Below are 57,671 nucleotides of genomic sequence, written 5' to 3'. Positions count from 1 at the left end.
CTCAGAGTTAGACGGAACAGTAGTCTCAGATTTGGTTGTTATCTTATTAGGTATCGGTTCTGCGGTTATTGATAATGTTCCATTAGTAGCAGCAAGTTTAGGTATGTTTTCTGAAGGTTTAGATGATCCTTTATGGCATTTTATTGCGTTTTCTGCGGGTACTGGAGGGTCTATGTTAATTATAGGTTCTGCTGCAGGTGTTGTTGCAATGGGAATGGAGAAAATAGATTTCTTTTGGTATTTTAAAAAAATATCTTGGTTAGCATTAATAGGGTTTTTAGTGGGTTCAGCAGCGTTCGTAGTCATAAGAATGTTTGTGTAACCATCTTTAAATAATTTAAAGAAATGTCATTTTGTAAAAATACAGAATGGCATTTTTTTTTTTGAGATACAGAAACTGTTATTCTTTTTTATGAAACAATTTAAAAAAAGAATAGTCGTTATTTAAATAGAACTTTAAAAAGAAAATTGAATGATATCATTTTTTCAAGAGAATAAAGAACTTTTGGAGGCAGTTGCTTCAGAAGAAAAAACACTTTCTATCTATAAATTAATTATGGATGGAGGTTTAGGAGGGCAAATCATTATTGCGCTACTTTTTGTTTTATTGGCAGTAGCATTGTATATTTATTTCGAACGATTTTTTGCCATAAAATCTGCTTCTAAAGTTGATAAAAACTTTATGAATCAGATTAAAGATTATGTTTCTAACGGTAAGTTAGAGTCTGCTAAAGAATTATGTAATTCTACAGATACACCAACAGCAAGGTTAATTGGTAAAGGAATTTCTAGAATAGGAAAGCCTTTAGAAGATATAAATACTGCAATTGAAACTGCAGGTAAGTTAGAGGTGTATCAATTAGAAAAAAACGTAAGTGTTTTAGCAACAATTGCAGGAGCAGCACCAATGATTGGTTTTTTAGGAACTGTAATTGGAATGATAATTGCCATTCATGAAATAGCAAATGCAGGAGGACAAATAGATATTAAGTTACTTTCTGATGGTTTGTATACAGCAATGACAACAACAGTTGGAGGCTTAATTGTAGGTATTATCGCTTATGTTACGTATAATCATTTGGTGGTAAGAACAGATAAAGTTGTATATCAAATGGAAGCAAAATCTGTAGAGTTTTTAGATTTATTAAACGAGCCAGTTTAAAATGAATTTACGCGGAAGAAATAAAGTAGACCCCTCTTTCAATATGTCGTCAATGACAGATATTGTTTTCTTATTGTTGATCTTTTTTATGCTTACATCAACTTTGGTAACCGTAAGTGCAATTGATGTTTTGTTGCCAAAAGCAGGAGGGAAGACGGAGAATAATAAGTCTGTTGCAGTAACAATTACGAGTAAATCATTGTTTTATATTGATAAAACAAAGGTGAGTTCATCAAAATTAGAAAGTGAGATTTTAAGAAAAGTGGGTATCGATAAAAAGAAAACAATTATTATTAGGGGACATAAAGATGCTCCTTATAAAAATGTTATGAAAGTGATTGATATTGCAAATAAGAATAAATTAAAAATGATTTTAGCTGTAAAAGGCGGAAAATAAAATGCCTGTTTTAGACACCAAACATAAACGTAAATCGGCTGTAATTACAGTTGTTATTCTGATGCTTCTGGTATTCGGAATTTTCAATTATGGAATGCACTATTTAGATCCTCCAGAAGAATACGGGTTGGCAATAAATTTTGGAACTTCAGAAGTGGGTAGTGGAGAACCTGTTGAGAAAACAAAGAAAATTTCAACTCCAAAAGTAATTGAGAGACAAGAAGTTGTTGAAGAAGAAGTAAAAGAAATTCCAAAAGAAATCATTGAAGAAGAAATTATAACAGATGAAACAGTGAAGAATGTTCCTGTTGTTGAGAAAGTTAAAGAAGTAAAAAAAGAACCTGTAAAAGAGGTTGTTAAAAAAGAAATTCCAAAGAAAAAACCAAAACCTAAACCATCAAAAGAAACACAAGACGCTTTAAATAATTTGTTAAATGGCAATGCTGCTGATGGAAATCGAAAAGGAGAAGGAGATACTAAAGAGGCTGGAGTAAAAGGAGAAGAAAAAGGAGATGCAAATTCTTCTAAATATTATGGAAACACAGGAAGTGGTTCTGATGGAAATTATAACCTTGCAGGAAGAAAAGCTTTATCAAAACCAATAGAACGGCCAGATTGTCAAGAAGAAGGAACTGTTGTTGTGCGCATTCAGGTTGATAAAAACGGAAAAGTAATTAGTGCAATTCCAGGTGTAAAAGGTTCTACAAATACAGCTGCTTGTCTATTAAAACCTGCAAAAGAGGCTGCTTTAAAAACCAAGTGGAATGCAGATAAAAATGCGCCAACAAAACAAATGGGAACTATCATTTATAAGTTTTCTTTGTCTAAATAATCACGTATTTTTGCAGTATGAATTATCAACAAACATTAGACTGGATGTTTGCGAAATTACCTATGTATCAAAGGGAAGGTAAGACCGCATTCAAAAAAGATTTAACAAATATAGTAGCTTTTTCAAAGGAGTTGAAATTTCCTGAGAATCGGTTTAAATCAATTCATGTAGGAGGAACGAATGGCAAAGGCTCTACAAGCCATATGTTGGCTTCAATTTTGCAAGAAGCTGGGTATAAAGTTGGTTTATACACGTCACCACATTTAAAGAGTTTTACAGAGAGAATTAGAGTTAATGGAAATGAAATTCCTAAAAGAAAAGTTACTTCTTTTATAAAACAACATAAAGATTTTTTAGAGCAACAAAAACTGTCTTTTTTTGAAATGACGGTGGGAATGGCTTTTGATTACTTTGCTGATGAAAAGGTTGATATTGCTATTATTGAAGTTGGTTTAGGAGGACGATTAGATTCTACAAATATTATAAATCCAGAGGTTGTTGTAATTACAAATATAGGTTTAGATCATACGCAGTTTCTTGGCGAAACTTTACCGGAAATTGCATTTGAAAAAGCAGGTATTATAAAAGAGAATATTCCAGTTATTATTGGTGAAGAGCAAGTTGAGGTTAAGCATGTTTTTTTAGAAAAAGCGAAAGAAAGGAATTCTGAAATTTTCTTTGCTTCGGATGATGAAAAAGTGTACAAAACAGATTTGTTGGGAGCGTATCAAAAGAAGAATTCAAAAACTGCATTTGCAGCAATAAAACAACTAAAAGGTTTTCAGGTTTCAGATAAAAATATTTCAGAGGGATTTTTAGCTGTTGTAGAAAATACAACGCTAAAAGGAAGGTGGCAGATTTTACAAGAAAATCCAAAAGTAATTTGTGATACAGCTCATAATAAAGAAGGATTAAATATTGTTTTAAATCAACTGAAAAAAGAAAAGTATAAAAAACTACACATTGTTTTAGGTGTAGTTTCTGATAAGAAATTAGAAGAGGTTTTACCGCTATTTCCAAAGGAAGCAATCTACTATTTTTGCAAACCAAACATTCCTAGAGGGATGTCTGAGCAAATTTTATATGAAAAGGCATTCGTTTTTGATTTAAAAGGAAAAAAATATTCATCTGTAAAAAAAGCGTATAAACAGGCTTTAGGCAATGCAAATCAGCAAGATATAATTTATGTTGGAGGAAGTACTTTTGTTGTTGCAGAAATAATTTAAAAATAATTTTGTTTTTTCTTTGGTTAATTAAAAAAGGCTGTTATATTTGCACCCGCTAAGGGCAATTAGCTCAGTTGGTTCAGAGCATCTCGTTTACACCGAGAGGGTCGGGGGTTCGAATCCCTCATTGCCCACCAAAGTAAAATCCTTCACAATTTGTGAAGGATTTTTTTGTTTTAGACTATTCTCTAAAGGAGTAGAATAAAAACATTTTTTGTACATTCGTATCCGAAAAATAAATTAAATTTTTGTTGATGAATATTGACTTGTCTGGAAAAAAAATAGTGGTAACAGGAGGAGCAGGATTTATTGGTTCTAATCTGTGTGAAGCGTTATTAAGTAAGAATAATACAGTTGTTTGTCTAGACAATTTTTCAACAGGTAAAAGAGAGAATATTTCTACCTTTTTAGAGAATCCAAAGTTTGTATTAATTGAAGGAGATATTAGGAATTTAAATGATTGCATCAAAGCAACTAAAGGGGTAGATTATGTTTTGCATCAAGCGGCTTTAGGTTCTGTTCCACGATCTATAAAAGACCCTATTACATCAAACAATGTAAATGTTGGGGGTTTTTTAAACATGTTAGTGGCATCTAGAGATAATAGCGTTAAACGTTTTGTTTATGCTGCAAGTTCTTCAACCTATGGTGATTCAAAGTCAATGCCAAAAGTAGAAGACGTTATTGGAAAGCCTTTGTCTCCCTATGCAGTTACTAAGTATGTGAACGAATTATACGCAGATGTTTTTTCTAAAACCTATGGTTTGGAAACGATAGGACTTCGATATTTTAATGTTTTTGGTAGAAAGCAAGACCCAAATGGTGCTTATGCAGCGGTAATTCCCAAATTTGTTAGTCAGTTAATGAGAGGAGAATCACCTGTGATAAACGGAGATGGTTCTTATTCAAGAGATTTCACATATATTGACAATGTAATTCAGGCTAATTTATTGAGTTTAGTAACACACAATAAAGAAGCATTAAACACAGTCTATAATGTCGCTTTTGGTGATAGAAATACGTTGAATGATTTAGTAGGCTTTTTGAAAAAATATCTTTCAGAATTTGATAAAACTATTGCTGAAATAGCCATTAAATATGGCGAAAATAGAGTTGGAGATATACCTCATTCTCATGCAGATACCCAAAAAGCAAAACAGTTTTTAAGTTATAACCCTAAATTTTCGTTACAAAAAGGACTGAAGGAGTCCGTAAAATGGTATTGGGAAAATCTTTAATAACTAAGACAAAGACCAAGACTAAGGCTAAAGCCAAAAAAAAACACAAAAACTAAGGCAAAGACTAAAACTAAGGAATATTGAGAGATTTTAGAAAATATGATATTTGGATTGATAGTATGCAACTGGTACAAGATATATACAAGTTAGTTGCTGATTTTCCTTCAAATGAAAAGTATTCATTAACTTCTCAAATTACAAGATCAGCAACATCTATACCTTCAAATATAGCTGAGGTGCATCTAGGAATTCAGAAAAAGATTTTGCAAGGTTTTTAGAAATTAGTTTGGGTTCCGTTTTTGAGTTAGAAACACAGGTTAGAATTTCTTTTGGACTAAAATATATTTCTAAAAATAAGCTTGATGGAATTATATATAAATGTATTAGTTTGCAGAAAATAATTTATAGTTTAAGAAAAATAATAATAAATAATTAGAAAGACAATAAGACTAAGACAAACAAAAACGAAGACTAAAGCCAAAAACGAAGACAAATCAAAGCCTTCGTCTATTTCTTAGTTTTAGTCTTTAAAATCTGTATAAGTATAAAAAAAATGAATAAACAAATAAAAATAGCAGTTATAGGTTTAGGGTATGTAGGGCTGCCATTGGCAAGGTTATTTGCGACTAAGTATTCCGTTGTAGGTTTTGATGTAAATGAAAAACGAGTTTCTGAGTTGAAATCTGGCGTTGATAAAACGTTAGAAGTTGAAGAAGAGGTTCTAAATGCTGTTTTAGTAAGTTGTAACTCTAATGATAATGGCCTTTTTTGCTCTTCATCAATACATGACATTAAAGACTGTAATTATTATATCGTTACGGTTCCAACACCAGTTGATAAAAACAATAGACCTGTTTTAACGCCTTTAATTAATGCAAGTGAAACAATTGGAACGGTTTTAAAAAAAGGCGATATCGTTATTTATGAGTCTACTGTTTATCCAGGAGCAACAGAAGAAGATTGTGTACCGGTGCTAGAAGAAGTTTCTGGACTGGAATTTAATAACCATTTTTTTGCAGGATATTCTCCAGAAAGAATTAATCCGGGAGATAAAAAACATACCGTTGAAAAAATTTTAAAAGTTACCTCTGGTTCAACGCTAGAAACTGGAAAAAAAGTAGATGCTTTATATAATTCAGTTATTTTAGCGGGTACACATTTAGCGCCAACAATAAAAGTTGCTGAAGCAGCAAAAGTTATTGAAAATTCGCAAAGAGATATCAATATCGCTTTTGTAAATGAATTAGCTAAGATTTTTAATTTGATGGATATAAATACACAAGATGTCTTAGAGGCAGCCGGTACAAAATGGAATTTCCTTCCTTTTAAACCCGGTTTAGTTGGTGGACATTGTATTGGTGTTGATCCCTATTATTTGGCACAAAAAGCGCAAGAATTTGGATATCACCCAGAAATTATTTTATCTGGAAGAAGAGTTAATGATAGTATGGGGAAATATGTGGCTTCAGAAGTTGCTAAACTGATGATTCAGAAAGATATAAAAGTAAAAGGAGCAGATATTCTTGTTCTAGGAATTACTTTTAAAGAAAACTGTCCAGATGTTAGAAATACCAAGGCTGTTGATGTGGTGAACGAGCTTAAAGACTATGGCGCAAATGTTGTCGTTTTTGATCCCAATGCAAACCCAAAAGAAGTTAAGAAAGAATACCTATTGTTATCAGAAAACAAACTGCCAAATCAAAAATTTGATGCAATAGTTTTAACAGTAGCCCATAAAGAATTTAAGGAATTAGATTTACAATCACTTAAAAAAGAAAAAGCAATAATATATGATGTTAAGAATTTTCTTTCATCAGAAATAGTAGATAAATTTTTATAGTTAATGAAAAATTTCGCTTTAATAGGAGCTGCAGGTTATATTGCTCCAAGACATTTAAAGGCAATAAAAGATACAAATAACACGCTAATTGCTGCACTAGATAAATTTGATAGTGTTGGAGTTATGGATAGTTATTTTCCAAGTGCAGATTTTTTTGTTGAATTTGAGCGTTTTGATCGTCATATAGAGAAATTAAAAAGAGCAGGAACTCTTTTAGATTATGTGAGTATTTGTACTCCAAATTACTTACATGATGCTCATATTAGAATGGCTTTAAGAAGAGGAGCAGATGCAATTTGTGAAAAACCATTAGTTTTAAATCCATGGAATGTAGCTGCATTAATGGATATTGAGAAAGAATCGGGTCAAAAGATTAATACAATTTTACAATTAAGGTTGCATCCAAGTATTATTAAATTAAAGAATAAGGTAGACGCTGAGAATAAAAAAGAAAAGTATGAGGTAGATTTAACGTATATTACTTCAAGAGGAAAGTGGTATGATGTTTCTTGGAAAGGTGATGAAAGTAAGTCTGGTGGAATCGCAACAAATATTGGTGTTCATTTTTATGATATGCTTTCTTGGGTTTTTGGAGATGTTCAAGAGAATATTGTGCATTTAAGAGAAAAAGACAAAGCGGCAGGTTATTTAGAGTTTAAGAATGCGAGGGTACGATGGTTTCTCTCAATTAATGAAAATGATTTACCGGCGCAGATAAAAGAAATGGCGCAAAAAACTTTTCGTTCCATTACAATAGATGGTCAAGAATTAGAATTTAGTGCTGGTTTTACAGATTTGCATACCAAAAGTTATGAGCAAATATTAAAAGGAAATGGTTTTGGGTTGATGGATTCTGAAAAGTCAATACAAATAGTGCATGATATTAGGAGTTTGACAATTGATAAAAAAGGGGATAAGCACCCTTATGTTATTAAATAAATAATTATATATTTGTCAAAAAAAAAAGTTGAAAAAGCATGAAGAAAAAAGCAATCATCGTTTCTGGGTACTTTAACCCAATCCATAAAGGACATTTAGAATACTTTAATAATGCAAAAGCATTAGCAGATGCGCTTTTTGTAATTGTGAATAGCGATTTTCAACGAGCATTAAAAGGATCTAAAGAATTTCAAAAAGAAGATGAACGTTTGTTTATTGTTCAGAATATTAAAGCTGTTGATAAAGCAATGATTTCTATTGATAAAGATAGAACGGTTTGTGCTTCCATCGCAAATTTACACGAAAAATTCAATGAAGAGTATGACCTTGGTTTCGCTAATGGCGGAGATCAGGATAATAATTCGATTCCTGAAGCGCCAATTTGTAATGAATTAGGTATTCAATTAATTGATGGTTTAGGAGATAAAATTCAGTCATCTTCATGGTTGTTAAAAAATAAATAAGAATGAATATAGCTATAGTTGGTTCAGGTTATGTTGGCTTGGTTTCTGGAACTTGTTTTGCGGAAATGGGGAATTGTGTTACCTGTGTTGATATTGATGCTATAAAAATTGAAAAATTAAATAAAGGGATTATTCCCATTTTTGAACCTGGGTTAGAAGCGATGGTTTTAAAAAATGTAAAGAATAAAAATCTTGATTTTACTATAAACTTACCTAATGCAATTTCAAATGCAAAGATAGTTTTTATTGCTGTGGGAACACCAACGGGAGAAGATGGTTCTGCAGATTTGCAATATGTTTTAGCAGTAGCTAAATCTATAGGTGAGTCAATGAATAAAGAATTGGTAATTGTTGATAAATCAACGGTTCCAATTGGAACAGCGGATAAAGTAAAAGCAACAATACAAAAGGAATTAGATAAAAGAGGTGTTCAGTTAAAGTTTCATGTAGTTTCAAATCCAGAATTCTTAAAAGAAGGAGCAGCGATAGATGATTTTATGAAACCAGATAGAGTGGTTATTGGAGCAGATTCTGAATATGCTTTTGGTGCAATGAAACAATTATATTCACCTTTTTTTAGAACGCATGATCGTTTTATAACGATGGATATTCGCTCTGCAGAAATGACGAAATATGCTGCTAATGCTATGTTAGCAACTAAAATTTCGTTTATGAATGAAATTGCAAATATTTGTGAAAGAGTGGGGGCAGATGCAAATCAAGTAAGAATAGGTATTGGTTCAGATAAAAGAATAGGCTATAGTTTTATTTATCCAGGTGCTGGTTATGGAGGGTCTTGTTTTCCAAAAGATGTAAAAGCATTAAAGAAAATTGCTGAAGAACACGGATATAAAGCAAATTTAATAACCTCAGTAGAGGATGTTAATGACGCTCAAAAATTAGTAATTGCTCAGAAAATTGTAAAAAAGTTTGGAGAAGATTTATCGGGGTTAACTTTTGCATTATGGGGTTTGGCCTTTAAGCCAGGTACAGATGATATGCGTGAAGCACCATCAATATATGTTGTAAAAGAATTGTTGAGTAGAGGTGCAAAATTACATGCTTATGACCCTAAAGCGATTGAGGAAGCTAAAGAATGTTATTTAAAAGATGTAGAAGGGATCACTTATTATGATTCTAAATATGACGTTTTAAAAGGAGCTGAGGCTTTAATTCTTTTAACAGAATGGAAGGAATTTAGATCGCCTGATTTTGAGGAAATAAAATCTCAATTGAATTCTCCAGTTATTTTTGATGGTAGAAATCAATACAATGCATTTAATTTAGAGGATAAAGGATTTGAATATTATCAAATTGGAAAATAATTTTTTTATTAATGGATACGTCAACAAAGATATATATTGCTGGTCATAGAGGTATGGTCGGTTCGGCAGTATGGAGAGCTTTAGAAAAAAAAGGGTATACTAATTTATTAGGTAGAACCAGTAAAGAATTAGATTTAAGAAATCAAGAAGCTGTTAAAGATTTTTATACAACTGAAAAACCAGTAATTGTAATTGATGCTGCAGCTAAGGTTGGTGGTATTTTAGCAAATAATGATTTTCCCTATCCCTTTTTAATGGAGAACATGCAAATTCAGAATAATTTAATTGATGGCGCATTAAAATCAGGGGTTAATAAATTTATATTTTTAGGAAGTTCTTGTATTTATCCGAAATTTGCACCACAGCCTTTAAAAGAAGAATATTTATTAACAGATTCTCTAGAGCCTACAAATGAGTGGTATGCAATCGCTAAAATCACAGGAGTTAAGTCATGTCAAGCTATTAGAAAGCAATTTAGTAAAGACTATGTAAGCTTAATGCCAACGAATCTATATGGTACTCATGATAATTTTGATTTAAAATCTTCTCATGTATTACCTGCAATGCTTCGTAAGTTTCATGAGGCAAAAAACAATAACAATTCAGAAGTTGTTTTATGGGGAAGTGGTACTCCAATGCGTGAGTTTTTATTTGTAGATGATATGGCAGAAGCTGTTGTGTATGCTTTGGAAAATGAATTACCTGAATATTTGTACAATGTAGGATCAGGTAAAGACATTACCATAAAAGAATTAGCAGAGACAATCCAAAAAATCACAGGTCATACAGGTCAAATTGTTTGGGATGCTGAAAAACCAGATGGTACATCAAGAAAATTAATGGATGTTTCTAAGATGAAAGAATTAGGTTGGCAATATTCAACAGAATTAGAAGAAGGGATCGAGAAAACGTATACTTGGTTTTTGGAGAATATAGAAAGTATTAAAGAAGTGAAAATGTAAAATCGATTCTCGTCCACCGTCCAACGATCAACGTAACAACGAACAAAAAAATGGAATGTAAACTACAGGTTTGGAAATTAGCCCATCAATTAACTCTTGATGTATACCTAGTTTCAAAACACTTTCCTTCTTCAGAAAAATATGGGTTAACCAATCAAATAAGAAGAAGTGCTAGTAGTGTTCCAACAAATATAATAGAAGGTCAAGGAAGACAGTATAAAAAAGAGTTTATACAATTTTTATATATTGCAAAAGGGTCTTTGGAAGAAGCAAATTATCAATTGTTTTTAGCAAAAGATTTAGCGTATATTTCTAATGAAGAATATGTGAAATTATTTGAATTATGTACAAGAATTAAAATGATGTTGTATAAATTAATAAAATCACTAAAGTAAAAAAAACGATTATCGTTTGTCGTCCACCGTCAATCGTTTAACGAACAACGAACAACGAGCAACGAACAACGAGTAACGAACAACGAACAACGAACAATGAAAGTAGCATTAATTACAGGAATTACAGGACAAGATGGGTCTTATTTAGCAGAATTGCTATTAGAGAAAGGCTATATGGTACATGGTATTAAGAGGAGGTCTTCTTTGTTTAATACAGATCGAATAGATCATTTATATCAAGATCCTCATGCTCCAGATTTAAGACTAAAATTACATTACGGAGATTTAACGGATGCAATGAATCTGACGCGTATCATCCAAGAATGTCAGCCAGATGAGATTTATAATTTAGGAGCGATGTCTCATGTTGCGGTTTCTTTTGATACTCCAGAATATGTGGGTAATGTTGATGGATTAGGTACTTTAAGAATCTTAGAAGCGGTACGAATTTTAGGACTAGAAAAGAAAACAAGAATTTATCAGGCTTCTACTTCAGAATTGTATGGGGGGATGCCAGAAAATAAAAATGACAAAGGTTTTTATGATGAACTTTCTCCATTTTATCCGAGATCACCTTATGGAGTAGCTAAGATATACGGATTTTGGATCACTAAGAATTATCGCGAAGCGTATGATATGTTTGCGTGTAATGGTATTTTATTCAACCATGAATCACCAAGAAGAGGTGAAACATTTGTAACAAGGAAAATTACGCGTGCAGTAGCTAAAATTGCTTTAGGTTTACAAGAAAAAGTATTTTTAGGTAATTTAGAAGCAAAACGTGATTGGGGTCATGCCAAAGATTATGTGCGTATGATGTGGATGATCTTACAAGCAGACAAACCAGAAGATTGGGTAATTGCAACAGGTGTTACTACAACAGTAAGAGACTTTGTACGTTTTGCTTTTCTTGAAGTTGGTATAGAGGTTGAATTTAAAGGAGAAGGTGTAGACGAAAAAGCGTATGTTGTTGCTTGTAATCATAAAGATTTTCAAATAGAAATAGGTAAAGAAGTGTTGTCTGTAGATCCGTCTTATTTCCGTCCAACGGAAGTAGATTTGTTAATTGGAGACCCAACAAAAGCTAAAACAAAACTAGGATGGGTTCCAGAACATGATTTGGCTTCCTTAGTAAAAGATATGATGAAAAGTGATGTCTCGTTAATGAACAAGGATGTTGTTTTATTAAAAGCGGGTCATGAAATCTTGAAACAAGCTGAGTAAATTGATGTTATTTAGATTAAATAATTTGAATAAAAAAAAGTAAGATGAAAATTATTAAAAATATTTGTTGTATTGGTGCTGGTTATGTTGGTGGGCCAACCATGGCTATAATTGCTGAAAAATGTCCACATATTAATGTTGAAGTTGTAGATTTAAATGAACAACGCATCGCAGATTGGAATGATGCTGATTTAAGTAAATTGCCAATTTATGAACCTGGCTTAGATGCTGTTGTAAAAGTGGCAAGAAATAGAAATTTATTTTTCACTACCGATGTTGATGATGCTATTGAAAAAGCAGATATGATTTTTATTTCTGTAAATACGCCTACCAAAACCTATGGAAAAGGAAAAGGAATGGCGGCAGATTTAAAATTTATTGAATTGTGTGCGCGTCAAATAGCGCGCGTTGCTAAAACTGATAAAATAATAGTAGAGAAATCTACTTTACCCGTAAGAACGGCTGAAGCTATAAAAACGATCTTAGACAATACAGGAAATGGGGTGAATTTTCAAATATTATCCAATCCTGAATTTTTAGCAGAGGGTACTGCAGTGCAAGATCTATACAACCCAGATAGGGTGTTAATTGGTGGGGATCAAACAGTAGCAGGAAAAGAGGCGATGGAGGCACTGGTAGCAGTGTATGCAAACTGGATACCCAGCGCTCAAATTTTAACTACTAATGTATGGTCCTCAGAGTTGTCTAAACTCACCGCAAATGCTTTCTTGGCGCAACGTGTTTCTTCAATTAACTCAATTTCTGAATTGTGCGAAGTAACAGGAGCTGATGTCAACGAATTATCAAAAGCCATTGGTATGGATAGTAGAATTGGACCCAAATTTTTACAGGCTTCTGTTGGTTTTGGAGGTTCTTGTTTTCAAAAAGATATTTTAAACTTGGTATATATCGCAAAATCTTACGGATTGGATGCTGTTGCTGACTATTGGGAGCAAGTCATTATTATGAATGACCATCAAAAAAAACGATTTTCTGATAATATTATCAAGACCTTATTCAATACGGTCTCTGGAAAAAAAATAGCGTTTTTAGGCTGGGCCTTTAAAAAAGACACCAATGACACACGAGAATCTGCTGCCATTTATGTGGCAGATGGTTTGTTAGAAGAACATGCAAATGTTCATGTATATGATCCTAAGGTACAAGAGTATCAAGTATATGCAGATCTAGCATATTTAAATACGAGGGATGACATCAAAAACAAAGAATTATTAAACGTTGTAAATGACCCGTATGAAGCGGCTAAAGATGCCCATGCGATTGCTGTTTTAACGGATTGGGATGAGTTTGTAACCTATGATTGGCAGCGTATTTACGACAGTATGTTAAAACCGGCCTTTATTTTTGACGGCCGTAAAATTCTAGACAAAGAAAAATTTGAAAAAATTGGTTTTAAAATATATAGTTTAGGGAAAAGTAAATAATATGTCTGCAAATCTAAAAAACCAATTTATTAAAGGTGTTTTATGGACGGCAACATCTAATTTAGGTGCTGTAATAATTAATTTTACATTAGGTATATATTTAGCTAGAGTTTTAGGACCTGAAGCATATGGAATTATTGGAATGGTACTTGTAATAACAGGTTTTAGTAGACTTTTTTTAGACTTTGGGTTTGGTGAGGCTCTTATCCAAAAAGAAAACATTCAGGATAAGGATTATTCTACTATTTTCTGGTATAATATTATTATATCTGTAATAATTACTGTTTCAATTTATTTTTCCGCGAATTTTATTGCCGAGTTTTATAAAAATGTGAAACTCATTCCTTTTGCAAAAGTAATGAGTTTTATTGTCCTAATTAATAGTATTGGGATGGTTCAAAAAATTAAATTAGAAAAAGAAATGCGTTTTAAAGAAATTGGAATTTCAGAAATTCTAAGTTCTTTCATAAGTTTCAGTTTTGCAATATTTTTTGCGTCTATTGGTTATGGTGTTTGGTCACTTGTAATACTGCATCTATTAAAGCCTCTTATATATGCTGTTGTAATTTGGTGGTTTTCTAAATGGCTTCCTTCATTTATATTTAGTTTCGCTTCAATAAGGAAACTTCTAAAGTTTAGTTTCGCTATTTTTATTAATGGAGTTTTTGGTACTATTGCTTCTGTTATTGATAAAGTCTTAATTGGTCGTAATTTAGGAGATTTAAATTTAGGTATTTATTCTAAATCGTTATCAACAGTCCGAATGCCTGTAAATACAATTATGTCTGCGATTGGTAGAGTTATTTATCCTGTTTTTTCTAAAATTCAAAATGATACTCAAAGAATATTTAATATTTATTGTCAATTTCTTTTAGGAGTTTCAAGTGTCATTTTTCCTTGTGCAATTATTTTTTATATTTTTGGAAGTGATATTGTTAATTTGGTTTTTGGTTCTAAATGGGTAGAGATGATTCCCATTTTTAAGATTATGTCATTAGGGATTGTTGTATTACCATTTAACATTCTAATTGATAGTGTTGTTAAGTCAATAGGAAAGGCTAAATATTTAAATTTTATTACATTTTATGAAAAACCGATAACTATAATATGTTTGGTTATAGGTGTTTATTTAGGCGAATTATATTATGTTGCAATAATGGTTAATGTAGCTTTATTTATTAATTTTTTTTTAAAATCATATATAATGATTTTATCATTAAAAAAATCATTAATCAATTTAATGATGTATCATGTTAAATCTTTTAAAATACTAGTTATACCTGGTGTTAGCCTATTCTTACTTCACATAATTGGTTACAATGAGAAAAGTTTAAAACTAATTGTTCTTTTGCTTTCATTTTTTTTATCATTTTTTATTTTTAGAAATCAAGTAATTTTTCCTTTTGTAAAACTTTACCATAATTTTAAATCAAAATAAATAATGATTATGAAAGATAAAGTGTCCATAATAATACCTGCGTTTGATGCTTCAAAATTTATAGTTGAAACTATAGATTCAGCGATGCAGCAGCTACATAAAAATATAGAAATTATTATTATTGATGACGATTCTAAAGACAATACTTGGGATATAATTAAAAGTTGTAAGGATAAGCATCCAGATTTGATTAGAATATTTAAAAACAAGAGAAAAGGTGCTTGTGCGGCAAGAAATTATGGTTTTGAACTGAGTACAGGAGATTATATTCAATATTTAGATGCAGATGATATATTGCATCCTTCAAAAATTGAAAATCAACTTCAATTATTTGAACAATTTGGAGATGAGATTATAGTAAGTGGTTATTGGGGGCGTTTTTATAATACTATTGATACTGTAAAGTGGGGAAATCAAGTAATAAATAAGAATTATGACGCCCCTGTAAATTGGTTAATTGATAGTTGGAATGGAAATGGAATGGGGCAAACCTCTATTTGGTTAACAACTAGTCGCTTAATAGAGAGTTCTGGACCTTGGAATGAGAAATTATTAATTAATCAAGACGGAGAATTTTTTTCTAGAGTGTTATTAAATGCAAAAGCTATTAAATTTTGTGAAGGAGCAAAAGTATATTATAGGTCTGGTAATTTAAATAGTATAACCCGTAAAAATAATTTTGGTGAGTTTAAGGCAATTTCGTTATTGCATTCTTATAATTTATACGAATCAAATTGTAAGGATTATATAGATAGTAATAGATTGAAAAAAGGTTTAGCAAATAATTATATGAATTTTATATATGAATTTTATCCACTGTTTCCTAAGTTATTAAAGAGTTCAGAAGATAATTTTTACAGTTTGGGCTTTAAAAAAATGTGGCCAGTTGGGGGATATAGATTTAAGAAACTTGCTAATATGATAGGCTTTAAAAATGCGTTGGTTATTAGAAATGGTATTAATAAAATTAATTTAAAAATATAATTTCTATGAAAGTTAATATATCAGTTGTTGGACGTTTCCACGCTTTTGATTTGGCAAAACAATTGCAAAGGAACAATGTTTTAAATTTATTAAATACCACCTATCCGAAATTTATAGTGAAACGCTGGGGAATTGATAAAGCAAAGATTCGAAGTAATTATTTTTTAGAATTCTTAAATCGATTTGTTCAAAAACATGTTCCATTTAGTTTTAAATCAAAAATAAATATATACGTAAAGGTTAAACAGGCTAAGAGCAATATTAAAGATTTAAAGACAACGGATATCCTTATAGGATGGAGTGGTACAAGTTTGGAGGCTTTTGTAGAAGCTAAGAAAAATAAAAACATAATTACAATTCTAGAAAGAGGAAGTAGCCATTTTTCATATCAAATGAAAATTCTAGATGAAGAATTTACTCTGTTTGGAAAACCTTTTAAGCCTGATTATAAAACTTGGCAACGCGAATTATTAGAGTATGAATTGGCTGATTATATCTCAATACCTTCCAGTTTTGTAGAAAGAACCTTTTTAGAATACGGATTTCCTAAATCAAAACTATTATTGAATCCTTACGGAGTTGATTTAACTTCTTTTAAACAAATTCCTAAAGAAGATAATGTTTTTAGAGTAGTTTATGCGGGTGGTTTTACTCTTCAGAAAGGAGTTCAGTACTTATTAAAAGCTTTTTATGAATTAAATTTACCAAATAGTGAATTAATTCATCTAGGAAAAATTAATGATGAAACGAATGAATTAATTGATAAATATAGTTGTGACAAGATAAAATTTATGGGACATCAAGAACAATCTAGCTTATACAAATTTTATTCTCAAGGTAGTGTATTTGTAATGATGTCTATTCAGGAAGGCATGGCAATGGTGCAATTACAGGCAATGGCCTGTGGGTTGCCTTTGATTTGTAGTGATAATACTGGAGGAGAAGATCTCATTACAGAAAATGGCAAAGAAGGTTATGTTATTCCAATTAGGGGTGTTGAAGCATTAAAAGAAAAGTTGTTATTTCTTTATGAGAACCCAGAAAAAACAAAAAAAATGGGTGAGGCTGCTAAAAACAGAGTTGCTAAGGGTTTTTCTTGGGATGATTATGGAGATAGGTATGTAAATAATTTAAATAAAATTCAGCATATAGATGAAAACTAAAAGTGTCTTTATTTTAGCTACAATAGGGTCTTTCACTGGGCTTCCTCCAGTAAAGCAGTTGCATAACTTTTTAAAGGAGTATGGGGAAATAACTACAATACAAAATACATTTAATGGTTTTACTGATTTTTTAAAAACAGCAAATAATAGATATATAATTCATCATTATAATTCTAGTAAAGATTTTAACAATCAGTCAGTACTACAAAAGATTTTTAAATATTTAAAACTTACATTTTTTTTATTTTTGACGATTGTTAAAAATTATATAAAAAAAAAGGAAATCATAGTTTATAGTTTTGATATTTATACTATTTACTTAAGTATGCTTCTTAAGTTGAATAATATCAAAATAATTTATCATCAATTTGAAATGATAGAAGAGGGAAAGCAAAGTAAATTTGATGCTTTCTTATTATCAAGAATAAGCCACAATTTTCATAAAATTGATATTGCTATTTTTCCAGAATATAATAGAATGGAATATTTTAAAAGTCTTTTAAAAGCCTATGAAGATGGTCAATTTATGATCTTACCAAACACAAATAATAATTCAGGTAATATCAATATACATAAAGAAAGTAAAAAAATAAGGGTTACTCATATTGGTGCAGTAGGGACTAATCATCACATATCAAATTATTTAAAAGCGATTAAACAATTGCCTATAGAAGATTATGAATTTTGGTTTGTTGGATTGTTAGATTCTGAAGTTTTTAAATTAATAGAAAATGCTCACTTACAAAATATTGTACTTACAGGACAAATAGCTCATGAGAAATTAGCAGCTATTTATTTAAGTACAGATATTGGAGTAATTTTATATAAAGACATCTCTTTAAATCATAGATTTTGTGCTCCCAATAAACTTTATGAATATTGGTCATATGGTATTCCCGTTTTAGGTGATAAATTACCAGGTTTGGAATCCGTTTTTATTAGTAAAGACTTAGGTATGTTAGTTGATATGAATGCCTCAGATCAAATATGTTTGGCATTTGAACAATTAGGACTGCGTAGTAAAGAAAAGTCTCAACAAATAAAAACACTTTTTGATTCAACCTATCATTTAGATGTTTTTACAAATGAATTAAAAGAAAATTTAAAAATATAGTAATATGAAAATAACCTTTATAATTGGTACAAGGCCAGAGCTAATTAAAGTAGCTCCTGTAATATTAGAATTAAAAAAACATAAGGTTGATTTTGATATTGTGAATACTGCACAACATAAAGATTTATTAGATCCATATTGGGATACATTTGGTATTGAACCAACCATCGTTTTAGATGTAATGGTTGCAGGCCAAAGTTTATCTTCCCTTACAGAAAGAGCAATTAATGCAATTCAATCTTATATTGATACTGTAGCGGTTAAACCAACTATTATTTTAGCACAAGGTGACACTACTACAGTTATGGCTGCTTCATTGGTTAGTTTTTATAATAAAATTAAGTTTGCTCATTTAGAAGCAGGACTTAGAAGCTTTGATTTTGACAATCCTTTCCCTGAGGAAATGAATAGAAGAATAGCTTCAATTGCGGCGGAAATGCATTTTTGCCCTACGGAAGTTTCAAAAACAAATCTTTTAAATGAAGGAATTGATGCAAATAAAATATTCGTAATAGGAAATACCGTTGTAGATTCTTTGAATTTAGTTGTTAACAATGATAATTTTAAGAATTTAAAATGGTTGAATTTAGATTTAGATAAAACAGAAAATTACGCTAAAAAAGTATTAATTACCTGTCATAGGCGAGAGAATCATGGAGATAATTTATCAAATATAATTGAGGCTGTACATGAATTAGCAATGTCAAATAAAGACACAGTATATGTTTGGACATTGCACCCAAACCCAAATGTAAGAGGTAAAGTACTAGACTCTAAATTAAGTAAGCTAGATAATGTAATTTTGGTAAAACCGCTAGAGTATTTAGACTTGCTGAAAATGTTAAATATTTCATTTTGCGCAATTTCAGATTCGGGGGGTATACAAGAAGAGGCTCCTTCTTTCAATACACCTGTTTTAGTATTAAGAGAGACTACAGAACGACCAGAAGGAGTTACCGAGGGAGTTGCGTTTTTAGTAGGCTCAGATTGTGAAAAAATAGTAAAAAAATATAATGATTTAAAAATGAATCCTCCTGTTTTTACAAAAAATCCTTATGGTGACGGATTTAGTAGTTCTAAAATAATTAGGCATCTCATTAGTAAATAAATAAAAATGGTACAAAACATTTACTTTAAAGGTTTAAATGGAATAAAAAAGGTGTTGAACCTATTTCAGTAATTATGCCAATGCATATAAATGGAAGTAGCTTCTTTTTAAATTATGATTGATTAATAGATGCTATTAACGAATTAGGAGTAAAGTTAAATATGAAAGTTCTAGATTATATTAAGAATGAAATGATTTATTATAAAGAAGACTTTTATAATAACGGGAATTTAAATAGTTTTGGTGCAGAACAGATAGCAAAAAAAATGGAAATAGTATAAAAAATTAAAATATGAAAACACTAATATTAGCAGGAGGATTTGGATCTAGAATAAGTGAAGAAACCGATTTAAAACCAAAGCCAATGATAGAAATTGGCGGAAAACCAATACTTTGGCACATTATGAAAATGTACTCTGAACATGGACTAAATGATTTTGTAATACTTTTAGGGTATAAAGGATATGTAATTAAAGAATATTTTTCCAATTATTTTTTACACCAAAGTGATGTTACAATAGATATGACTTCAAATAGTATGGAAGTGCATAATAATTCTTCTGAGCCATGGAAAGTTACGCTAATAGATACTGGAGCAAATACAATGACCGGAGGAAGAATTAAAAGAGCTGCTAAATATGTTGGAAATGAACCATTTTTGTTAACATATGGAGATGGAGTTTCTGATGTTAATATCTCAGAATCTATTAAGTTTCATAAAAAGCACTCAAAGTTAATAACAATGACTTCTGTGCAACCAGCAGGTAGGTTTGGAGCATTAGATATTAAAGATGACAATAGTGTTACCTCTTTTATAGAAAAGCCAAATGGAGATGGGAACTGGATTAATGGCGGCTTTTTTATTTGCCAACCAGAGGTTATGGATTATATTGATGGTGATTCAACTGTCTTTGAAAAAGAACCACTTGAAAAATTAGCAAAAAAAGGAGAATTATATACATATAAGCATTATGGTTTTTGGCAATGTATGGATACCTTGCGCGATAAAAATTATTTGAATGAACTTTGGGATACTGATAAAGCTCCTTGGATTAACTTAAAATAAATAAAATTATGTTTGGGAACGTTTACAATAATAAAAAAGTATTAATTACAGGTAATACTGGTTTTAAAGGCGCTTGGTTAAGTTTGTGGTTAAAACAGTTGGGAGCAGAAGTGTATGGGGTCTCTAAAGATATACCTAGTAGTCCTTCACTATTCGAAATCACAAAAATGGAATCGTTGGTAAAGCATACGTTTGCTGATATTCGTGATTTGAATAAAATAAAAGAATTGATTCATGAAATAGAACCTGATTTTGTGTTTCATTTGGCTGCGCAACCCATTGTAAAACTTTCTTATGATGATCCAATAGACACTATGTCTTCAAATATTATGGGAACAGCGAATGTGTTAGAGGCTTTACGTGTTGCTAAATTTCCGTGCACTGCTATTATGATTACAAGTGATAAATGTTATGAAAATGTTGAATGGGAATGGGGATATAAAGAAACAGATCATTTAGGAGGAAAAGATCCTTACAGTGCTTCTAAAGGAGCCGCAGAGATCATAATTAAAAGTTATTATGAATCTTTTTTTAAAGATTCAGATTCTCAGATAAAAATAGCTTCTGTAAGAGCAGGTAATGTAATTGGTGGCGCAGATTGGGCGGCAAACAGGTTGGTGCCAGATATGTTTAGAGCTTGGTCATTAGGAGAAACAGTACCTATAAGAAGCCCCCATTCTACAAGACCTTGGCAGCATGTGCTAGAACCATTGAGTGGCTATCTTAAATGTGGCCAAGAGCTATATTTAGATAAAAAATACAACGGATATGCGTATAATTTTGGTCCAAACTCAGATCAGAATAAAACAGTTTTAGAATTGCTAGAAGAAATTGCTAAATATTGGGAAGTTCAAAAGGGTGCTGATATGTATGAACTACAAGAAAATAATTCTTTTCATGAAGCAGGACTTTTAAAACTAAATTGTGATAGAGCGTTGCAACATTTTAATTGGAAACCCACCCTTCATTTTGATGAAACGGTAGCTTTTACCGCTACCTGGTATAATAATTATTATAATAATACAGCTATAGAAATGCTTGCGTTTACAAACAAACAAATTATTGAGTATGTAACAAATGCAAAAAATAGAAATAACGAATGGGCAAAATAGTTGATTTATTTCATGGCATAGAACTTACTCCTTTAAAGGTAATTGAGGGAGAAAAAGGGAATGTGATGCATGCGCTTAAATGTACGGATGTTAATTTTGAATCTTTTGGTGAATCTTATTTTTCAACGGTAGTATTTAATGATGTAAAAGGTTGGAAGAAACATAAAAGAATGGTGTCGAATTTAATAGTACCTGTTGGTGCTGTTAAATTTGTTTTTTACGATGACAGAGAAGGTAGTGCTACCTCTGATTCCTTTTGCGAAGTTGTACTTTCCGTTACTAACTATCAACGCTTAACAGTTCAACCAGGTATTTGGATGGCTTTTCAAGGGGCTTCTGAAGATTTGAATCTATTAAATAATATAGCAAGCATTCCACATGACCCTTTAGAAAGTGTGGTTGACCCAGTGAGTACCTCTAAAATAAAATTTAATTTTTAATGAAAAAGAAAAGAGTACTTATTACAGGTGGATTAGGGTATGTTGGCGGCAGATTAACAGCACATTTTGGGAATAAAAAAGAGTATTTAGTTTATGCTCTAAGCAGAAATAAAAGCTTAGAAAATAAGACCGAAAACATTATTGTTTATACGAATAATGATGTGTTAAAAGAAGGAAAACTAGATGGTGTAAAAATAGATCTTATCATCCATTTAGCAGCGATGAATGAGCATGATTGTGTTAATTTACCTCAGGAAGCAATAGATGTAAATATAAAAGGGACCGTAGAATGGTTAATTTGGGCGCATAAGAATCAAGTAAAGCAATTTATTTACTTTTCTACAGCGCATGTTTATGCGAAACCATTAGTGGGAAGATTTAATGAAGAGTCTAATGCTTTTCCTGTGCATCCATATTCTATAACACATAAAGCGGCTGAAGATTATGTTCTTTCTTATTTTTATGAACATAATTTAAATTCAAGTGTGGTGCGGCTTTCTAATTCATTTGGCTACCCGGCATTCTCAACGGCAAATAGGTGGACTTTGTTAATTAATGATATTTGTAGAAATATAGTAAATAAAAGAAAATTTCAGATTTATTCTAATAGTTTGCAGGAGCGTGACTTTATTTCATTAAAAAATGTTTGTTCCGCTGTAGACGCTTTAATTGATTATGATTTTGTTAAAACAGATAATAGGATTTTTAATGTTTGTAGCTCTGAAAGTAAAACATTGCTTTCTGTTGGTCTCTGGGTAAAGGGTATCGCTGAAGATTACTTAAATGAAACTATTGAGTTTGAATATAAGGTTAATAAAAGTGAAAAAATAGAACCTTTAAATCTTTCGAATGAAAAGCTTAAGAATATTGGATGGAGTCCAAATACCGAATACGATAAACTTGAAATTGAAAAGACGTTAGATTTTTTTAAAAATTATTAAAATAAATGAGAGTTTTAGCAATATCTACAAGTTCTTGGAATTCTAATAACAGAGAGTTTTACAGAAGGTTAAGTCTTAACGGGATTAATTTAAAATTAATTGTGCCGGAATCTTGGGATTTTGGAAAAGGAGCTAAACCTGCTGATATTATAGCTAATGAAGATCCAGATATTGCTTTCTTAACACCATCCAACTATCATCAAAGATTATACTATTTAAAGGGAATAAAAAAGGTAGTAAATGAATTTCGACCTGATGTAATCTATTATGAAGGGGATCCAGGAAGCATAATGTCAGTATATTTAGGTTTTATGGCTAGACGAAGTCATTCTAAGTTTATAGCTCTTTCATGCGAAAATTTATCGCAAAGACCATTTGATGTAATAAAAAGGGAAGGAATTGGTCAACTTCATAACTCTTTACTAAAATATTTGTTAATAAGATTGTCAAGGTCTAAAATTGATGATTTATTAGTAATTAATAATGATGGTTTAAAATGTTTTAAAAGGATTGGGTTTAAGAAGGTGACTAAAATACCTTTAGGTTTCAATGAATCAATTTTTAAACTTAATTTAGATGCTAGAAAAAGGGTAAGGTCTAGATTGAATATTTCGAAAGATACAATTGTTATTTCTTATTTTGGTCGACTTGTTTTTGAGAAGGGAGTCCATATTTTAATTGATGCTCTTAATAATTTAAAGGTTGATAATTGGGTTTTTTTAATAGATGAATTTTCGGGATATAAGAACGATTATCAAAATGTGATAGAGGAAAAAATACTAAAATCCAAAATTAAAACCAAAACTATTTTTTTTAAAGCAAATCATACTGAAATTGCTGATTATATGAATGCTACAGATATTTCGGTGTTAGCCTCTATACCTACTAATAAATGGGTGGAACAATATGGAAGAGTTGTTCCAGAAGCAATGGCTTGTGGCAATAGGGTAATAGTCTCGGATATAGGTGCTCAAAATGAGTTTTTCTCAAAAGATTATTTTTACAAGTTTAATCATAATAATCACCTTAGCAAACTTCAAACTTTAATAGAGAAAAGTTGTTTTGATTATAATAACGGTTTATTAGATAGAGAATCGATAAGTTTGTATTCACAAGAAAATTTTGGAATAAATAAACAATTAAACATTTTTTTAAAAATCATAAAAAATGAAAAATAATCCTACTAGGATATTAATTTCTGGTTCTAAACTCAACTCTAATGTATTGGGTAATTATTACTACAATCATTTATGCAATAGTGAAAATGTTATTGTTGAAAAATTGAAGTTTCATGATATTCACAATAATAAACTTAGAAAAAGCTTTATTTACAGATTATTATTTCATTTTTTTCCGCGTTTTTTGATAAAAAGAAACAATAAAAATTTTGTAAGGCAGGTAGCTGAATTTTCTCCAAATTATATTGTTGTTTTTAAAGGTTCAGAAATATCTTTGGACTCTTTAAAAATTATAAAAGATAAAGGAATTAAGTTATTGAATTATAACTTGGATCATCCGTTTGAATATTTTAGTAAAGGAAGTGGAAACAAATTTGTTAGAAATGCAATCCCATTTTATGACAAGCATATTACATATAGTAAAGAAATTCAAAAGCAATTGTTGGAAACCTATAAAATAAAAGCTCTCTATTTACCATTTGGATATGAATTAGAGGAGTCTAAATTTGAAGAATTAAAATTAAAGGATAAAAATAATGAGGTGGTAAAGGCATGTTTTGTTGGAAATCCAGATTCTAATAGAGCAGAGATTATTAATGGCTTAGCGGACAAAGAGATTCAAATTGTAGTTTTTGGTGAAAATTGGAATAAATTTTTAAAAACAAGCTCTTATATAGAAGTATATCCTCAAGTTAATGGTGATGCTTATTGGGAGACTCTTGGGAAATATAGAGTTCAGATAAATATTTTTAGGCCTCATAATATTAATTCACATAATATGCGAACTTTTGAAGTTCCTGCCATTGGAGGAATAATGCTTGCTCCGAAAAGTCTTGAACACGAAATCTTCTTTAAGAATAACGAGGATTGTTTTATATATAGTAATTTTAATGATTTGGTTTCCAAAGTGACTTATGTTTTGAATTTAAGTTTTGAAGAAGCATCTATTATTAGAAAAAATGCAAGGAAAAAGAGTGTTTCTCAAGGATATAGTTATGCCGCAAGAACACAAGAATTATTAACGTATTTAAAAAACACATAAATGTTTATACCCATTTCACAACCATCTATCACTCAAAAAGAAATAGATTATGTTACAGATGCAGTCCGTTCTACTTGGATTTCAAGTTTAGGAAAATATATTGATAGATTTGAAGCAGAGTTTGCAGATTTCTGTGGAACACGCTACGCTATATGTGTTAGTAACGGTACAGTTGCAATTCAATTGGCATTAACAGCGAATGGCATTGGCAAAGGTGATGAGGTAATCATGCCTAATTTGTCTTTTATTGCTACCGCAAATGCTACATTACATTGTGGTGCAACACCTGTTTTTGCAGATGTTGATGCTAATAATCTATGTATAGATCCAAATGTAATAGAGAGTTTAATCACGCCTAAAACGAAAGCAATAATGCCAGTGCATCTATATGGTCATCCTGCACAAATGGACAAAATACTCGAAATAGCAAATAAACATGGTCTTTGGGTTATAGAAGATGCCGCTGAAGCACATGGTGCAACAGTAAAAGGGAAAAGAGTAGGCTCATGGGGGCATTGTGGTACTTTTAGTTTTTATGGAAATAAGAATTTAACAACAGGCGAAGGTGGGATGATAACCACTGATGATGAAGATTTTTACAATCGATGTAAACATTTGAGAGATCATGCAATGAGTAAGGAGAAACGTTATTGGCATACCGCTCCGGGTTTTAATTATCGAATGACAAATATTCAAGCCGCCCTGGGATGTGCTCAGTTAGAGAGAGTTCAAGATTTTATGGATAAACGCCAAACTATATTTGCTTGGTACAAAAAATACCTTGTTAAAAAAGAAGGTGTAAGTTTAAATAAGACAGATACTTGGGCAACCAATGCTTATTGGTTAATTTGTCTTAACAATATTGAATGGAATCTGGAAAGTAGAGATGAGTTTATGACAGAGTTAAAGAAAAGAGGAGTTGATTCTAGACCGTTTTTTTATCCAATGTCACAAATGCCATATATAAATGAATCTGTTCATACACCTGTTACAGATATTGTATATCAACAAGGAATTAATTTACCTACTTATTTTGATTTAAAAGAGGAACAAGTAAAATTTATTTGTAAAGTAATAACACAATTGTTGAATGATTAATCATTTAAAAAAAATAGTAGAGTCCTTAATTAGAAATATTAGCGGTTCTATTGGACGTAGAATAAGGTTTTTCTATTACAATAGACAATTTAAAACTTGCGGTAAAAATATAGTAATTGATGAAGGTGTCTTTTTTGAAAATTTAAAAAACATTTCGTTAGGGAGTAATATTTGGTTTGATAAAAACACGATTTTAATAGGGGGAGCTTTTAACTCAAAAAATAGAAATTACCATGTAAAAGGGGAAAAGAAAATACCTTGGGGTGAATTACTTATTTCTGATGGAGTGCATATAGCCCCATTTTCATTAATACAAGCTCATGGAGGTGTGAGAATTGGAGAAAATGTTACGGTGGCATCAGGAGCTAAAATTTATAGTTTATCTCATCATTATAGAAATTTAAATACACCAGAGGATGAAAAACGATATTCTTTTTCTTCAATGGCTAAAAGTGAAGATCAATTTCTTATTGTAGGCAATGTTATTATAGGAAAGAATGCAGCTATAGGGTTAAATTCTGTTGTATTGCCTGGAACTGAGATACCAAACGGAACTTGGTTAGGGGTATTGAGTTTAATAAGTGGTGAAAAAGTAAAACCAAATACAATCTTATCATCAATAAAATAATTTTAAATGAAAAAAATTTTATATTTAACAACTGGGTGTTTTGATAAAGGTGGAATTAGTAGATATAACCGCTATCAAATACGTTGTTTAAGAGAATTAGTGGGGGAGCAAAACGTAAAAGTTTTTTCATTATTAGGACCTCAATTAGGTGATTTTGAGGAGGAGTTTAAAGTGTCTTGGAATGGGTGGGGCGCTTCATTATCAAGTAAATTAGTTTTTACTTTTAAGGTTTTATTTAATATCTTTTTTTGGAAGCCAGATATTGTTTGGCTAGGGCATATTAACCTTACTGAAATTTTAATAAAGTTTAAACTAATCAATAAAGTTAAAAGTGTTTTAAATATTTATGGCCTTGAAATTTGGAGTGGTTTAAGACCTGATGTGGAAAAGGGATTTAAAAGGGTTACACACGTAATTTCAGATTGTCATTTTACATCTAATTACGCTATAAATGAGGGATTTAGGAGCTCCGATTCTATTGATGTTATTTGGGATTGTGTTGATTTTGATAAGTTTAATGAAGTTATTGCAGATGATGAAGACGATTTTTATAAAAAGTATAATTTGCCAGACCCAAGCATTTATCCTTGGATTTTAACATTGGGTAGATTGTCTTATGCTGCTTCGCATAAAGGATATGAGAGATTGTTAGAAGTGTTCTCAAAAGTGGCATTGAAAGATGAAAATGCTGTGTTGGTTTTTGCAGGTAAAGGAGATATGATTGAATTTTTGAAAGAATTAGCGAGTAATTTAAATATATCAGATCGTGTCTTTTTTTCAGGAATGGTTCATGAAGATGATTTAGCAAAGTTTTATAGAGCTTCAAGAATTTTTTCTTTAGTATCTGACAGGGGAGTTGGCAGAGGAGAAGGTATCCCATTGACTCCTCTAGAAGCAATGGCTTGTGGATCACCTATTATTGTGGGCAATCAAGATGGTTCACAAGAAGCAATATTTAATAATGAAAATGGTTTTTGTATTTCACCCTTTGATTACGATAACCATGAAAACGCGTTACTATCAGTAATAAAGAATGATGTTCAATTCAAAAAAAAATCTAAAGCCGCAGTGAGAATTGCACATAAATATTTTTCATATGATACTTTTAAATTAAAGCATGAAATTTTTTTAAAAAAAATAAAGAATGATTGATAATTTAATAATTTTATTATTTGTTTTTTCTAGTTATCGTTTGGTTAAAAATATAGGGAAATCGTTTCCATTGTTTGAGTTAATTACAGTTTTATATCTTTTGCAATATTGTATTGCTCCGATGTATGTTTATAATTATAGTAATGAAAATTCAATGCCAATGAACAAAGACGAATATTTAAACTATGCTATTATTTCTTGTGCTTGTTTTATTATTGGTTTATTTTCGGTAAAAAATCAATTTAAATTAACTAAAGTTACTATTTCAAGTAGGATTGCTTCAAAATTAGGTAGGGCTCTTTTATTTATAGGTGTTTTAGCAGGTGTTTTAATGCTTTTCTTACCAGGTTCTCTGGGCTCTATTGCTAATTTTTTCATTCTATTCAAGACAATTGGAATATACAGTTTAATTTTTTCAAAAAGGAAAAGTGATAAAATTATTGTAATCATATTTTTTTTAGAAATAGCTTTGAGTTCAATTCTAAATGCACTCTTAATAGAGTTTATTATTTTTTCAATATTTTTCTCAATATTTTTCGCTCTACGTTATAAAATAACCAATAAGGTTAAATATTTTATTATTTTCTCTAATTTTATCTTTTTACTGGTATATCAAAGTGTGAAACACGAATACAGAAGGAATACTTGGGAAAGCAACACTAATCAAGGATTTAACTCTAAGTTAAATTTACTATCAAATCTTCTTGATAAAGATTCTTTTAACTCAATATTTAGTACGGATTTTTTTAAAAATGAATCTGTACATGTTACAATGAGTAGATTAAACCAGGGATGGCACACTTCTATGGTCTTAAACCATGTTCCCACTGTTGTGGACTATCAATATGGATCGGATTTTTTAAATGATATTATATCTGCAATATTACCTCGATTTGTGTGGCCGGATAAAAGAATTGTTAATGACTATAAAAGATTCAATCATTTCACAGGTTATAGTCTAAGAGAGGGGACAGCTATGACTTTTGGGATTTTAGGAGATTTTTATCTAAATTTTGGTTTTTTAGGTTCCTTTATAGCACTTTTTATTTTTGGTCATATTATATCAAGGCTTTTATTACTTTTTTATAAACACTATGTTTTTAAAAACCATCTTAATTTAATTTGGTTACCATATTTTTTTTCTTATTTAATAAGGCCAGGAAATGAGTTTTATATGGTTTTAAATCATTTGATTAAAGCATACATACTTTTTTATATTATAAATAAATTTTATTTAGCTTATTTAATACAAAAAACACCTTATGAAAGTAATGAAAAAAGCTAAATTATTGATTTTTATCGATTGGTTTCTACCAGGTTATAAAGCAGGAGGTCCTATACAGTCCATCTCCAATTTTGTAAATCATTTTGGAGCTATATTTGATATTTCTATTGTGACGTCCAATAAAGATTTAGGTGCTACTGAACCCTATGATGCTATTGATTCGAATGTTTGGATAATACGAGATAATTATAGAATTAAATATGTTGACAAACAGCATTTGAATATTTCGAACTATCGTTTCTTGTTGAAAGAAGAGTCCTATAATACGGTATATTTTAATTCATTATTTTCCGTTTATTTTGCCTTACTTCCTTTATGGTTTGCCGTGCGTTATAAAATGCGCGTGGTATTAGCACCCAGAGGAATGTTAGGAGCAGGAGCCTTAAAGTTGAGTAAAAGAAAAAAACAGTTGGTACTTTTGTTTTTAAAAATGTCAGGGATTCCGAATAAAATTATTTGGCAGGGAACAGCAAGTACTGAAATACTAGAAATTAAAAAGTGCTTTGGAGAGAAAATGCAGGTGAAATTGGCAGCAAACCTTTCAGCTAAAATGTCTGAATCTTTAGTTACCAAGCAAAAAGAGACAGCTACCTTAAATTTATTTTTTTTATCAAGAATTTCCGAAAAGAAAAATTTAATTGGAGCATTGCGTTATTTGAACGAAGTTAAGGAGTGTTATCAAGTTAATTTTTCTATTATTGGCCCTATTGGTGCACCGGGGTATTGGGAAGAATGTGAATTGTTAATTAAAAAATTACCCAAACATATTACTGTAAATTATTTAGGCGCCATTCCTAATTTAAAATTGCCTGCAATATTAAAACATCAACATGTAATGTTGTTGCCTACGTTTCATGAAAATTTTGGACATGTTATATTGGAAGCCTTTCAAGCAGGATGCCCGGTGATTTTATCCAATCAAACCCCATGGCTTGATTTACATAATAAGAAAATAGGGTATGACATTCCTTTGGATAAGCCAGAAGATTTTATCTTTGCCATTGAATCTTTTGCTAAAATGAATGAAGAAGACTACGAACAATGTTCATGGAATGCATTTAATTTTGCAAAGGAATTCTGTAATAATAAAGAGGTTATTGATGCAAATAGGAATCTGTTTAATTAATCATAAATAATAATAAGCTATTAAATGTATACTATCAGTTTCAAATCAGATAAAGATTATTCCTTTAGTCGGTATAAATTAATAAATAAAATATGAAAAAAATATTAGTAACCGGTGGAGCAGGTTTTGTGGGTTCTCATTTATGTGAACGTTTGTTAAAAGAAGGAAATGAAGTAATTTGCTTGGATAATTATTTTACAGGAAGTAAAGAAAATATTGTACACTTATTAGACAATCCTTATTTTGAATTGGTTCGTCATGATGTAACTGAGCCTTATATGGGTGAGGTTGATGAGATTTATAATTTAGCGTGTCCTGCATCTCCGGTGCATTATCAACACAACCCTATAAAAACTATTAAAACCAGTGTAATGGGGGCTATTAATATGCTTGGTTTGGCTAAAAGAGTCAATGCGAAAATATTACAAGCATCCACAAGTGAAGTCTATGGAGATCCATTGGTACATCCGCAACCAGAAAGTTATTGGGGTCACGTAAACCCGATAGGGATTAGGTCTTGTTATGATGAAGGAAAACGTTGTGCAGAAACTTTGTTTATGGATTATCACAATCAAAATGGAGTAAAAATTAAAATTATACGAATTTTTAATACCTATGGCCCCAATATGAACCCAGAAGATGGTCGTGTAGTATCTAATTTTATTGTGCAAGCTTTAAAAGGAGAAGATATTACTATTTTTGGAGATGGGAGTCAAACAAGAAGTTTTCAATATGTTGATGATTTGGTAGAAGGAATGGTCCGTATGATGAACAGTAGAGATGAATTTTTGGGCCCTGTCAATATTGGTAATCCAGTAGAATTTACGATGTTAGAATTGGCTGAACTAGTAATTAAATTAACTAATTCCTCTTCGAAAATAATATATTTACCATTGCCACAGGACGATCCAACCCAAAGAAAACCGGTCATAGAACTGGCTTTTAAAGAATTGAATTGCTGGCAACCTAAAACTCACCTAGAAGAGGGGCTTATTAAAACAATTTCATATTTTAAAAAGGTTATCTAGTAGTATCTATAAAGTCAAAAAAACATAATTTTGTAAGCCTATGGAACTTATTTAAGTTTGCAAATCATATTAATAAATTCTATTTAAAAAATGAAAAAATTCACATTAGGTATAAATGCATATCATGCTGATAGCTCAGCCGCACTATTAATTAACGGAGAAGTTATATGTGCCACAGAAGAAGAGAGATTCACCAGACAAAAACATTGGGCTGGTTTACCACTAAAATCGATAGAGTTTTGTTTGCAATCGCAAGATTTAAAAATGAGCGACATATCAAGTATTTGTGTTGGAAGAGATCCTAAAGCTAAGATTTTTAATAAAATGAGGTACATGGCAAAAAACATTAAGCCATCTATTTCTATGCTAAAACAAAGATTTGCCAATCGATCAGATTTAAATTCCTTGGAGGAAAATATAAAAAATCATTTTGGATTCTGTCCTAAAATAGAGTTTATTGAACATCATAGAGCTCACTTAGCATCAGCATTTTTTTCAAGTCCTTTCGAAGAAGCTACTTTAATATCAATTGATGGTTCTGGTGACTTTTCTACTATTATGATAGGGAAAGGTATTGGTAATAAAATTGAAATCATAGAATCTCAAGATTTCCCTATTAGTATTGGTTTGTTTTATAGTGCCTTTACTCAATTTTTAGGTTTTCCATATTATGGTGATGAATACAAAGTTATGGGATTGTCTCCTTACGGATCCCCGGAGTATCTGGAAGAAATGAGGTCTGTAATGTGGAGTGGAGATAAAAATATTTTGGAATGGAATTCAAGTTTTTTCAACTTAAACAGTGGTACTTTATCGTACAGTGATAATAATCCTAATGTTAGTCAGTTATTTGATGAAACTAATTTTGAAAAATTATTTGGAAAAAAAAGGTCAAAAAATGAAGAAATTAATCAAAGACACAAAAACATCGCTTCAAGCCTTCAGAGGAGAACTGAGGAGTTGATTTTTGAAGTTATTGAAAGAGCTTTTAAACAAACAAGTATTTCTAACTTATGTATTGCTGGAGGTGTAGCGCAAAATAGCGTTGCTAACGGTAAAATACTAAATAATACATCTATTAAAGAAATATACATACCTAGTGCAGGACACGATGCGGGAATTTCAATGGGTGCCTCACAATATCATTATTTTCATAATTTGGATAGTAAAAGAATAGCACCTTTATATAATGCTAATCTTGGAATCTCTTTTTCTAATGAAGAAATTAAAGAAATAATTGAGAAGTTAGATTTAAAATATAAATATTTAGAAGACAATACACTTTTTAAATACATAGCAAAATCAATTTCTAATAATAATGTAATTGGGTTTTTTGATGGAAAAGCCGAATTTGGACCAAGGGCATTGGGTAGTAGGTCTATATTAGCAGATCCAAGGAATTCTAAAGCACAACAACTTCTAAACGAAAAAATTAAAAAAAGAGAGTCTTTTAGACCTTTTGCACCTAGTATACTTGAAGAGTTCGGAGAAGAATATTTTGAAAATTACCAATTTACTCCCTTTATGGAGAGAGTTCTTCCAATTAGAAAAGAAAAACAGAAACTTATTCCAGCGGTTACTCATGTTGATGGTAGCGGTAGACTTCAGTCTGTAAAAGAAGAGTTAAGACCAAGGTACTATAGATTGATAAAAGAATTTTATGAGATAACAGGTATACCAATCTTAATTAACACTTCTTTTAATGAAAATGAACCAGTAGTAAATATTCCAGAGGAAGCAATAGATTGTTATTTGAGGACTGATATGGATATGTTAGTTTTAGGTAATTATGTTTTAGAAAAATAATGAAAGTATCTATAATAACTGTGTGCTTTAATAGTTCAAAAACTATTGAAAATACCTTTAAATCTATAAAAAGACAGTCACATAACAATATTGAGTATCTGGTTATAGATGGGGGGTCTACTGATGGCACTCTTGAATTAATCGAAAAGTATAAAAGTATTATCTCAGTATTTATTTCCGAACCTGACAAAGGTTTGTATGATGCCATGAATAAAGGAATTAAATTAGCTACAGGAGATCTTATAGGTATTTTAAATTCAGACGATATTTTTACAGATAATACTGTTTTAGAAAATGTAGCGAATTTTCATTTAGAGAATAATATAGATGCTTCTGTAGGTAACATTATACAATTTAATGAAGAAGGTAAAACTGTCAGGAAATATTCTGCAAAAAACTGGAATCCAGAAAAATTAAAAATAGGTTTTATGCCTGCGCATCCTGCAATTTTTTTCAAAAAAGAATTATTTAATAAATTTGGAGATTATCAATTAGACTTTACAATTGGTGCAGACTACGAGCTAATAACGCGTTTTTTCTTGAAACATAATATTTCATGGAAATTCTCTAATATTACAACAACTTCGATGCTAATTGGTGGTTTAAGTAGTTCTGGAATTAGTAGTTATCAATTAATTTCTAAAGAAATTAAAAAAGCATTAACTAGAAATAATATAAGATTTAATTATTTAAAAGTACAATTAAGAGGGTTTTGGAAAATAATAGGATTTTTAAACAAAAAGTAGTTTGAATAATAACTTACATGTAATTACAGGAAATAAGGGGTTTGTAGGTATAAACCTTATTAGTTATTTAAACCAAAGTGGTAAGAATACCATCGGTGTTTCTAGAACTCCAATTTTAGATGAGTTGAGTTATGAAGCTTTAAATCTAGAAAAGCTAAATCAATCAAAAAGTTGTATTCATTTAGCAGGTAAAGCACACGATTTAAAGAAAACTTCAGAAGACGCAGCATACTTTGAGGTAAATACTGAACTCACAAAAAAACTTTTTGATCAGTTTTTAAAAAGTGATTGTGAAGTTTTTATTTATATGAGTTCTGTAAAGGCAGCTGCAGATGTCGTAGAAGGCGTTTTAACTGAAGAGGTTACTCCGAATCCAGTAAGTGTTTATGGAAAATCTAAATTAGCAGCAGAAAATTATATTTTATCAAAAGTAATTCCTAGTACTAAAAGAGTATATATATTAAGGCCTTGTATGATTCATGGTCCAAAAAATAAAGGGAATTTAAATCTTTTATATCGTTTTATTTCTAAAGGAATACCTTATCCATTTGGTAAGTACGAGAATAAAAGATCTTATGTTTCTGTAGAGAACTTATGCTTTATCATCAATGAATTAATTGATAATTCTAAAATTGAATCTGGAGTTTATAATATTGCAGATGATGAAAGTGTATCTACTAAAGAATTAGTTACGATCATTGGTGAAACGATTAATAAGCCCTCTAAAATAGTAAACATTCCAAAATTTTTAGTCAATTTGTTTGCTGAAATTGGAGATTTTCTGCCTTTACCAATCAATTCAGAAAGAGTACAGAAGTTAGTAGAAAGCTATGAGGTTTCTAATCATAAAATCAAAAAAGCGATTCAAAAAGATTTACCTTTATCAGCAAAAAAAGGAATTGAAAAAACAATTTCATCATTTTAAACTATGAAAATTTATATTATTGTTTCAATTATTTTGGCTGTTCTTTCTTTTTTATATTTAAAGTTAGCTATAAAATTTAAAATAATAGACAAACCCAATGAAAGAAGCTCACATACTAAAATTACAGTTAGAGGCGGAGGTATTATTTTCCCTATCGCTATTTTGTTATTCTTTTTTTTTAATGATTATCAATATACATATTTTGTTTTAGGTGTTTTTTTAATTTCTGTTATTAGTTTTTTAGATGATATGTATACATTAACTTCTAAAGTTAGATTTCCTTTTCAATTATTAGCTGTGGTACTGGTTTTGTATCAAGTAGGTGTTCCCATTGAAGCGTTGTCTTTGTTTTACTTAATTTTAGGTATTGGGACGATCAATTTATTTAATTTTATGGATGGCGTCAACGGAATTACTGGTTTGTATTCTATTGCAGTGCTATTCGTTTTTTATTTTATAAATTTAAATGAAGAAATTATAAATCCAGATTTGATTGTTTATAGTTTAATTTCACTCATTGTCTTTGGTTTTTATAATTTCAGAAAAAAAGCCATTTTTTTTGCAGGAGATATTGGTAGTGTTGCCCTTGGTGTTCTGGTCTTTTTTATAGGCTTATATTTTGCTGTAGTATTAAAATCACCATTAATTATTTTAGCTATTATCGTTTACGGTGCAGATGGCGGAAACACACTGTTATATCGAATATTTTATACAAATGAAAGTGTTTTTGATGCTCATAGACATCATATCTATCAAAAATTAGTAGATATCAAAAAGATGTCGCATTTAAAAGTGTCACTTATTTACACTATAATTCAGTTATTAATGAATGCGATTCTCTATAAAACATATCAATTAGAATTGCAAACTCAATTTTTAATTTTAATAACTATTATTTCTTTTTTCATTCTGTTGTATATATTTATATTTCAAAAGTTAAAAGTAAGAAATTAAATATTTTGAGAGCTAAGATCTATTTATCAAAACCAGATTTAGAGGAAGTATTAGATACTGTTTCTTTTAATGAGAATAGCGTTTTAAATTTTGAAGTTGCTTTAGAGAAATATATTGGTTTTAACAAAAAAGTAGTAGCATTAAATTCTGGAACAGCTGCAATCCATTTAGCATTAATTTTAGCAGGAGTGCAAAAAGAGGATGTAGTTATTTGCCAAAGTTTTACTTTTGTAGCAACAGCAAACCCAATTTTATATCAAGGAGCAAAACCTATTTTTATTGATAGTGAAAATGATACATGGAGTATGTGCCCATTATTGTTAGAGCAAGCTATTAAAAACTGTATTTCTCAAAGAAAGAAGCCAAAAGCAATCGTTATAAATAGTAATTACGGAATGCCTTCTAAGATAGAAGCTATTGTCTCTATTGCCAAGTTTTATGATATAAAGTTAATTGAAGATGCTGCAAGTGCTTTAGGTTCTACTTACAAAAAACAAAAATGTGGCACTTTTGGAGATTTTGGTATTATCTCATTTAACGAAAATAAAATTTTAACCACATTTGGTGGTGGTGTTTTAATTTGTAAAAGTGAAGAAGAGAAAAATAGCGCAATATACTTAGCAACTCAAGCAAAAGAAGAATACACTTATTATCAACATTCCGAAATTGGGTATAATTATAGGATGAGTAAACTATCAGCTTCTGTTGGTTTATCTGAGTTAAAAAATATAGAAAAATATATTTTTTGTCGACGACAAATTCATTTGTTTTATTCAGAACTGTTTAAAAATATAGAAGGTATTACGCTTCATAAAGAACCAAATCAAGACTACTTTTCTAACCATTGGTTCACTTGTGTTTTAATAAATGAAGAATTAGTGAGGTTTTCTTGTGAAAATCTGAGATTGCAATTGCTTAAAGATAATATAGAATCAAGACAGCTTTGGAAACCAATGCATTTACAGCCTGTCTTTAGAGGTTGTAGTTATTATGGCGAATCTGTTTCTGAAAATTTATTTGAAAAAGGATTATGTTTACCGTCAGGATCTAATTTAACGGATTATGATAAAGAAAGAATTAAGGGTTCAGTAAATAAATTGTTGTAAATTGCCTTTCTATATTTTTTAATATATGTTTAAAAGATTTTTTTTAGAAAACTTCAATAAATATACCTCTAAATGGCTTGTTCTGTTTATAGATGTATGTTTAGTGCTTGTTTCATTTGTATTTGCTTATTTAATTCGATTTAATTTATCTTTAAATTTTGATTCGGAAAGATTGTTGAATCAAATACCCGTATTAATAGTAATTTCATTAGTTAGTTTTTTAATAGTTGGTTCTTATAAGGGGATTATTAGACACACCGGAACCAGGGATGCTTTTAATGTTTTTTTGGCTTCAACACTTTTAGCAGGGTTAAGCATCTTAATCGTTTTACTAAATAGGGTATTTAAAGTATCTGAATTATTTACGATTCCAATATCTATTATATTAATACATTATTTACTGAATGCACTATTATTAATCTTTAGTAGGTTTTTGTTTAAAGCTTTTTATGAAGTAATCTTTACAGATTTAAAAACAATTACAAATGCATTAATATATGGTGCAGGAGATTCAGGAATAATTACATATGGAGCATTAAATAGAGATACAAATAATAGTTATGAGATCTATGGATTTATTGATGACAACCCAAGCAAAATAAATAAAAAAATAGATCGGATTAAAATTTATGATTCATCAAAAATAGATAAAGAGTTTATATCGAAAAATAATATTGATGAAGTTATAATATCGATACAAAATATTAAACCAAACAGACTTTTAGAAATAACAGATACACTATTAAAGTTAGATGTGGAAGTAAAAATAGTGCCACCACTAACGAAGTGGATGGGCGGCGATTTAAAAGCAAATCAAATAAAACAAATAAATATTGATGATTTATTGGATAGGAATCAAATTTCTATAGCAAACCCAATAGTTGAAAGAGAAGTTATAGACAAAGTTATATTTGTTACTGGAGCTGCGGGGTCTATTGGGAGTGAAATTTCTAGGCAATTAGTTTCCTATAACATAAAGCTATTGGTTTTAATTGATCAGGCAGAATCACCCTTATATGATTTACAACAAGAGTTAATTCAGAATGATAAGGATAATTTTGTTGCAATTATTGCAGATGTTAGAGATAAAAAGCGAATGACAGCAATTTTTGAAAAATACAAGCCTCAAAAAGTCTTTCATGCTGCTGCGTATAAACATGTTCCTTTAATGGAAGAGAGCCCTTATGAAGCCGTTAAAATTAATGTTTTGGGAACAAAAAATATTGCTGATTTATCAGTAGCTTATCATGTAGAAAGATTTGTAATGGTTTCTACAGATAAAGCTGTGAACCCAACAAATGTAATGGGAGCAACTAAAAGAGTTGCCGAAATGTATATAAGTTGTTTAAGTAAAGATACAAATAATACGAAGTTTACAATTACTAGATTTGGAAATGTACTAGGATCTAATGGTTCTGTAATTCCGTTATTTAAAAAACAGATTGAAAAAGGTGGGCCCTTAACAGTAACACATAAAGATATCACTAGATATTTTATGACGATTCCTGAAGCATGTAGTTTAGTATTGGAGGCTGGTACTATGGGCGTTGGTGGTGAAATCTATATTTTTGATATGGGGAAATCAGTAAAGATTTTTAATATGGCAAAAAGAATGATTTCTCTTTCAGGATTGAAATACCCAGAAGATATTAATATAAAAATAACAGGATTAAGACCCGGTGAGAAGCTATATGAAGAGCTACTTGCAAGTGGAGAGAATACGATTAAAACATATCATGAAAAAATTATGATTGCTAAGTCTCAAAATATAGATGATTTATTTGTTCAAAATAAAATAAATCAGCTCAATGTAATTGATCTAGATTTGTCTAGCAATGAAATTGTACAACAGATAAAGAAGCTTGTTCCAGAATATATCTCAAATAATTCAGTTTTTGAAAAATTAGATATTAATTAAAGGCTTATAAATTAAATTACTACTTTTGCAAAAAAAAAAAAACTAATGAAAGAAAATCATTTAGGTATTACTATACTTGGTATACTATTTATATTATTATCTAACTCTTGTGTTTCAAAGAAAGACATCATCTATTTTCAAAATGATGAAATCAATCAAGAAAAAGTTTCAAATAGTTATAAAACGGTCTTTAAGCCAGATGATTTATTGAATATTACTATTTCAGCAAAAGAGATTGAAGCCGTTAAAGATTTTAATTTATCTACCGCTTTATTTGATGGTACTGGTCAGCAACAAAGTTATTTAATCGATAATAAAGGAGAAATTGATTTTCCTATCCTTGGGAAAATAAAAATAGGCGGTTTATCTAGAGATGAAGCAATAGCCTTGTTTAAGAGGAGTTTAGATCCTGATTATGTGAAAAAACCAAGAGTAATTATAACAATTGCTAATTTTAAAATATCTATTTTGGGTGATGTTCTTAAGCCAGGAAGTTATACCATTCCTAATGAAAGAATATCTATACTAGATGCTATCGCACTAGCAGGAGATTTAAATCTCTCAGCGCAAAGAAATAATGTTTTGGTACAGCGAGAAGAAAATAAAAAGAAAACACAATATAGAGTTGATTTACTATCTAATAGCATTAATACTTCACCCGTTTTTTATTTACAGCAGAATGATGTCATTTATGTAGAACAAAATTATGCAAAAATACAGTCAGCTTCTAGTAATTCAAATACAGGTTTGGTTATTTCGGTTACGGGAATATTAATTGGATTAATTGCTATTATAGTAAGATAAGATATGCAAATGAACAAAGAAAATAGTGTTACAAATAGAATGGATAACGATGCTCTAAATATTAGAGAAGAGGTTGAAAAGTATCTTTTATACAGGAAATGGTTTTTATTAGGAATAATATTGGCATTAATTGTTGCCTATACCTATTTAAGGTATACGACTCCTCAATATAGTGCAACGACTACTATTATGATTAAGGATAACCAAAAGTCTGGGATTTCTAAAGAATTAGAAGCTTTTAAGGATTTAGGAATAATAGGTGGAAGTTCTAGTAATAATCCAGATAATGAAATTGAAATCATAAAATCAAGAAAAATAATTGGTGCAGTTGTAGATGCATTAGATTTATTTACTACCTATTCTGTTGAGGGCAGAGTAAAAAAAACAGAAATATATAAAGACAACCCTATAAAAATTAATTTTATCTCAAGAAATTTAATTCAGCAAAATAAGGATACTTCTTTTGTAGTGTCTTTCCTTTCGAAGGATAAATTTGAAATTAAAAATTTTAATAATGAGTTTATAACGGCCTATAATTTTGATGAGTTGTTAACATCAAATGTGGGCGTTTTTAAAGTTGTTAAAACTAAACATTTTAATGAAAAGAATAACTTTACTATTTTTGTTAATATAGCAAATAAATCGAATACAATATCTAGGTATTCGGATATTAATATTAGTGCTGTTAGTAAACAATCGAGTGTTTTAAGATTGTCTATAAATCATCCTGTAAGAGAAAAAGCAGAAGATATCTTGAATGAATTAGTTAGGCAATATAATATTGATGCGATTAATGATAAGAGTGAGGTTTCTAAAAAGACAAAAGAATTTATTGATGATAGGCTTGTTAAAATTGGTTTGGATTTAGAAAAAATTCAAGATGATGTTAAAAATTATAAAAACAAGAATAATATTACTGGTTTATCTATTGAAGGCGAGTTAGCTTTGGCAAAAGCTTCAATTAATAATGAAAAGATCCTTGAATTAGAGACGCAATTAAATTTAATTAATTGGATTGGTGAGAGTCTTAATAAGCAGTATGAAAAATATGAAATTCTTCCACAAAATTTAGGGTTTTCAGATGAAGCGATTTCTCAATCTATAGCAATATACAATGATTTAGTAAATAAAAAGAATAGATTAAGTTTAAGTGCTGGAAATAAAAACCCTTTATTACTTGAATATACAAGGGAAATAATTTCAGTAAAAGAAAACCTGAAAAGAAGTATTTCAAATTTAGGGTACTCATTAAAATCTCAGTTGAGTCAATTAAAAGAAGAAGCATCTAAAGTATCTTCTAAGGTTTCATTAATACCAATTTTAGAAAGAGGTTTTATTGATATTGCTAGGCAACAAGAAATTATATCTGGTCTCTATTCATATCTTTTAAAGAAGAAAGAAGAAACGGCTATTTCTTTGGCCATTACAGTGCCAAATGCAAAAATTATAGATTTCGCTTACAGTTCAGGGGGGGCAATATCGCCCAAAAAGAAAATGGTTTATGTAGGGGCACTATTAATTGGGCTATTAATTCCTTTTATTATTATTTATCTTAAAAACCTTTTAGATACCAAAATTCATTCTAGAAAAGATATTGAAGATTTAACAACAATACCTTTTATAGGAGATATACCGCATTCTGAAGGAAATGATAAAGTTATTATTGGAGGCGATTCTAGAACAGGTACTGCAGAGGCTTTTCGTTTAATAAGAACTAACTTAGATTTTATGTTACCTAATAATGATTTAGGTAAGACAATATTTATTACCTCTACTACAAGTGGGGAAGGGAAATCATTTACCTCAATTAACCTTGCCGCAGCTCTTTCTTTATCTAACAAAAAAGTTTTATTATTAGGTATGGATCTTAGAGCTCCAAAGGTTACTGAATATTTAGGTATTCCTGAACGAAAAGGAATCACAAATTTTATAACCAATGAAAATATTTCTTTGAATGATGTTAAATTTTCGATTCCTGAGATTAAAGGATTAGATATTATTGCATCTGGTGTTATTCCTCCAAATCCTGCAGAGTTATTATTGAGCGTTAAAATTAAAGAGTTATTTGATGAAGTAAAAAAGGAATATGATTTTATTATCGTTGATACTGCACCTGTAAACTTAGTTACCGATACTTTGTTAATAGCTAAGTATGCAGATATGTTTGTGTATGTTACAAGAGCCAATTATTTGGATAAACGGATGTTAAATGTTGTTCAAACATTATATGATGAGAAAAAATTACCAAATATTGCTATTGTTTTGAATGATACTGACACGACAAAAGGTTATGGTTATGGCTATGGCTATGGCTATGGCTATGGCTATGGCTATGGCTATGGAAATGGCTACATAGATGAGGTTAAAAAACCATGGTATAAAAGAATTTTAAGTTAAAATAAAAGCATCCAAATGGATGCTTTTATTTTATATGAACTTTTTATTATTATCTAAGAGGTGGTTAATTTTTTCTAAATTCTTTTTAGTTCCAACCTTGTTTAAAAGAGCTAAATGATTATGATGATGGGTGTCAGTACCAACAAAATCATATATATTTTCTTTTAAAAGTTTTTTAGAAATTTGCTGTACACCTTTTCCATATTGTTCTGTTAATGATAATAAATTTAACTGAAATAAGCATCCATGTTTTTTTAACTTATAATAGTTCTCATAATCATTGTGGTAAAAGTTATAACGCTCTGGGTGTGCTAAAACAGGTTTGTAGCCTTTTAGTTGGATTTCAAATAAAAGCTCATATAAATTTATAGGAGCATTAAAGTAAGACATTTCTACAAGAATATAGTTGTCTTTTAAAGTAAGGATATCCTCTTTTTCTAAACGTTCAGAAAATTGCTCATCCATCATGTATTCAGCTGCAGCTCTTATTGAAATATCATTAATATTTCTTTTAAGCAACTCTTTTTTTACTTCTTCTAATTTATTTTTTATTGTTTCACTAGAGTTTGGGTACACATTACCTAAAACATGAGGAGTTGTTATGAAGTTTTTTATTCCATAAGAGCGCATTTTTGTGATTAATTCTATCGAATCATTTAAGTTTTTTGCACCATCATCAATTCCAGGAAGTAAATGAGAATGTATGTCTACAAAACCTTCTGGAAAAAAATCTATAAGGGGTATTTCCTTTTTCTTAAAAAAAATCATTTGGAGTATTTTGCTGCAAATCTACAATTTTTTAACCTCAAAAGTAACCCCATTTCAATCTTCAAAATAAATTAACATTTACGAAAACGATTGAAGTTCAAAAGTCTATTGTGTATGCAATTTACTTGTAATATATTTGGTTAAAATAATATAATTATGATTTTAATAGCAGATGGTGGTTCTACCAAAGCAGATTGGATTGCAATTGATGGTGATAAAAATGAAGTCTTTAGAGAAAGAACTTTAGGCTTAAACCCAGCTGTTGTTCCTCAAGAAGAATTGTACAACAGAATTATTAATATGTTTCAGCTTATTAATATAAAGGATGAAGTAGAAGAGATTCATTTCTATGGAGCTGGTTGTGGTACACCAAAACCTACTGAAATTTTAAAGAATATTTTAGAGTCTATTTTTGTAAATGCTAAAGTTGTTGTTTCAGAAGATTTATTAGCTGCTGTTTATGCTGCTTCAGAAAGTAAACCTGCGTTAGTTTGTATTTTAGGTACTGGATCTAATAGCTGCTATTTTGATGGTGAAAATATTGAAACCTTAGTTCCTTCTTTAGGGTATATTTTAATGGACGAAGCAAGTGGTAATTATTTTGGTAAAAAATTATTGATCGATTATTTTTACAATCAAATGCCAAAAAGAATTGCTGAAAAATTTGAAGAGGAATTTAATTTAGATGCAGACTATATTAAAAGGAATATTTATAGAGAGTCAAACCCAAACATGTACTTAGCTTCTTTTGCTAAATTTATGTTTGACTTTAAAGATGATAAGTATATTAAGAAAATTATAAAAAAAGGTTTTCAAGTGTTCTTTAAATACAGAGTTCTTCCTTATAATAAGACCAATGAAACACCAATATATTTTATAGGGTCAATTGCACATTACTTTAGAGATATTTTAGAGAAAGTTGCAAAAAAGAATAACCTACAAATTACTGGTGTAATTCAAAGGCCAATTGACAATTTATTAACGTATCATAAAAAAAATATTAATCTATAAATTCTAAAAGTCTTTCTAAACGCATTCCTCTAGAGCCTTTAATAAGGATATATTGTTTGTTAAAAGGATTTTTTATAACGTATTTCATTAAAGCATCAAAATTTTTAAATTGATGTTTTTTTGTTTTCGACTGATAAAAGTTTTCTCCAACAAAAAGGATTTCATCAAAATCGAAACTAGTAGCTAAATCTGTAATTTCTTGATGTTCTTTTAGGCTTGTTTCACCTATTTCAAACATGTCTCCAAGTATTGCCACCTTTGCGTCTTCTTTTATTGAAGAGAAGTTTTCTAGAGCAGCTCTCATACTAGATGGATTTGCATTGTACGCATCCAATAGTATTTTATTAGATTCTTTTTCAATAATCTGAGAACGATTGTTGGTTGGTGCATAGTTCTCAATAGCATTTTTTATATTTTTTTCATCAACCTTAAAGTAATTTCCAATAGTTATAGCGGCAGCAATATTGGTGTAATTGTATTTACCAATTAAATTACTTTGTATATTTTTAGAATTAAAGATGAGTTTTACAAAAGGATTAATTTCTATAAACTGCAAGTTATCAGTATTAAAAAAGGTTGAATTAATTTTTTTAGTTTTTTTAACTTGAATTGCATCATCAGGATTTACAAAAGCAATTTTATTATTAGCTTCTAAATACTCATAAAGTTCGCATTTACCCTTTATGACTCCTTTAACCCCCCCAAAACCCTCTAAGTGTGCTTTTCCAAAGTTGGTGATGTAACCAAAATCGGGTTCACAAATTGTACAAAGAAACTCGATTTCTTTTTGATGATTTGCGCCCATTTCTACAATTCCAATTTCTGTTTTTGGAGTCATAGAAAGTAGGGTCAGAGGTACACCTATATGGTTGTTTAAATTTCCTTTGGTTGCAGAAGTAATAAATTTCTCACTTAAAACAGCATTTATTAATTCTTTAGTAGTTGTTTTGCCATTACTTCCTGTTAAACTAATAATAGGAATATTTAATTGTTTTCTATGATAATTTGCTAATTCCTGCAAGGTTTCTAAAACGTTTTTAACTAGTATAATTTTAGAATTTGTTTGATATTTCTTTTCATCAACAATACTATAATCTGCTCCTATATTTAAAGCCTCTTCTGCAAAATTATTGCCGTTAAAATTATCGCCTTTTAAGGCAAAGAAAATTGTGTTTGTTCTAATGCTTCTTGTATCTGTGTCTACAAGATAATATTTAGAATAAAGTACGTAAATATCAGTTATTTTCATTTATTAAATATAAAAAAAACCTCATTGTAAATAAAAACAATGAGGCTATATAGTTTTATGAATCAATTTTATCTGCTAGTATTCTTAGCTTTTCTTTTTTTATAAGTCATTGGTCCTACCTTATCAGTAACACATCTAAAACCAATATAATTTGTAGCCATATACTCTGGCAAGTATCTTCTTTGTGCAGGATCTAACCAATATTCTCTGTCAGACCAAGAACCGCCTTTATAAACTCTTGTATTATTGCTGATTAAAGTTCTTCTTTTTTTAGCATCGTAAGTTGGTATAGTTCTGTTTTTAATTGAATCAAATACTCTAGTAGGTTTTTTAGGTGAATTATACATACTTGGTCTAGAGCTAAATTGTTCTTCATCATCCTCATAGAATCTTGTAGAATTTAATTCTCCATCACCAATATTAGAATTGTTATAAACTGTAAAGTTTCTTCTTAAACTAGTATCATCTTTTGTAATTGGAATATATTTTATAGATCCGGGTAATTGTTTTGGTACAATTTTTCCATTTGGTAAAGTATCATATTCAACCTCAATACCATCAGGTGTTCCTGTTATCACAACTTTTCCGTCTTTATTAATCATTTTTTTAGTAAAAATATTACCTCTAAAATAATTAAAATCATTAGCCTCATTATCTATAATAGGTCTATAAACATCTGCAACCCATTCTGCAACATTGCCAGACATGTCATATAACCCAAATCCATTTGGTGGGTAAGATCTTACTTTAATAGGGATGTCTGAGCCATCAGTACTCCAGCCAGATAAGCCACTGTAATTTCCTTTTCCTTGTTTAAAATTGGCTAATTGATCTCCTTTAAATCGTTTGCTTTCATCTCTAGAGTATTTACCATTCCAAGCATATTTTTTTCTACCTCTAATGTTGTTATATTCTCTGTTTTCTATATTCGCTTTTGCAGCAAATTCCCATTCAGCTTCAGTTGGTAATCTAAATTTCTGACTTAAAACACCATCTGCTCTTGTAATCTTTCTTCCTTGAAAAGAGCCACTTGTTGCTCTTCCTCTCGTTCTTATTCCTCTCTTATAAATAGTTGTATCACCTTCAAATAATTTATCTGAATCGGCTAAGAAAACTTCAGTATCAAAGAAGTTTCTTATTGTGTCTGACTCAAAAATATTTTTTATATGACCTTTGTCAATCAATGTTTTTAAGTTTACTGCATTTGTTCTCCATTTACAGTATTCATTTGCTTGTAACCAACTTACACCCACTACAGGGTAATCTGCATAAGCAGGATGGCGTAGATAATTATCAGATAAAATATCTGTGTTTCCTAAACTTTTTCTCCAAACTAAAGTATCTGGTAAAACGGCATTGTAAACATGTTTGTATTTTTCTTCTGAAGGAGGAAAAACATCTTTTATGTATTGAACATATAAAAAATATTCAGAATTTGTAACTTCAGATTCATCCATGAAAAATGAACGAATATGCATTTTTTTAGGTGTTGTATTCCAGTCAAACATTACGTCATCTTGAACTTGGCCCATAGTAAAAGAGCCTCCTTCTACAGCAACCATTCCTAAAGGTGGTTTTTGTCCTTCAAAAGAAGTACTTCTAATATAATTACCGTTTTTAGGGTCATTAAAATTTAAACCTGTTAGTGTAGATTTACCAGTTGTAGATCTATTACAGTTTGCTAAAAGCAATGTAGTTAGTACAACTATAGATGTTTTTAATATGTTTCTCATTTCCTAAATTGAAAATTGTTAGGGTTTTTATTATAGCGATGCAATTTACAATAATTATACTTTTATGCAAGTATTTAGTAAATTTTAACGCATCATAAAATCATTCATTTTTTATAAAACGAAAGCTTTTTAAATTTAGTATAATTAATCTTGATAAGAACTAAAATATCTTTAAAATATGTGCGTTATTTGAATACAATTATGAAAAGACCTTTTTTATTATTTTTTTTTAGTTTTTTGACTCAAATAATAGTCTCTCAAGTAAGTAATTCTGTGCTTTCTAATGGAGATTGGTATAAGTTTTCAGTAGATACAACGGGTGTTTTTAAAATTGATAAGAACTTACTGCAACAAATTGGTGTTTCTACAAATGATTTAAACCCAAAAAAAATTCACATTTATGGTAATGGAGGTGTTCTCTTACCAGTTCTTAATAGCGATTTCAGGCATACTGATTTACAAGAAAATGCTATTTATATAGAAGGTGAAGAAGATGCTAGTTTTGACAATAGTGATTTTATTCTCTTTTATGCTAAAGGCCCTCATGACTGGGAAACAAATTCTACAAATAGTACAGCAAAACACAGGCAAAATATTTTTTCTGATGAAGCCTATTATTTTATAACTGTTAATAATACAGATGGTCAAAGAATTAACCAGAAAGCCCCAATAACAAGTGTTGCTACAAGTGAGATAACAACTTTTGATGATTTTACTTTTTATGAAAAAGAAGAAAAAAACCTTTTAACAGTTGGTACACAATGGTTTTTTAATGAGGATTTTAATGTTGAAAATACACAGAATTTTAAAATCACTTTTCCAAATGCTTTAGTAAATGAAGAGATAAGTGTTAGAGTTAGAGGTGTTTCTAATTCTGTAGTTTCTTCAACTATGAGTGTAAAAGTTAACAATCAAGACCTTTATATAATTAGGTATCCAGCAGTAAATAGTGGTTCTTTAACCAAGGCATATACATCAGAGAAAACTTCAAATATTAGTAACTCTTCAAATTTAATAGATGTTTCAATCACCTATGATAACTCTGGAAATCCATCAGCTCAAGCATATTTAGATTTTATAGAAATTGTAGGTAAAAAAGAATTAATTGCAGATGGTAATCAGTTCTCATTTAGAAGTTTTGATCAAGCAAATACTACAGGGACTTTAGAATATAAAATACAAAATAAAAATAATATTTTTCAAGTTTGGGATGTAACAAATTCAATAAATCCTACAAATATTATAAATGAAAATAATGGAACAGATTTCAGTTTTAAAGATAATACAGGTGTTTTAAAAGAATATATAGTTTTAAGTCAAACCGATTTCTATATTCCCAAAACAATCCAGAATGCAAAGGTTGTAAATCAAAATTTACATGCGTTAAAAGATATAAATTATCTTGTTATAACTAATTCAGAACTTTCTTTACAAGCACAAAGGTTGGCAGATTATCATCAAATGAACTCTAACTTAACAACAAAAGTTGTGAATTTAGATCAAATTTATAATGAGTTTTCTTCTGGGTCAAAAGACATAACAGGAATTAGGGATTTTATTAAACATTTGTATGATACAAATTCAACTGAAGATAAAAAGTTGAAATATGTTTGCTTTTTTGGTGATTCTTCCTACGATTATAAAGACAGAATTTCTAACAATAATAATATTGTTCCTGTAAAACTATCTTTTGCTAGCTTTAATTTAGCAAATTCTTATGTAACGGATGATTTTTTTGTAATGCTAGATGATAATGAAGGAAACATGTTTTCTTCACACACTTTAGAAGTGGCTTCAAGTAGAATTCCTGTTTCAACAATAGCACAAGCTAAAAGTGTTGTTGATAAAATTTTAAACTATTACAATGTAAGTGCAATAGGAGATTGGCGCAATACAATTACACTTTTAGCAGATGATATAGATGCTTCAGGCGAAGAAGTTTTACAACAAGGAGTAGAATCTATTGCTGATGAAATAAGAGATAGCAAGCCTATTTTTAATATTAATAAAATTTATTTAGATGCTTATGTGCAAGAAAATTCTTCAGGAGGAGAGCGTTATTCAGCAGTAAATACAGCAATTACAAATGCGATTGAAAAAGGCACATTAGTTTTTGATTATTTTGGTCATGGAGGTGAAGATGGTTTTGCTTCAGAAAGAATTTTAGGGAAATCACAAATTCAAGAGTTTACAAACCCCAATACATTACCATTATTAATTACGGTTACTTGTGATTTTTCTAAATTTGATAATCCAGCCAGAGTTACAGCAGGTGAGCTTACTTTATTAAATGCTGATGGAGGAGCGGCAAGTATGATTACAACAACAAGAGAAGTGTATATCTCTGTTGGGCAAAGGTTTAATGAAGGTTTAATTAGAATTTTATTAGAGTTTAATAATGAAGATTTATCAATTTCTGAATCGCTTACAAAAGCGAAAAATGAGTTTTCAAATTCACAAAAATTCTTTATCTATTCTTTTGGAGATCCAGCAATGAAGTTAGCTGTGCCTAAACCAAATGTTCGTATTACAAAAATGAACGGTATAGACATTACGCAATCTATAGATACGCTTAAGGCATTGTCTAAAGTGAATTTTGAAGGTATCATTGTAGATGATTCTGACGGTATTGTAGATAATTTTAATGGTACATTATCAACTACTGTTTTTGATAAATCGATAAATAAAACAACCTTAGATAATGATGGGTTTGGAGTTAATATGACCTTTGATACTCAGGATAGTAAGCTTTTTAGGGGGAAATCTACAGTAGAAAATGGCGTTTTTAATTTCGAGTTTATTGTACCTAAAGATATTAAAATTGCTTACGGAAAAGGAAAGTTAAGTTTTTATGCAGAAAATGGCAAAATAGATAAAGCGGGTTATAATTTCGATGTTGTTGTAGGTGGAATAAATGAAAATGCAGCAGAAGATACAGCGGGACCAGAAATAAACTTATTTATGAATGATGAGTCATTTATTGATGGAGGCAATACAAATGAATCACCAAATTTGATTGCTGTTTTATCTGATTTTAGCGGAATTAATACATCAATAACAGCTGTAGATCATGATATTATTGGAGTCTTAGACGGAGACACTACAAATCCTATTATTTTAAATGATTTCTATGAAACGGAATTAAATGATTTTTCAAAAGGAAAAGTTACCTACAAATTAAGAGATTTAGAAGTTGGCCCTCATGCTTTAAAATTAAAAGCATGGGATACTTACAATAATTCATCGGAAGTAACGTTGAACTTCGTGGTTATAAGTAATACTATTTTAAATTTAGAAAATGTTTTAAATTACCCAAATCCGTTTGTCAATTATACAGAATTTTGGTTTAATCACAATAAACCAAATGAATTATTAGAGGTACAAGTTCAGGTGTTTACCGTTTCAGGGAAATTAGTAAAAACGATAAACCAAAATGTACAAACTAATGGTAACTTAGCAAGAAGTATTACATGGAATGGTTTAGATGATTTTGGTAATAAAATTGGTAAAGGAGTCTACATCTATAAATTAAAAGTAAAATCAACAATTAGCAATCTAGTTTCAGAGAAGTACGAAAAATTAGTAATACTTCAATAAAAATTAGATATTTGCGTAACTAATAATAGAATCACAATATGAAGAAATTAGGATTATGTTTAATTATTTGTGCCTTATTTGTGTTTAAAACACAAGCGCAAGAAAATGCAATTACTACTGCAGCACCATTTTTATTAATTGTGCCAGATGCAAGAGCGGGTGGAATGGGAGACATGGGAGTTGCAACATCTGCAGATGCTTTTTCTCTTTTTCATAACCCAGCAAAAATGACGTTTAGTAATAGACAAATAAAAACAGGAATCACCTATTCTCCTTGGTTACGTAATTTAACAGATGATATTTTTGTAGGAAGTGCCTCCTATTTGAATAGATTTAGTGAAAATGCAGCTTGGGGAGCAGAATTTAAATACTTTTCTTTAGGTCAGATAGACTTAACAGATAGTAATGGAAATGCAAATGGTTCTATAAACCCTAATGAACTTGTGTTTACGGGGTCTTACGCATTAAAATTAAGTGAAACTTTTTCTATGGGTGTTTCTTTAAAATACATACGTTCTAATTTAGCATTTAATGGTACAGCAGGTAATTCTTTACAGCCAATTAATTCATTTGCAGTAGATGTTTCTGGTTATTATCAGTCTTTAGAAGAAAACTATGGTAATTTTAATGGACGTTATAGGATAGGATTTAATTTCACCAATATTGGTCCTAAAGTTTCTTACACACCAGGTGAAGAAGATTTTATTCCTTCAAATTTAAAATTAGGGGGAGGATTTGATTTTATTTTAGATGATTATAATATTATTTCTACCAATGTAGAATTTACAAAGTTATTAGTTCCAACGCCACAAGAAGATGGTTCTGATCAAGATAAAGGTTGGGTAGAAGGAATTTTTAGTTCTTTTGGAGATGCCCCAGGAGGTTTTAGCGAAGAAATAAAAGAATTTACATATGCATTTGGTGCAGAGTATTTATACAATAATGCTTTTGCTTTAAGAACAGGTTATTTTCATGAAAGCCAAGACAAAGGAAATAGACAATACTTTACGTTAGGTGGTGGTTTTAAAACCAATGCATTAAATATAGACTTATCCTATTTAATTAATTCATCAGATGTAAATAATCCATTAGAAAATTCATTACGTTTTTCTTTATCATTTGATTTAGGGGAAGTTTTTGACGATTATTAAAAGTCATTAATTTTTAGTAAGTTTATCATACTATTTAAAGCAGTCAAATAGGCTGCTTTTTTTTTGACTAAAATAGTTTTTATGAGAAAAATTGAAGTAACAACATCAGTAACAATTTTTAATAATATTTCAGAATTATCTGTAGATGATAAGTTGTTGATGGATAAAGCCATTGAAGCAAGAAAAAAAGCATACGCGCCATACTCTAAGTTTAGTGTAGGAGCTGCTTTGTTGTTAGAAAATGATAAAATTATATTAGGAAATAACCAAGAAAGTGCAGCATATCCTTCTGGTATGTGTGCAGAAAGAGTTGCTATTTGGAAAGCGGGTTCCGATTTTCCGGGAGTAAAAATTAAAAAATTAGCAATTTCTGCAAGTTCATCTATTTCTAAGGTTGATAAACCTATTGGTCCTTGTGGAGCCTGTAGACAAACATTGTCTGAATATGAAATTAATCAAAAAGAACCAATGGAAGTGTTTTTTATGGGAGAAGTTGGAGAAGTTGTAAAAACTAATTCGCTACTTTCTTTACTGCCTTTTTCTTTTGATAGTTCTTATTTGTAAAAATGAAACCAGATATTTCTTCTCGTAAAGACATCAAGCTTATCATTACAAAATTTTATGCTCAATTATTAATTGATGAAAAAATGCTTCCTTTTTTCGAGGATATTGTTGTAAGTAATACTTTAGAACACCATTTAGATGTCATTTCAGATTTTTGGAATGACATTCTTTTTGACACAAATACCTATTCTAATAATGTGATGAAAAAACATGTGGATAAAAATGTTTTTGTAGCATTTAAAAAAGAACATTTTACCATTTGGACATCGTATTTTTTTCATACAATTGATACTTATTTTGATGGAGTCTTAGCTCAAAACATGAAGAATAGAGCAACCTCAATAGCCACTGTTATGCAGCTTAAGATGGAGTTGTACTAAAAAATAGATTCTTAATACCTCTTTTTTTTTGTTTTCTTATTGTTGTTGAATTTCGTTTTATTATCAAATTCGTAGAACTATAAATTATTATTTATTGTAAATTTAAAAACGATTAGTAAACGGATGTTTTTTTAAAATTTACAAATGATGATTTCTTCTAAGATCACAGGCACAGGGGCTTTTATTCCATCAATAAAAAAAGAAAATAAAGATTTTTTAAATGAAAAGTTTTTAAATGAAGATGGAACTGATTTTTCATCAGAAAATGATGTTATTATTCAAAAGTTTAAAGCAATTACAGGGATTGAAGAAAGACGGTATGCAAAACCAGCATATACCTCTTCTGATTTGGCCTATTTTGCAGCTCAAAAAGCAATTGAAGATGCAAATGTAAATCCAGAAGAATTGAGTTATATCATTTTAGCTCATAATTTTGGAGACGTAAAAGAAGGGAAAATTCAAAGTGATCTTTTACCTAGTTTAGCAACAAGAGTTAAACATAAGTTAGGTATTAAAAACCCTAATTGTGTTGCTTATGACCTTCTTTTTGGCTGTCCAGGTTGGATTGAAGGCGTTATACAGGCACAAGCATTTATAAAAGCAGGAATTGCAGCAAAATGTTTAGTAATTGGTGCAGAAACACTCTCTAGAGTTGTAGATAAGTATGATAGAGATGCTATGATTTTTAGTGATGGTGCAGGAGCTTGTATTATTGAAGCGACAGAAGATGATTCTTCAAAAATTTTGGGCCATGCAACCCAAACTTTTGCAAATGAGGAAGCTTATTATTTATATTACGGAAAATCGTTTAACTCAGAAGCAGACAAAGATACGCGTTATATAAAAATGCTAGGTAGAAAAATCTACGAGTTTGCTTTAACTGCTGTTCCTTCAGGTATGAAAACGGCTTTAGATAAAAGTGGCGTAGAAATAGAGGATGTTAAGAAAATATTTCTCCATCAAGCAAATGAAAAAATGGATGAAGCGATTATAAAACGTTTCTATAGATTGTATAAAAAACCAGTGCCAGAAGGGGTTATGCCTATGAGTATTCATAAATTAGGAAATAGCTCTGTTGCAACAGTACCTACATTATTAGACCTCGTTTTAAAAGGAAAGATAGAAAATCAACAACTTAATAAAGGCGATGTAATTATTCTTGCCTCTGTAGGAGCAGGAATGAATGTGAATGCGGTTGTTTATAAGTACTAAATCTTCAATATTTTAGGGTTAATTATTAACGAATATTAATTCGTGATAAAAAATATGATTTTCAGTATTAAAACTTAATCTGAAATAGTATTTTTGCGCATGCAACAACACAACGTACTTATTTTAGATTTCGGATCGCAATACACACAACTAATCGCGAGAAGAGTAAGAGAGTTAAACATTTACTGTGAAATTCACCCTTATAACCATCCACCAAAAAATCAAGCAGAATTTAAAGCGGTTATCTTATCAGGTAGTCCAAACTCTGTAAGAGGAGAAAATGTTTTACATCCAAATTTATTAGAAATCAGAGGTAAAAAACCTGTTTTAGCGGTTTGTTATGGCGCTCAATATTTAGCACATTTTTCTGGCGGGCAAGTAGCACCTTCTGATACAAGAGAATATGGTAGAGCAAATTTATCATTTGTAAAAAGTGATGAAACATTCTTTGAAAATATTTCTGAAGGAAGTCAAGTTTGGATGAGTCATTCAGATACTATTAAAGAATTACCAACCAATGGAAAATTATTAGCCAGCACAACAGATGTTAAAAATGCTGCTTATAAAATTGAAGGTGAAGAAACCTATGCAATTCAATTTCATCCAGAAGTATATCACACAAAAGATGGAAAACAATTATTAGAAAACTTTTTAGTTAAAATTGCAGGAGTAGCACAAACTTGGACTCCAGATTCTTTTGTAGAAAGTACAGTAGCAGCAATTAGAGAAAAAGTGGGTAAAGATAAAGTTGTTTTAGGTCTTTCTGGAGGTGTAGATTCTTCAGTAGCAGCAGTTTTATTAAATAAAGCAATTGGTGAAAATCTATATTGTATTTTTGTTAATAATGGGCTTTTACGTAAAAATGAGTTCGAAACTGTATTGGCAAGATACGAAGGCATGGGATTAAACGTTAAAGGTGTAGATGCATCGGCACGTTTTTTGAATGCCTTAGAGGGATTAACAGATCCTGAGAAGAAAAGAAAAGCAATTGGGAACTCTTTTATTGAAGTTTTTGATGATGAAGCACATAAAATAACAGATGTAACTTGGTTAGCACAAGGAACAATTTATCCTGATGTAATTGAGTCTGTTTCTGTAAATGGAGGTCCATCGGCAACTATTAAAAGTCATCATAATGTGGGGGGGTTACCAGATTTTATGAAGTTAAAAATTGTTGAACCTTTAAAAATGATTTTTAAAGATGAAGTAAGAAGAGTAGGAGCTTCTATGGGAATTGATCCTGAGTTATTAGGGCGTCATCCTTTCCCTGGTCCAGGTTTAGGAATACGTATTTTAGGAGATATTACAGCAGAGAAAGTGCGCGTTTTACAAGAAGTAGATGCGATCTTTATAAACGGTTTAAAAGAAGATGGCTTGTATGATAAAGTTTGGCAAGCAGGTGCAATGTTACTTCCAGTAAATTCTGTTGGAGTAATGGGAGATGAAAGAACATATGAAAAAGTGGTAGCTTTAAGGGCTGTAGAGAGTACAGATGGAATGACTGCAGATTGGGTAAATTTACCTTATGAATTTTTGCAGAAAATATCTAATAAAATTATAAATCAAGTAAAAGGTGTAAATAGAGTTGTTTATGATATTAGCTCTAAACCACCTGCAACAATAGAATGGGAGTAGAACATATGAAGCATTTAAAATTTTTTGTTTTTCTGTGTATTTTAACGTTTACCGTTTCTTGTGGTCAACAAAAAAAATACGTTGAGTATAAAGTAAAGGAAGGGGAATCTATGCGTACAATAGCCAATAATTTGGATATGAAAACTAGAGATTTATTACGTTTAAATCCTGATATAACAAGAAAACCAGATGCAAATACTGTGATTATCATTCCTTATAAAAAGAGGGTAAATGTAAAAGAAAAGGTTGGAGAAACTATTGCTGATGAGGTTGTAAATGTTACAAATGAAGATGAGATAAAAAATGCAGCTTTAGAAGAACTAAAAAAGAATTTTGTTGTCTATGAGGTTAAAAAAGGAGATGCTTTTTATAGTCTAACCCGTTTTTACAATGTTACTCAAGAAGAACTAATTTATTTAAATCCAGAATTATTTGAAGGGTTAAAAGTTGGTCAAATCATAAAAATAAAACCAATTGTAGAAGGGAAGGAGTCAGAAAATCATATTTATGAAGATGTTATAGAAAGTGATGTTTCTTTAAAAGTTGCATTATTATTGCCTTTTAAAACAAATGAAAACGATACAATTTCTTCTAAAGATATTTTTATTAAAAGCAAATTAGCAAATATTGTAACAGATTTTTATCTAGGTTCAGAAATTGCTATAGACTCATTAAGACATCAAGGAATAAATATTGAGTTAAATGTTTTTGATACACAGAAGAATGGCTCAGAAATTAGAACTATTTTATCTGAGAATGATTTAAATGAGAATGATGTTATTATAGGTCCTTTATATTCTGAAGAGGCAGAAATAGTTGCGAATGAAGTGAATATTCCAGTTGTTTTTCCTGTACATTCTAAAAATCAATCTAAATTTTCATCGTCGAAATTAATTAAAACATCACCAGAGAAGAAAGTATTTAGAGAAGAATTAGTAACGTATATAAAAGATAACTTTAATAGTGGAAATCTAATCGTAGTTGGAGATGGAGAAACAAGCTCTAATAGAATAAGTACTCTTGTTAAAAACTCCTTAGAAATACATGATTCAATTTCTGAAGTACATGTTTTAAAACCTAAAGATGGATATATTGCAAAAGAGCTTTTTTTAGATATCTTAAAACCAAATATGAAAAACTGGGTTGTTATGACAACTAACGATAATGTTATTGTTGCAGATGCTATTAATAGTTTAATAAGCTTGCCAGATTCTACAAGTGTTAAGGTGCTTGCTTTTGATAAAGGGAAAGTTTTTGATAAAATAGATAACTTAAAACTAGCTAAAATTGGTTTTACATATGTAAGTGATGAGTATGTTGATGAAGCATCCTTTTCAACAAAGTTATTTAACAAGCAATATTATGCTAAAAACAACGCGTTGCCTTCTTTTTATGCGACTAAAGGTTTTGATATTACGTATGATATTTTAATGCGTTTAGCTTCAGGTAAAGATTTAAAAGCTACTTTTAAAGATGGAGCTTCTTTTAGAGTTGAAAGTAAGTTTGATTATAATAACAAACTTTTTAAAACAACAGAGAATAAGGGTTTATTCATTCTACAATACAATGATGATTTAAGCCTTTCTAGATTAAAATAAGGTTGTTAACTCTTATAAAAAAAGAATTTCAATTAGTAAGCTACTTAAGTAAGCAGATATAAAACTAAAAAATCCGCTAGAAAGCGGATTTTTTTATATTGAATACTACATGAATTAGATCTTTTTCATTTGATCTTTCATCATCTTTATTTGCTCTTTTAACATGCCTTGTTTGTCTAATTTCTTAGCTTCCGCCATTAGATTAGTTGCTTCACGTTTACGTCTTTTAGTCATTGCAATTCCTGCTAATTGTAATTTAGCCATTGCTAAATCATGATTCATAGACAAACCTAATTTTACAGCTTTTCTTAAGAATTTTTCCGCTTGTGTTATGTTTGTTTGACTTAACATAATACCTTGTAAATAATTATAATAACCTTGTTGTTTTGTAATTAAAGCAGTTTCAGGATTCTTTATATAATCTAACCATTTCTTTGTTCCTTCAAAATTTTGCTTACGTAATTGTAAAAAAGCTAATAAGATAAATTCATTTTTAAAATAGAGTAAAACAAAAATTCCAGCTAATAATAAGATAGAAATTCCGTTCATAATATTTACTTGACTAAATTGATAAATAGCCCAAACGGTGATTAAACCTGCTAAAATTAATTTTATATTTTTATGAAACATATTGTTTATTCGTTATTTTTAATTTTAATGAGATGCAAAAATACATTTTCTTGTGAAACTAATCCGTTTACTTTTTATAATATTTTCTATATTTTAACCAAGCTAAAGTTCCCAGAATAGTAACAAACCCTAGTG

Annotated in this window: 52 protein-coding genes, 1 tRNA gene and 1 pseudogene (2 of these 54 cut by a window edge); 49 read left to right on the top strand and 5 right to left on the bottom strand. The window is 30.0% G+C overall.

Annotation, left to right across the window (positions count from 1 at the left end; all coding sequences use genetic code 11):
- The 41 genes and pseudogenes from nhaD to BTO04_RS06395 form a co-directional block, all read left to right on the top strand.
- Window positions 1–322, top strand: the 3' portion of a protein-coding gene (nhaD, locus tag BTO04_RS06595; RefSeq protein WP_087563749.1) for a sodium:proton antiporter NhaD. It extends 1,073 nt beyond the left edge of the window; 322 of the gene's 1,395 nt are visible here — the last part of the coding sequence; its start codon lies beyond the left edge, outside the window; the stop codon is at window positions 320–322.
- Between the two features lie 150 nt (window positions 323–472).
- On the top strand, window positions 473–1,162 hold the full coding sequence (locus tag BTO04_RS06590; RefSeq protein WP_087563748.1) for a MotA/TolQ/ExbB proton channel family protein: 690 nt from the start codon (window positions 473–475) through the stop codon (window positions 1,160–1,162).
- Window position 1,163: 1 nt separating this feature from the next.
- Window positions 1,164–1,559 (top strand): biopolymer transporter ExbD, encoded by a 396-nt coding sequence (locus tag BTO04_RS06585; RefSeq protein ID WP_087563747.1) that lies wholly within the window; start codon window positions 1,164–1,166, stop codon window positions 1,557–1,559.
- A gap of 1 nt (window position 1,560) precedes the next feature.
- On the top strand, window positions 1,561–2,391 hold the full coding sequence (locus tag BTO04_RS06580) for an energy transducer TonB (RefSeq protein ID WP_087563746.1): 831 nt from the start codon (window positions 1,561–1,563) through the stop codon (window positions 2,389–2,391).
- A 17-nt stretch (window positions 2,392–2,408) separates the two neighbouring features.
- A complete protein-coding gene (locus BTO04_RS06575; RefSeq protein ID WP_087563745.1) occupies window positions 2,409–3,617 on the top strand; it encodes a folylpolyglutamate synthase/dihydrofolate synthase family protein in 1,209 nt (402 codons plus the stop codon).
- Between the two features lie 59 nt (window positions 3,618–3,676).
- Window positions 3,677–3,754 (top strand) — tRNA-Val (locus BTO04_RS06570).
- A gap of 117 nt (window positions 3,755–3,871) precedes the next feature.
- Window positions 3,872–4,855: an SDR family oxidoreductase gene (locus BTO04_RS06565; RefSeq protein WP_087563744.1), complete on the top strand. Its 984-nt coding sequence runs from the start codon at window positions 3,872–3,874 to the stop codon at window positions 4,853–4,855.
- A gap of 119 nt (window positions 4,856–4,974) precedes the next feature.
- Window positions 4,975–5,291, top strand: a pseudogene (locus BTO04_RS06560) (four helix bundle protein).
- 117 nt (window positions 5,292–5,408) lie between these two features.
- Window positions 5,409–6,695, top strand: a complete 1,287-nt coding sequence (locus BTO04_RS06555; RefSeq protein WP_087563743.1) for a nucleotide sugar dehydrogenase — start codon at window positions 5,409–5,411, stop codon at window positions 6,693–6,695.
- A 3-nt stretch (window positions 6,696–6,698) separates the two neighbouring features.
- Window positions 6,699–7,634: a Gfo/Idh/MocA family protein gene (locus BTO04_RS06550; RefSeq protein ID WP_087563742.1), complete on the top strand. Its 936-nt coding sequence runs from the start codon at window positions 6,699–6,701 to the stop codon at window positions 7,632–7,634.
- A 38-nt stretch (window positions 7,635–7,672) separates the two neighbouring features.
- Window positions 7,673–8,098 carry an adenylyltransferase/cytidyltransferase family protein gene (locus BTO04_RS06545; protein WP_087563741.1) on the top strand — a complete coding sequence of 142 codons (426 nt, stop codon included), beginning with the start codon at window positions 7,673–7,675 and terminating at the stop codon, window positions 8,096–8,098.
- 2 nt (window positions 8,099–8,100) lie between these two features.
- Entirely contained in the window at window positions 8,101–9,423 is a 1,323-nt protein-coding gene (locus tag BTO04_RS06540) for a UDP-glucose/GDP-mannose dehydrogenase family protein (RefSeq protein ID WP_087563740.1), read from the top strand.
- Between the two features lie 11 nt (window positions 9,424–9,434).
- A complete protein-coding gene (locus tag BTO04_RS06535) occupies window positions 9,435–10,385 on the top strand; it encodes a GDP-L-fucose synthase (RefSeq protein WP_087563739.1) in 951 nt (316 codons plus the stop codon).
- Between the two features lie 50 nt (window positions 10,386–10,435).
- The gene (locus BTO04_RS06530) at window positions 10,436–10,780 is read left to right on the top strand and encodes a four helix bundle protein (RefSeq protein ID WP_087563738.1); all 345 of its coding nucleotides are present in this window, start codon (window positions 10,436–10,438) and stop codon (window positions 10,778–10,780) included.
- 96 nt (window positions 10,781–10,876) lie between these two features.
- Entirely contained in the window at window positions 10,877–12,004 is a 1,128-nt protein-coding gene (gene gmd, locus BTO04_RS06525; protein ID WP_087563737.1) for a GDP-mannose 4,6-dehydratase, read from the top strand.
- 44 nt (window positions 12,005–12,048) lie between these two features.
- A complete protein-coding gene (locus BTO04_RS06520; RefSeq protein WP_087563736.1) occupies window positions 12,049–13,449 on the top strand; it encodes a nucleotide sugar dehydrogenase in 1,401 nt (466 codons plus the stop codon).
- Between the two features lies 1 nt (window position 13,450).
- Entirely contained in the window at window positions 13,451–14,887 is a 1,437-nt protein-coding gene (locus BTO04_RS06515) for a lipopolysaccharide biosynthesis protein (RefSeq protein WP_087563735.1), read from the top strand.
- 9 nt (window positions 14,888–14,896) lie between these two features.
- Window positions 14,897–15,871: a glycosyltransferase family 2 protein gene (locus BTO04_RS06510; protein ID WP_157662439.1), complete on the top strand. Its 975-nt coding sequence runs from the start codon at window positions 14,897–14,899 to the stop codon at window positions 15,869–15,871.
- 5 nt (window positions 15,872–15,876) lie between these two features.
- Window positions 15,877–17,034: a glycosyltransferase family 4 protein gene (locus BTO04_RS06505; RefSeq protein WP_087563733.1), complete on the top strand. Its 1,158-nt coding sequence runs from the start codon at window positions 15,877–15,879 to the stop codon at window positions 17,032–17,034.
- Complete coding sequence (locus BTO04_RS06500) at window positions 17,024–18,148, top strand: glycosyltransferase (RefSeq protein WP_087563732.1); 1,125 nt, start codon at window positions 17,024–17,026, stop codon at window positions 18,146–18,148. The genes BTO04_RS06505 and BTO04_RS06500 overlap by 11 nt, the downstream gene beginning before the upstream one ends.
- 4 nt (window positions 18,149–18,152) lie before the next feature.
- Entirely contained in the window at window positions 18,153–19,256 is a 1,104-nt protein-coding gene (wecB, locus tag BTO04_RS06495) for a non-hydrolyzing UDP-N-acetylglucosamine 2-epimerase (protein ID WP_087563731.1), read from the top strand.
- Window positions 19,257–19,548: 292 nt separating this feature from the next.
- Entirely contained in the window at window positions 19,549–20,322 is a 774-nt protein-coding gene (rfbF, locus tag BTO04_RS06490; protein WP_087563730.1) for a glucose-1-phosphate cytidylyltransferase, read from the top strand.
- Between the two features lie 8 nt (window positions 20,323–20,330).
- A complete protein-coding gene (gene rfbG / locus BTO04_RS06485; protein ID WP_087563729.1) occupies window positions 20,331–21,434 on the top strand; it encodes a CDP-glucose 4,6-dehydratase in 1,104 nt (367 codons plus the stop codon).
- Window positions 21,422–21,874 carry a WxcM-like domain-containing protein gene (locus BTO04_RS06480; protein ID WP_087563728.1) on the top strand — a complete coding sequence of 151 codons (453 nt, stop codon included), beginning with the start codon at window positions 21,422–21,424 and terminating at the stop codon, window positions 21,872–21,874. The genes rfbG and BTO04_RS06480 overlap by 13 nt, the downstream gene beginning before the upstream one ends.
- Window positions 21,874–22,815, top strand: coding sequence for an SDR family oxidoreductase (locus BTO04_RS06475; RefSeq protein ID WP_087563727.1), 942 nt, complete (start codon window positions 21,874–21,876; stop codon window positions 22,813–22,815). Before BTO04_RS06480 ends, BTO04_RS06475 begins: the two co-directional genes overlap by 1 nt.
- Window positions 22,816–22,820: 5 nt before the next feature.
- On the top strand, window positions 22,821–23,993 hold the full coding sequence (locus BTO04_RS06470) for a glycosyltransferase family 4 protein (protein WP_087563726.1): 1,173 nt from the start codon (window positions 22,821–22,823) through the stop codon (window positions 23,991–23,993).
- The gene (locus tag BTO04_RS06465; protein ID WP_087563725.1) at window positions 23,983–25,035 is read left to right on the top strand and encodes a glycosyltransferase; all 1,053 of its coding nucleotides are present in this window, start codon (window positions 23,983–23,985) and stop codon (window positions 25,033–25,035) included. Before BTO04_RS06470 ends, BTO04_RS06465 begins: the two co-directional genes overlap by 11 nt.
- A complete protein-coding gene (locus BTO04_RS06460; RefSeq protein ID WP_087563724.1) occupies window positions 25,036–26,133 on the top strand; it encodes a DegT/DnrJ/EryC1/StrS aminotransferase family protein in 1,098 nt (365 codons plus the stop codon).
- Window positions 26,126–26,761, top strand: coding sequence for a hypothetical protein (locus tag BTO04_RS06455; protein ID WP_087563723.1), 636 nt, complete (start codon window positions 26,126–26,128; stop codon window positions 26,759–26,761). Before BTO04_RS06460 ends, BTO04_RS06455 begins: the two co-directional genes overlap by 8 nt.
- A gap of 6 nt (window positions 26,762–26,767) precedes the next feature.
- Window positions 26,768–27,913 carry a glycosyltransferase family 4 protein gene (locus tag BTO04_RS06450; RefSeq protein WP_087563722.1) on the top strand — a complete coding sequence of 382 codons (1,146 nt, stop codon included), beginning with the start codon at window positions 26,768–26,770 and terminating at the stop codon, window positions 27,911–27,913.
- Window positions 27,906–29,198, top strand: a complete 1,293-nt coding sequence (locus BTO04_RS06445) for a hypothetical protein (RefSeq protein ID WP_087563721.1) — start codon at window positions 27,906–27,908, stop codon at window positions 29,196–29,198. The genes BTO04_RS06450 and BTO04_RS06445 overlap by 8 nt, the downstream gene beginning before the upstream one ends.
- A complete protein-coding gene (locus tag BTO04_RS06440; protein ID WP_087563720.1) occupies window positions 29,176–30,324 on the top strand; it encodes a glycosyltransferase family 4 protein in 1,149 nt (382 codons plus the stop codon). Before BTO04_RS06445 ends, BTO04_RS06440 begins: the two co-directional genes overlap by 23 nt.
- Window positions 30,325–30,416: 92 nt before the next feature.
- Window positions 30,417–31,352, top strand: coding sequence for a UDP-glucuronic acid decarboxylase family protein (locus BTO04_RS06435; RefSeq protein WP_087563719.1), 936 nt, complete (start codon window positions 30,417–30,419; stop codon window positions 31,350–31,352).
- Between the two features lie 90 nt (window positions 31,353–31,442).
- On the top strand, window positions 31,443–33,158 hold the full coding sequence (locus BTO04_RS06430; protein ID WP_087563718.1) for a carbamoyltransferase C-terminal domain-containing protein: 1,716 nt from the start codon (window positions 31,443–31,445) through the stop codon (window positions 33,156–33,158).
- Complete coding sequence (locus BTO04_RS06425; RefSeq protein ID WP_087563717.1) at window positions 33,158–33,904, top strand: glycosyltransferase family 2 protein; 747 nt, start codon at window positions 33,158–33,160, stop codon at window positions 33,902–33,904. The genes BTO04_RS06430 and BTO04_RS06425 overlap by 1 nt, the downstream gene beginning before the upstream one ends.
- 1 nt (window position 33,905) lies before the next feature.
- On the top strand, window positions 33,906–34,829 hold the full coding sequence (locus BTO04_RS06420) for an NAD-dependent epimerase/dehydratase family protein (RefSeq protein WP_087563716.1): 924 nt from the start codon (window positions 33,906–33,908) through the stop codon (window positions 34,827–34,829).
- 3 nt (window positions 34,830–34,832) lie between these two features.
- Window positions 34,833–35,783, top strand: coding sequence for a glycosyltransferase family 4 protein (locus BTO04_RS06415; RefSeq protein WP_087563715.1), 951 nt, complete (start codon window positions 34,833–34,835; stop codon window positions 35,781–35,783).
- 5 nt (window positions 35,784–35,788) lie between these two features.
- Complete coding sequence (locus tag BTO04_RS06410; RefSeq protein WP_157662438.1) at window positions 35,789–36,889, top strand: aminotransferase class I/II-fold pyridoxal phosphate-dependent enzyme; 1,101 nt, start codon at window positions 35,789–35,791, stop codon at window positions 36,887–36,889.
- 25 nt (window positions 36,890–36,914) lie between these two features.
- Window positions 36,915–38,807 carry a nucleoside-diphosphate sugar epimerase/dehydratase gene (locus tag BTO04_RS06405; protein WP_087563713.1) on the top strand — a complete coding sequence of 631 codons (1,893 nt, stop codon included), beginning with the start codon at window positions 36,915–36,917 and terminating at the stop codon, window positions 38,805–38,807.
- A gap of 45 nt (window positions 38,808–38,852) precedes the next feature.
- Window positions 38,853–39,611: a polysaccharide biosynthesis/export family protein gene (locus BTO04_RS06400; RefSeq protein WP_087563712.1), complete on the top strand. Its 759-nt coding sequence runs from the start codon at window positions 38,853–38,855 to the stop codon at window positions 39,609–39,611.
- Between the two features lie 9 nt (window positions 39,612–39,620).
- On the top strand, window positions 39,621–42,008 hold the full coding sequence (locus BTO04_RS06395; protein ID WP_232455965.1) for a tyrosine-protein kinase: 2,388 nt from the start codon (window positions 39,621–39,623) through the stop codon (window positions 42,006–42,008).
- A 30-nt stretch (window positions 42,009–42,038) separates the two neighbouring features.
- On the opposite strand, the gene BTO04_RS06390 is transcribed toward BTO04_RS06395, so the two are convergent.
- The gene (locus BTO04_RS06390; protein WP_087563710.1) at window positions 42,039–42,776 is read right to left on the bottom strand and encodes a tyrosine-protein phosphatase; all 738 of its coding nucleotides are present in this window, start codon (window positions 42,774–42,776) and stop codon (window positions 42,039–42,041) included.
- Between the two features lie 156 nt (window positions 42,777–42,932).
- On the opposite strand from BTO04_RS06390, the gene BTO04_RS06385 reads away from it, so the two are divergent.
- Entirely contained in the window at window positions 42,933–43,787 is an 855-nt protein-coding gene (locus BTO04_RS06385) for an N-acetylglucosamine kinase (protein ID WP_087563709.1), read from the top strand.
- Here the strand turns inward: BTO04_RS06385 and murF are convergent.
- Window positions 43,777–45,036: a UDP-N-acetylmuramoyl-tripeptide--D-alanyl-D-alanine ligase gene (murF, locus tag BTO04_RS06380; protein ID WP_087563708.1), complete on the bottom strand. Its 1,260-nt coding sequence runs from the start codon at window positions 45,034–45,036 to the stop codon at window positions 43,777–43,779. The two genes, BTO04_RS06385 and murF, sit on opposite strands and share 11 nt — an antisense overlap.
- Before the next feature lie 68 nt (window positions 45,037–45,104).
- Window positions 45,105–46,769 (bottom strand): gliding motility lipoprotein GldJ, encoded by a 1,665-nt coding sequence (gene gldJ, locus BTO04_RS06375; RefSeq protein WP_087563707.1) that lies wholly within the window; start codon window positions 46,767–46,769, stop codon window positions 45,105–45,107.
- Window positions 46,770–46,970: 201 nt separating this feature from the next.
- Between gldJ and porU the strand changes: the two genes are divergently transcribed.
- The 7 genes from porU to BTO04_RS06340 all read left to right on the top strand — a co-directional run bounded on the left by porU (window position 46,971) and on the right by BTO04_RS06340 (window position 56,906).
- Window positions 46,971–50,366, top strand: coding sequence for a type IX secretion system sortase PorU (porU, locus tag BTO04_RS06370; RefSeq protein ID WP_087563706.1), 3,396 nt, complete (start codon window positions 46,971–46,973; stop codon window positions 50,364–50,366).
- A gap of 38 nt (window positions 50,367–50,404) precedes the next feature.
- Window positions 50,405–51,517, top strand: coding sequence for a type IX secretion system outer membrane channel protein PorV (gene porV / locus BTO04_RS06365; protein WP_087563705.1), 1,113 nt, complete (start codon window positions 50,405–50,407; stop codon window positions 51,515–51,517).
- An 81-nt stretch (window positions 51,518–51,598) separates the two neighbouring features.
- Complete coding sequence (gene cdd, locus BTO04_RS06360; protein WP_087563704.1) at window positions 51,599–52,081, top strand: cytidine deaminase; 483 nt, start codon at window positions 51,599–51,601, stop codon at window positions 52,079–52,081.
- A 2-nt stretch (window positions 52,082–52,083) separates the two neighbouring features.
- On the top strand, window positions 52,084–52,461 hold the full coding sequence (locus tag BTO04_RS06355) for a group III truncated hemoglobin (RefSeq protein WP_087563703.1): 378 nt from the start codon (window positions 52,084–52,086) through the stop codon (window positions 52,459–52,461).
- Between the two features lie 147 nt (window positions 52,462–52,608).
- Window positions 52,609–53,673, top strand: a complete 1,065-nt coding sequence (locus BTO04_RS06350; RefSeq protein WP_087563702.1) for a 3-oxoacyl-ACP synthase III family protein — start codon at window positions 52,609–52,611, stop codon at window positions 53,671–53,673.
- A 99-nt stretch (window positions 53,674–53,772) separates the two neighbouring features.
- Window positions 53,773–55,308, top strand: a complete 1,536-nt coding sequence (gene guaA / locus BTO04_RS06345) for a glutamine-hydrolyzing GMP synthase (protein ID WP_087563701.1) — start codon at window positions 53,773–53,775, stop codon at window positions 55,306–55,308.
- Between the two features lie 5 nt (window positions 55,309–55,313).
- Window positions 55,314–56,906 (top strand): LysM peptidoglycan-binding domain-containing protein, encoded by a 1,593-nt coding sequence (locus BTO04_RS06340; protein ID WP_232455964.1) that lies wholly within the window; start codon window positions 55,314–55,316, stop codon window positions 56,904–56,906.
- 114 nt (window positions 56,907–57,020) lie between these two features.
- Here the strand turns inward: BTO04_RS06340 and BTO04_RS06335 are convergent, their stop codons facing one another.
- Window positions 57,021–57,536, bottom strand: coding sequence for a hypothetical protein (locus BTO04_RS06335; protein ID WP_087563699.1), 516 nt, complete (start codon window positions 57,534–57,536; stop codon window positions 57,021–57,023).
- 67 nt (window positions 57,537–57,603) lie between these two features.
- On the bottom strand, window positions 57,604–57,671 hold the final stretch of the coding sequence (ccsA, locus tag BTO04_RS06330; RefSeq protein WP_087563698.1) for a cytochrome c biogenesis protein CcsA. It continues 3,067 nt past the right edge of the window; only the last 68 of its 3,135 coding nucleotides appear in the window; its start codon lies beyond the right edge, outside the window; it ends in the stop codon at window positions 57,604–57,606.

It is taken from the genome of Polaribacter sp. SA4-10 (assembly GCF_002163835.1).
Taxonomy (GTDB): Bacteria; Bacteroidota; Bacteroidia; order Flavobacteriales; family Flavobacteriaceae; genus Polaribacter.
This window is presented reverse-complemented; position numbering and strand designations above follow the sequence as displayed.

Excerpts from the sequence above, each read along its gene's own strand:
- BTO04_RS06590 (WP_087563748.1), top strand. The coding sequence starts at position 473 with ATGATATCATTTTTTCAAGAGAATAAAGAACTTTTGGAGGCAGTTGCT.
- BTO04_RS06585 (WP_087563747.1), top strand. The coding sequence starts at position 1,164 with ATGAATTTACGCGGAAGAAATAAAGTAGACCCCTCTTTCAATATGTCG.
- BTO04_RS06580 (WP_087563746.1), top strand. The coding sequence starts at position 1,561 with ATGCCTGTTTTAGACACCAAACATAAACGTAAATCGGCTGTAATTACA.
- BTO04_RS06575 (WP_087563745.1), top strand. The coding sequence starts at position 2,409 with ATGAATTATCAACAAACATTAGACTGGATGTTTGCGAAATTACCTATG.
- BTO04_RS06565 (WP_087563744.1), top strand. The coding sequence starts at position 3,872 with ATGAATATTGACTTGTCTGGAAAAAAAATAGTGGTAACAGGAGGAGCA.
- BTO04_RS06555 (WP_087563743.1), top strand. The coding sequence starts at position 5,409 with ATGAATAAACAAATAAAAATAGCAGTTATAGGTTTAGGGTATGTAGGG.
- BTO04_RS06550 (WP_087563742.1), top strand. The coding sequence starts at position 6,699 with ATGAAAAATTTCGCTTTAATAGGAGCTGCAGGTTATATTGCTCCAAGA.
- BTO04_RS06545 (WP_087563741.1), top strand. The coding sequence starts at position 7,673 with ATGAAGAAAAAAGCAATCATCGTTTCTGGGTACTTTAACCCAATCCAT.
- BTO04_RS06540 (WP_087563740.1), top strand. The coding sequence starts at position 8,101 with ATGAATATAGCTATAGTTGGTTCAGGTTATGTTGGCTTGGTTTCTGGA.
- BTO04_RS06535 (WP_087563739.1), top strand. The coding sequence starts at position 9,435 with ATGGATACGTCAACAAAGATATATATTGCTGGTCATAGAGGTATGGTC.
- BTO04_RS06530 (WP_087563738.1), top strand. The coding sequence starts at position 10,436 with ATGGAATGTAAACTACAGGTTTGGAAATTAGCCCATCAATTAACTCTT.
- gmd (WP_087563737.1), top strand. The coding sequence starts at position 10,877 with ATGAAAGTAGCATTAATTACAGGAATTACAGGACAAGATGGGTCTTAT.
- BTO04_RS06520 (WP_087563736.1), top strand. The coding sequence starts at position 12,049 with ATGAAAATTATTAAAAATATTTGTTGTATTGGTGCTGGTTATGTTGGT.
- BTO04_RS06515 (WP_087563735.1), top strand. The coding sequence starts at position 13,451 with ATGTCTGCAAATCTAAAAAACCAATTTATTAAAGGTGTTTTATGGACG.
- BTO04_RS06510 (WP_157662439.1), top strand. The coding sequence starts at position 14,897 with ATGAAAGATAAAGTGTCCATAATAATACCTGCGTTTGATGCTTCAAAA.
- BTO04_RS06505 (WP_087563733.1), top strand. The coding sequence starts at position 15,877 with ATGAAAGTTAATATATCAGTTGTTGGACGTTTCCACGCTTTTGATTTG.
- BTO04_RS06500 (WP_087563732.1), top strand. The coding sequence starts at position 17,024 with ATGAAAACTAAAAGTGTCTTTATTTTAGCTACAATAGGGTCTTTCACT.
- wecB (WP_087563731.1), top strand. The coding sequence starts at position 18,153 with ATGAAAATAACCTTTATAATTGGTACAAGGCCAGAGCTAATTAAAGTA.
- rfbF (WP_087563730.1), top strand. The coding sequence starts at position 19,549 with ATGAAAACACTAATATTAGCAGGAGGATTTGGATCTAGAATAAGTGAA.
- rfbG (WP_087563729.1), top strand. The coding sequence starts at position 20,331 with ATGTTTGGGAACGTTTACAATAATAAAAAAGTATTAATTACAGGTAAT.
- BTO04_RS06480 (WP_087563728.1), top strand. The coding sequence starts at position 21,422 with ATGGGCAAAATAGTTGATTTATTTCATGGCATAGAACTTACTCCTTTA.
- BTO04_RS06475 (WP_087563727.1), top strand. The coding sequence starts at position 21,874 with ATGAAAAAGAAAAGAGTACTTATTACAGGTGGATTAGGGTATGTTGGC.
- BTO04_RS06470 (WP_087563726.1), top strand. The coding sequence starts at position 22,821 with ATGAGAGTTTTAGCAATATCTACAAGTTCTTGGAATTCTAATAACAGA.
- BTO04_RS06465 (WP_087563725.1), top strand. The coding sequence starts at position 23,983 with ATGAAAAATAATCCTACTAGGATATTAATTTCTGGTTCTAAACTCAAC.
- BTO04_RS06460 (WP_087563724.1), top strand. The coding sequence starts at position 25,036 with ATGTTTATACCCATTTCACAACCATCTATCACTCAAAAAGAAATAGAT.
- BTO04_RS06455 (WP_087563723.1), top strand. The coding sequence starts at position 26,126 with ATGATTAATCATTTAAAAAAAATAGTAGAGTCCTTAATTAGAAATATT.
- BTO04_RS06450 (WP_087563722.1), top strand. The coding sequence starts at position 26,768 with ATGAAAAAAATTTTATATTTAACAACTGGGTGTTTTGATAAAGGTGGA.
- BTO04_RS06445 (WP_087563721.1), top strand. The coding sequence starts at position 27,906 with ATGATTGATAATTTAATAATTTTATTATTTGTTTTTTCTAGTTATCGT.
- BTO04_RS06440 (WP_087563720.1), top strand. The coding sequence starts at position 29,176 with ATGAAAGTAATGAAAAAAGCTAAATTATTGATTTTTATCGATTGGTTT.
- BTO04_RS06435 (WP_087563719.1), top strand. The coding sequence starts at position 30,417 with ATGAAAAAAATATTAGTAACCGGTGGAGCAGGTTTTGTGGGTTCTCAT.
- BTO04_RS06430 (WP_087563718.1), top strand. The coding sequence starts at position 31,443 with ATGAAAAAATTCACATTAGGTATAAATGCATATCATGCTGATAGCTCA.
- BTO04_RS06425 (WP_087563717.1), top strand. The coding sequence starts at position 33,158 with ATGAAAGTATCTATAATAACTGTGTGCTTTAATAGTTCAAAAACTATT.
- BTO04_RS06415 (WP_087563715.1), top strand. The coding sequence starts at position 34,833 with ATGAAAATTTATATTATTGTTTCAATTATTTTGGCTGTTCTTTCTTTT.
- BTO04_RS06405 (WP_087563713.1), top strand. The coding sequence starts at position 36,915 with ATGTTTAAAAGATTTTTTTTAGAAAACTTCAATAAATATACCTCTAAA.
- BTO04_RS06400 (WP_087563712.1), top strand. The coding sequence starts at position 38,853 with ATGAAAGAAAATCATTTAGGTATTACTATACTTGGTATACTATTTATA.
- BTO04_RS06395 (WP_232455965.1), top strand. The coding sequence starts at position 39,621 with ATGAACAAAGAAAATAGTGTTACAAATAGAATGGATAACGATGCTCTA.
- BTO04_RS06390 (WP_087563710.1), bottom strand. The coding sequence starts at position 42,776 with ATGATTTTTTTTAAGAAAAAGGAAATACCCCTTATAGATTTTTTTCCA.
- BTO04_RS06385 (WP_087563709.1), top strand. The coding sequence starts at position 42,933 with ATGATTTTAATAGCAGATGGTGGTTCTACCAAAGCAGATTGGATTGCA.
- murF (WP_087563708.1), bottom strand. The coding sequence starts at position 45,036 with ATGAAAATAACTGATATTTACGTACTTTATTCTAAATATTATCTTGTA.
- gldJ (WP_087563707.1), bottom strand. The coding sequence starts at position 46,769 with ATGAGAAACATATTAAAAACATCTATAGTTGTACTAACTACATTGCTT.
- porU (WP_087563706.1), top strand. The coding sequence starts at position 46,971 with ATGAAAAGACCTTTTTTATTATTTTTTTTTAGTTTTTTGACTCAAATA.
- porV (WP_087563705.1), top strand. The coding sequence starts at position 50,405 with ATGAAGAAATTAGGATTATGTTTAATTATTTGTGCCTTATTTGTGTTT.
- cdd (WP_087563704.1), top strand. The coding sequence starts at position 51,599 with ATGAGAAAAATTGAAGTAACAACATCAGTAACAATTTTTAATAATATT.
- BTO04_RS06355 (WP_087563703.1), top strand. The coding sequence starts at position 52,084 with ATGAAACCAGATATTTCTTCTCGTAAAGACATCAAGCTTATCATTACA.
- BTO04_RS06350 (WP_087563702.1), top strand. The coding sequence starts at position 52,609 with ATGATTTCTTCTAAGATCACAGGCACAGGGGCTTTTATTCCATCAATA.
- guaA (WP_087563701.1), top strand. The coding sequence starts at position 53,773 with ATGCAACAACACAACGTACTTATTTTAGATTTCGGATCGCAATACACA.
- BTO04_RS06340 (WP_232455964.1), top strand. The coding sequence starts at position 55,314 with ATGAAGCATTTAAAATTTTTTGTTTTTCTGTGTATTTTAACGTTTACC.
- BTO04_RS06335 (WP_087563699.1), bottom strand. The coding sequence starts at position 57,536 with ATGTTTCATAAAAATATAAAATTAATTTTAGCAGGTTTAATCACCGTT.